This window comes from Kocuria sp. 2SI, from assembly GCF_005502825.1.
Taxonomy (GTDB): Bacteria; Actinomycetota; Actinomycetes; order Actinomycetales; family Micrococcaceae; genus Kocuria; species Kocuria palustris.
Window position 1 is genome coordinate 109,591 of record NZ_SCNB01000004.1, and the last position, 57,671, is coordinate 167,261.

The 57,671-nt window shown below is 72.5% G+C and carries 43 protein-coding genes and 1 tRNA gene (1 of these 44 running past the window's edge); 26 read left to right on the forward strand and 18 right to left on the reverse strand.

All coding sequences use genetic code 11. The features are described from left to right. Positions 1-10 precede the first annotated feature (10 nt). Genes FFS25_RS03795 through FFS25_RS03805 form a run of 3 tightly spaced genes read right to left on the reverse strand, consistent with a single transcriptional unit; the run spans position 11 to position 3,183 of the window. Positions 11-1,195 carry a P-loop NTPase gene (locus FFS25_RS03795; RefSeq protein WP_024290904.1) on the reverse strand — a complete coding sequence of 395 codons (1,185 nt, stop codon included), beginning with the start codon at positions 1,193-1,195 and terminating at the stop codon, positions 11-13. Beyond that, a complete protein-coding gene (locus tag FFS25_RS03800) occupies positions 1,188-1,898 on the reverse strand; it encodes a DUF1003 domain-containing protein (protein WP_137801969.1) in 711 nt (236 codons plus the stop codon). Before FFS25_RS03800 ends, FFS25_RS03795 begins: the two co-directional genes overlap by 8 nt. Then, positions 1,891-3,183: a magnesium transporter MgtE N-terminal domain-containing protein gene (locus FFS25_RS03805; protein WP_137801970.1), complete on the reverse strand. Its 1,293-nt coding sequence runs from the start codon at positions 3,181-3,183 to the stop codon at positions 1,891-1,893. Before FFS25_RS03805 ends, FFS25_RS03800 begins: the two co-directional genes overlap by 8 nt. A gap of 93 nt (positions 3,184-3,276) precedes the next feature. Between FFS25_RS03805 and FFS25_RS03810 the strand changes: the two genes are divergently transcribed. Then, the gene (locus FFS25_RS03810) at positions 3,277-4,044 is read left to right on the forward strand and encodes a YflT domain-containing protein (protein ID WP_137801971.1); all 768 of its coding nucleotides are present in this window, start codon (positions 3,277-3,279) and stop codon (positions 4,042-4,044) included. 117 nt (positions 4,045-4,161) lie between these two features. Here the strand turns inward: FFS25_RS03810 and FFS25_RS03815 are convergent, their stop codons facing one another. Continuing rightward, positions 4,162-5,781 carry an aminopeptidase P family protein gene (locus FFS25_RS03815; protein ID WP_137801972.1) on the reverse strand — a complete coding sequence of 540 codons (1,620 nt, stop codon included), beginning with the start codon at positions 5,779-5,781 and terminating at the stop codon, positions 4,162-4,164. A gap of 177 nt (positions 5,782-5,958) precedes the next feature. Between FFS25_RS03815 and FFS25_RS03820 the strand changes: the two genes are divergently transcribed. Next, positions 5,959-6,810: a PHP domain-containing protein gene (locus FFS25_RS03820; protein ID WP_137801973.1), complete on the forward strand. Its 852-nt coding sequence runs from the start codon at positions 5,959-5,961 to the stop codon at positions 6,808-6,810. A 58-nt stretch (positions 6,811-6,868) separates the two neighbouring features. Here FFS25_RS03820 and FFS25_RS03825 read toward each other — a convergent pair whose 3' ends face one another. From FFS25_RS03825 to FFS25_RS03840, 4 genes are all read right to left on the reverse strand, one after another. Further along, a complete protein-coding gene (locus FFS25_RS03825) occupies positions 6,869-8,626 on the reverse strand; it encodes a DEAD/DEAH box helicase (RefSeq protein ID WP_249933760.1) in 1,758 nt (585 codons plus the stop codon). A gap of 323 nt (positions 8,627-8,949) precedes the next feature. After that, positions 8,950-9,186: a DUF3107 domain-containing protein gene (locus tag FFS25_RS03830; protein WP_024290898.1), complete on the reverse strand. Its 237-nt coding sequence runs from the start codon at positions 9,184-9,186 to the stop codon at positions 8,950-8,952. A gap of 74 nt (positions 9,187-9,260) precedes the next feature. Next, positions 9,261-9,893, reverse strand: a complete 633-nt coding sequence (locus FFS25_RS03835) for a TetR/AcrR family transcriptional regulator (RefSeq protein WP_137801975.1) — start codon at positions 9,891-9,893, stop codon at positions 9,261-9,263. A gap of 13 nt (positions 9,894-9,906) precedes the next feature. Further along, positions 9,907-11,355 carry a glutamyl-tRNA reductase gene (locus tag FFS25_RS03840; RefSeq protein WP_137801976.1) on the reverse strand — a complete coding sequence of 483 codons (1,449 nt, stop codon included), beginning with the start codon at positions 11,353-11,355 and terminating at the stop codon, positions 9,907-9,909. Between the two features lie 116 nt (positions 11,356-11,471). Between FFS25_RS03840 and hemE the strand changes: the two genes are divergently transcribed. The 8 genes from hemE (at position 11,472) to hemL (ending at position 21,208) form a co-directional block, all read left to right on the forward strand. Next, positions 11,472-12,656, forward strand: a complete 1,185-nt coding sequence (hemE, locus tag FFS25_RS03845) for a uroporphyrinogen decarboxylase (RefSeq protein WP_137801977.1) — start codon at positions 11,472-11,474, stop codon at positions 12,654-12,656. 179 nt (positions 12,657-12,835) lie between these two features. Then, positions 12,836-14,353 (forward strand): protoporphyrinogen oxidase, encoded by a 1,518-nt coding sequence (hemG, locus tag FFS25_RS03850; protein ID WP_137801978.1) that lies wholly within the window; start codon positions 12,836-12,838, stop codon positions 14,351-14,353. 71 nt (positions 14,354-14,424) lie between these two features. Continuing rightward, positions 14,425-15,141, forward strand: coding sequence for a hydrogen peroxide-dependent heme synthase (gene hemQ, locus FFS25_RS03855; protein WP_137801979.1), 717 nt, complete (start codon positions 14,425-14,427; stop codon positions 15,139-15,141). Beyond that, positions 15,138-16,457, forward strand: coding sequence for a ferrochelatase (locus FFS25_RS03860; protein WP_137801980.1), 1,320 nt, complete (start codon positions 15,138-15,140; stop codon positions 16,455-16,457). The genes hemQ and FFS25_RS03860 overlap by 4 nt, the downstream gene beginning before the upstream one ends. A 38-nt stretch (positions 16,458-16,495) precedes the next feature. Further along, positions 16,496-17,566 carry a hydroxymethylbilane synthase gene (hemC, locus tag FFS25_RS03865; RefSeq protein ID WP_024290893.1) on the forward strand — a complete coding sequence of 357 codons (1,071 nt, stop codon included), beginning with the start codon at positions 16,496-16,498 and terminating at the stop codon, positions 17,564-17,566. A 188-nt stretch (positions 17,567-17,754) separates the two neighbouring features. Next, positions 17,755-18,741, forward strand: a complete 987-nt coding sequence (locus tag FFS25_RS03870) for a uroporphyrinogen-III synthase (protein WP_171004086.1) — start codon at positions 17,755-17,757, stop codon at positions 18,739-18,741. A 1-nt stretch (position 18,742) separates the two neighbouring features. Beyond that, the gene (gene hemB / locus FFS25_RS03875) at positions 18,743-19,792 is read left to right on the forward strand and encodes a porphobilinogen synthase (protein WP_082676928.1); all 1,050 of its coding nucleotides are present in this window, start codon (positions 18,743-18,745) and stop codon (positions 19,790-19,792) included. Between the two features lie 96 nt (positions 19,793-19,888). Beyond that, complete coding sequence (gene hemL, locus FFS25_RS03880; RefSeq protein ID WP_137801982.1) at positions 19,889-21,208, forward strand: glutamate-1-semialdehyde 2,1-aminomutase; 1,320 nt, start codon at positions 19,889-19,891, stop codon at positions 21,206-21,208. A gap of 90 nt (positions 21,209-21,298) precedes the next feature. On the opposite strand, the gene FFS25_RS03885 is transcribed toward hemL, so the two are convergent. Both FFS25_RS03885 and FFS25_RS03890 read right to left on the reverse strand, forming a co-directional pair. Continuing rightward, positions 21,299-21,490, reverse strand: a complete 192-nt coding sequence (locus FFS25_RS03885) for a CsbD family protein (RefSeq protein WP_006215798.1) — start codon at positions 21,488-21,490, stop codon at positions 21,299-21,301. A gap of 91 nt (positions 21,491-21,581) precedes the next feature. Next, positions 21,582-22,523 (reverse strand): 3'-5' exonuclease, encoded by a 942-nt coding sequence (locus tag FFS25_RS03890; RefSeq protein ID WP_349654410.1) that lies wholly within the window; start codon positions 22,521-22,523, stop codon positions 21,582-21,584. Positions 22,524-22,691: 168 nt separating this feature from the next. Between FFS25_RS03890 and FFS25_RS03895 the strand changes: the two genes are divergently transcribed. Beyond that, a complete protein-coding gene (locus tag FFS25_RS03895; RefSeq protein ID WP_249933761.1) occupies positions 22,692-26,204 on the forward strand; it encodes a UrvD/REP family ATP-dependent DNA helicase in 3,513 nt (1,170 codons plus the stop codon). After that, positions 26,201-30,016, forward strand: a complete 3,816-nt coding sequence (locus FFS25_RS03900; RefSeq protein WP_137801984.1) for an ATP-dependent helicase — start codon at positions 26,201-26,203, stop codon at positions 30,014-30,016. Before FFS25_RS03895 ends, FFS25_RS03900 begins: the two co-directional genes overlap by 4 nt. A gap of 96 nt (positions 30,017-30,112) precedes the next feature. On the opposite strand, the gene FFS25_RS03905 is transcribed toward FFS25_RS03900, so the two are convergent. After that, positions 30,113-31,381, reverse strand: coding sequence for a macrolide 2'-phosphotransferase (locus FFS25_RS03905; RefSeq protein WP_137801985.1), 1,269 nt, complete (start codon positions 31,379-31,381; stop codon positions 30,113-30,115). Between the two features lie 180 nt (positions 31,382-31,561). Between FFS25_RS03905 and nudC the strand changes: the two genes are divergently transcribed. Continuing rightward, positions 31,562-32,680 carry an NAD(+) diphosphatase gene (nudC, locus tag FFS25_RS03910; protein WP_249933762.1) on the forward strand — a complete coding sequence of 373 codons (1,119 nt, stop codon included), beginning with the start codon at positions 31,562-31,564 and terminating at the stop codon, positions 32,678-32,680. Continuing rightward, complete coding sequence (locus tag FFS25_RS03915) at positions 32,674-34,560, forward strand: ATP-dependent helicase (protein ID WP_137801986.1); 1,887 nt, start codon at positions 32,674-32,676, stop codon at positions 34,558-34,560. Before nudC ends, FFS25_RS03915 begins: the two co-directional genes overlap by 7 nt. A 33-nt stretch (positions 34,561-34,593) precedes the next feature. Here FFS25_RS03915 and FFS25_RS03920 read toward each other — a convergent pair whose 3' ends face one another. Next, entirely contained in the window at positions 34,594-35,418 is an 825-nt protein-coding gene (locus tag FFS25_RS03920; RefSeq protein ID WP_137801987.1) for a hypothetical protein, read from the reverse strand. Between the two features lie 136 nt (positions 35,419-35,554). Between FFS25_RS03920 and FFS25_RS03925 the strand changes: the two genes are divergently transcribed. Further along, positions 35,555-36,226, forward strand: coding sequence for a M48 metallopeptidase family protein (locus tag FFS25_RS03925; RefSeq protein WP_137801988.1), 672 nt, complete (start codon positions 35,555-35,557; stop codon positions 36,224-36,226). Here the strand turns inward: FFS25_RS03925 and FFS25_RS03930 are convergent. Then, a complete protein-coding gene (locus tag FFS25_RS03930; protein WP_249933763.1) occupies positions 36,163-37,599 on the reverse strand; it encodes a zinc-dependent metalloprotease in 1,437 nt (478 codons plus the stop codon). The two genes, FFS25_RS03925 and FFS25_RS03930, sit on opposite strands and share 64 nt — an antisense overlap. Positions 37,600-37,798: 199 nt before the next feature. Between FFS25_RS03930 and FFS25_RS03935 the strand changes: the two genes are divergently transcribed. From FFS25_RS03935 to FFS25_RS03945, 3 genes are all read left to right on the forward strand, one after another. Then, complete coding sequence (locus FFS25_RS03935) at positions 37,799-38,929, forward strand: YlbL family protein (RefSeq protein ID WP_137801990.1); 1,131 nt, start codon at positions 37,799-37,801, stop codon at positions 38,927-38,929. 195 nt (positions 38,930-39,124) lie between these two features. Beyond that, positions 39,125-42,166 carry a UPF0182 family membrane protein gene (locus tag FFS25_RS03940; RefSeq protein ID WP_137801991.1) on the forward strand — a complete coding sequence of 1,014 codons (3,042 nt, stop codon included), beginning with the start codon at positions 39,125-39,127 and terminating at the stop codon, positions 42,164-42,166. Between the two features lie 190 nt (positions 42,167-42,356). Next, positions 42,357-42,433 (forward strand) — tRNA-Met (locus tag FFS25_RS03945). A gap of 262 nt (positions 42,434-42,695) precedes the next feature. Here the strand turns inward: FFS25_RS03945 and FFS25_RS03950 are convergent. Both FFS25_RS03950 and FFS25_RS03955 read right to left on the reverse strand, forming a co-directional pair. Next, a complete protein-coding gene (locus FFS25_RS03950; protein ID WP_137801992.1) occupies positions 42,696-43,466 on the reverse strand; it encodes a PspA/IM30 family protein in 771 nt (256 codons plus the stop codon). A gap of 112 nt (positions 43,467-43,578) precedes the next feature. Then, complete coding sequence (locus tag FFS25_RS03955) at positions 43,579-45,717, reverse strand: TPM domain-containing protein (protein WP_171004087.1); 2,139 nt, start codon at positions 45,715-45,717, stop codon at positions 43,579-43,581. 318 nt (positions 45,718-46,035) lie between these two features. On the opposite strand from FFS25_RS03955, the gene FFS25_RS03960 reads away from it, so the two are divergent. Further along, positions 46,036-47,637, forward strand: coding sequence for a S1C family serine protease (locus tag FFS25_RS03960; RefSeq protein WP_137801994.1), 1,602 nt, complete (start codon positions 46,036-46,038; stop codon positions 47,635-47,637). Between the two features lie 88 nt (positions 47,638-47,725). Here FFS25_RS03960 and FFS25_RS03965 read toward each other — a convergent pair whose 3' ends face one another. The 3 genes from FFS25_RS03965 to folP are packed head-to-tail and all read right to left on the reverse strand — an operon-like array spanning position 47,726 to position 49,943. Beyond that, complete coding sequence (locus FFS25_RS03965; RefSeq protein ID WP_137801995.1) at positions 47,726-48,190, reverse strand: tRNA (cytidine(34)-2'-O)-methyltransferase; 465 nt, start codon at positions 48,188-48,190, stop codon at positions 47,726-47,728. A gap of 11 nt (positions 48,191-48,201) precedes the next feature. Then, a complete protein-coding gene (locus FFS25_RS03970) occupies positions 48,202-48,993 on the reverse strand; it encodes a dihydrofolate reductase family protein (RefSeq protein ID WP_137801996.1) in 792 nt (263 codons plus the stop codon). Further along, positions 48,990-49,943: a dihydropteroate synthase gene (gene folP / locus FFS25_RS03975; RefSeq protein WP_137801997.1), complete on the reverse strand. Its 954-nt coding sequence runs from the start codon at positions 49,941-49,943 to the stop codon at positions 48,990-48,992. Before folP ends, FFS25_RS03970 begins: the two co-directional genes overlap by 4 nt. A gap of 35 nt (positions 49,944-49,978) precedes the next feature. On the opposite strand from folP, the gene FFS25_RS03980 reads away from it, so the two are divergent. The 7 genes from FFS25_RS03980 to FFS25_RS04010 form a co-directional block, all read left to right on the forward strand. Continuing rightward, complete coding sequence (locus FFS25_RS03980; RefSeq protein WP_137801998.1) at positions 49,979-51,199, forward strand: cysteine desulfurase family protein; 1,221 nt, start codon at positions 49,979-49,981, stop codon at positions 51,197-51,199. 136 nt (positions 51,200-51,335) lie between these two features. After that, complete coding sequence (gene mnmA, locus FFS25_RS03985; protein WP_137801999.1) at positions 51,336-52,514, forward strand: tRNA 2-thiouridine(34) synthase MnmA; 1,179 nt, start codon at positions 51,336-51,338, stop codon at positions 52,512-52,514. A 15-nt stretch (positions 52,515-52,529) separates the two neighbouring features. Further along, on the forward strand, positions 52,530-52,892 hold the full coding sequence (locus FFS25_RS03990; protein WP_137802000.1) for a chorismate mutase: 363 nt from the start codon (positions 52,530-52,532) through the stop codon (positions 52,890-52,892). After that, positions 52,889-53,953, forward strand: coding sequence for a uroporphyrinogen decarboxylase/cobalamine-independent methonine synthase family protein (locus FFS25_RS03995; RefSeq protein ID WP_137802001.1), 1,065 nt, complete (start codon positions 52,889-52,891; stop codon positions 53,951-53,953). Before FFS25_RS03990 ends, FFS25_RS03995 begins: the two co-directional genes overlap by 4 nt. Positions 53,954-54,126: 173 nt before the next feature. Then, the gene (gene mtrA, locus FFS25_RS04000; RefSeq protein ID WP_137802002.1) at positions 54,127-54,813 is read left to right on the forward strand and encodes an MtrAB system response regulator MtrA; all 687 of its coding nucleotides are present in this window, start codon (positions 54,127-54,129) and stop codon (positions 54,811-54,813) included. A gap of 23 nt (positions 54,814-54,836) precedes the next feature. Then, on the forward strand, positions 54,837-57,272 hold the full coding sequence (gene mtrB / locus FFS25_RS04005) for an MtrAB system histidine kinase MtrB (RefSeq protein ID WP_249933764.1): 2,436 nt from the start codon (positions 54,837-54,839) through the stop codon (positions 57,270-57,272). Continuing rightward, positions 57,269-57,671, forward strand: the 5' end (the start) of a protein-coding gene (locus FFS25_RS04010) for an LpqB family beta-propeller domain-containing protein (protein ID WP_137802003.1). Its footprint extends 1,337 nt past the window's final position; 403 of the gene's 1,740 nt are visible here — the first part of the coding sequence; the start codon lies at positions 57,269-57,271; the stop codon falls past the right edge of the window. Before mtrB ends, FFS25_RS04010 begins: the two co-directional genes overlap by 4 nt.

Here is a 57,671-nt window from a genome sequence, read left to right on the forward strand (position 1 = left end):
ACCTGAGCGCTCAGCGCGGGGTGATCCCCAGGGAGCGTCCCTCCAGGCCGCGAGGACCGTCCAGGCGCGCGGCCACACCGCGCAGGACCTGGGAGGCCGGTGCCTCCGGGTCGGACCACACGAGCGGCATTCCGGCGTCGCCGGCCTGCCGCAGGGCGATGTCCAGGGGGATCGAGCCCAGCAGGGGGACGTCGTAGCCCATGCGGCGGGTGAGGGAGTCTGCGATCTGCTCGCCGCCGCCGCTGCCGAAGAGATCGAAGGACGAGCCGTCGGGCATGACCATGGCGGACATGTTCTCGATGACCCCGGAGACCGTCTGATCGGTCATGGCCGCCAGGGCCCCGGAGCGCTCGGCGATACCCGCTGCGGCCTGCTGCGGCGTGGAGACCACCAGGACCCCCGAGCCGGGCAGCTTCTGGGCCACCGCGATCGCGACGTCGCCGGTGCCGGGCGGCAGATCCAGCAGAAGGTGGTCCAGATCGCCGAAGTGGACGTCGGCCAGGAACTGCTCGACCGCTCGGTCCAGCAGCGGTCCGCGCCACACCACCGGGTTTGCCGGATCCGTGAACATGCCGATCGAGATGGCCCGGACGCTGCCGCGCCGGTGCCCGTCGGCGGCGCGCGAGGCTCCGTCCTCCGACGCGGCGGAGTCAGGGACCTCGACGACGGGCGGCAGGATCATCTCGTCGACCTTCGTGGGCCCGGCGGTGATGCCGAACAGGCCCGGGATCGAGAAGCCGTGGATATCGGCGTCGACGACGCCCACCGAGCGTCCGCGCGCGGCCAGGGCCGCGGCCAGATTGGCGGTCACCGTGGACTTGCCGACACCGCCCTTGCCGGAGGTCACCGAGTGCACTCGGGTCAGCGACGTCGGATCCGCGAACGGGATGGTGCGCGTGTGCCCGAGCCTGTCCTTGAGCTCCTCGCGCTGCTGCGGGGTCATGACGTCCAGCTCCACCACGGTGCGATGCACGCCGTCGACCCCGCGCACGGCCTCTGCGACGTCCGTCTCGATCGTGGAGCGCAGCGGGCAGCCGGAGATCGTGAGCAGGACCTCGACGACCGCGGTGCCGTCCGGGTCGAGCCGGGCTGCGCGCAGCATGCCCAGGTCGATCAGCGGGCGGCGCAGCTCGGGGTCCTCCACGGAGGACAGGGCCGCGGCCAGGCGGGGATCGATGGGGTCCTGCTCAGTCATGGTCACCTGTGCTCCGAGGGCTCTCGGGATCCTCCGCCGCCGTCGCCACGGCCGCCGTCTGCTGGGCGCCGTGCTGGTCGGCGCTCGGCCGCTCGAGACCGGCCGAGCGGGCGGCCACGGTCTCGCCGGAGCGCTGCTTTTTGCGGCCTTTGCGCTTGCGGCTGGAGGGCTCGGGGTCTGCGTCGTCGGCGCCCTCAGGGTCGTTCAGCTCCTCGAGCAGCTCCTCGAACAGGTCGCGCAGCTCGGAGCGGACGTAGTCGCGGGTGGCGACCTCTCGCATGGACATGCGCAAAGCGGCGATCTCGCGGGTCAGGTACTCGGTGTCGGCCAGGTTCTCCTGCGTGCGCTGGCGGTCGCGCTCGGCCACGACCTTGTCGCGGTCGTCCTGGCGGTTCTGGGCCAGCAGCAGCAGCGGGGCCGCATAGGAGGCCTGCAGGGACAGCATGAGCGTGAGCAGGGTGTAGTTCAGCGCGCGCGGGTCGAACTGCATGTCCTCGGGCATGAACGTGTTCCAGCCCAGCCAGATGAACACGAAGACGGACATCCACAGCAGGAACTGCGGGGTGCCCATGAACCGGGCGAAGCCCTCCGTGAGCTGGCCGAAGGCGTCCGGGTTGGGACGCAGCCGGTTCCACATCCCGTGGCGCAGGCCGGTGGGGGTGTCCAGGCCGGCAGTGCGGCGCTCGGTGCGGCTCTCAGTCATAGCGTCGTCCCACCTTCCTCACTGGGGTTCCGTCGTCCCAGGTCCGCCAGTCGTCCGGCAGCAGGTCATCGAGCACGTCGTCGATCGTGACCGCACCCACCAGGCGGCGGTGCTCGTTGATCACAGGAATGATCGTCAGGTCGTAGGTGGCCAGCTCGCGGGCCACGTCCGAGATGGGGGAGAGGTCCTTCACGGGATCGATCGCCGAGTCGATCAGGCTGCCGATCGGCTCGGGCGGCGGCACGCGCAGCAGCTCCTGCATGTGCACCATGCCCAGGTACCGCCCGGTGGGCGTCTCCAGCGGCGGACGGCACACGAACACGGCCGCGGCCATGGCCGGGGAGACCTCCTCCTGGCGGATCGCGGCCAGCGCCTCGGCCACCGTGGTCTCCGGGGCCAGGATGATCGGCACCGGGGTCATCATCGAGCCGGCGGTGCCCTCCTCGTACTCGAGCAGGCGGCGGACGTCGTCGGCGTCCTCGGGCTGCATCAGCTCCAGCAGCGACTCGGCATCCGGGTCCGGCAGCTCGTTGAGCAGGTCCGCGGCGTCGTCCGGCTCCATCTCCTCCAGGACGTCGGCGGCGCGCTCGACCTCCAGGTGGGTGAGGACGAAGACCTGATCCTCCTTGGTCATCTCCTGCAGGACATCGGCCAGGCGGTCGTCGCGCAGCTCGGCGGCGATCTCCAGGATGCGCTTGTGGGGCAGCTCGCGCAGCTCGTCGGCCAGGTCCGCGGGCTTGTCGTCCTCGTGCGAGCTCACCCACTGCGTTGCCGGCTGATGGCCGACGGCCTCCTGGTCGGTGGCCTCGTTCCAGTCGATGACGAGCGTCTCGCCGTTGCGACGGCGCATGAGGCCGCCGCCCACGGGGGCGCGGCGCACGAACAGCTGCGTGACCTGCCAGTCGCCAGAGCGGGCCAGCTCCATGCCGACGTCGATGATGGTGGCGGTGCCGCTGCCGTCGCGCATGGTGACGGTGCGGTCGAACATCTCGCCGACCACCAGGATCTCGGACCCGCGCTGCTCGAAGCGGCGCAGGTTCACCAGGCCGGTGCACAGGACCTGCTCGGAGTCCATGGACGTCACCCGGGTCATGGGCAGGAACACGCGGCGCTTGCCCAGGACCTCCACCACCAGGCCCACGACCACCGGCTGCTTGGCCGAACCGGCGCTGTCGCGCCTGATCATGACGAGGTCGCGCACTCGCCCCACGCGGTCGCCCAGGGGGTCGAACACGTCCAGGCCGATGAGGCGCGCGATGAAGATCTTCTCGAGTGAACTGCTCACCGCACCAGGGTAGTCGCTGCACGGATTCAGCCGGGCGCGATCGAGACCTGCGTCTCAAGGCTCCGGTCAGCTGCATGGGGGAGTCTTGGGCCCATGAGCAGCTCAGCGCAGAAGGCACGTCAGATCTCCGGGGCAGGACTGCCGGAGGGCAGGGTGATCGCCTCTTTCACCAAGTACGCGGACGCGCAGCGGGCCGTGGACCACCTCTCGGACGAGGAGCTCGAGGTCTCGGCGCTGTCGATCGTCGGGCACGACCTCGCGACCCTGGAGAAGGTCACCGGCCGGCTGACGTATCCCCGCGTGGCCCTCATGGCCGCGGGTCAGGGCGCGTTCTTCGGCCTGTTCTTCGGGCTGATCCTCAGCCTGTTCGGGGGCGGCGGGCCCCTGGCCATCCTGTTGACCGTGGCCCTGGGCGCGGCGTTCTGGATGCTGCTCGGCGTGGTCTCCTACGCCGCCCAGCGCGGACGCCGCGACTTCACCTCCATGTCCACGATCGTGGCCACGCGCTACGACGTCCTGGCCCGACCGGATGTGGCCGATCAGGCCGAGCGCATGCTCCAGGGGGCCGGTCTGCAAGGCAGGGCCCCGCGCGCGGCGGCGCCCGCTTCGCCGGCTCCCGGAGCCGCCGGGCCGGTCGGCGACCCGGGCGCCGCCCCCGACGGGCAGCCGCAGGAGCAGTCGGCTCCGGTCTCGCGCCCCGATGAGACCCCGGACGGCCGCCCGCTCTACGGCGTGCGCGTCTCCCCGCAGGAGCAGGAGGCGCACCGGGGGCACCCCGAGGGCCAGGAGCAGGGCCAGGGCCCAGACCAGGCTGCCCCCGGTGGGGACGGCCCGTGGAGCGGCGGCGCGCCGCGCAGCTGAGCTTCTGCAGGCAGATGACCTGCTGTCGGACGGTCTTCCGCCTGCGGAGGCGGCCGCCCGTCGCGGGGCCGGAGCTGCGACCGGCCCCGCGACCGTCGCCTGATCCGTGCCTGCTGATCAGTGCGCGGTCGAGGACGCCTCGGAGGACTCGAACAGGCCCTGCATCCAGGACTCGACATCGTCCGGATGACGCGGCAGAGCGGCCGAGAGGTTCTCATTGCCGTCGGCGGTGATCAGGACGTCATCCTCGATCCGCACGCCGATGCCCCGGTACTGCTCCGGGACGGCCAGGTCCTCGGCCTTGAAGTACAGGCCCGGCTCGATCGTGAAGACCATGCCCGGCTCGATCACCGCGTCCTGGTAGAGCTCGCGGCGCGCCTGGGCGCAGTCGTGGACGTCCAGGCCCAGGTGGTGGCTGGTCCCGTGCGGCATCCACCGGCGATGGTGCTGGCCGCGCTCCGAGAGCGAGACCTCGGCGGAGACCGGGAGCAGGCCCCATTCCTCCAGCCGGGCGGCCAGCACCGACATGGCGGCGTCGTGGACGTCGCGGAACCGGTTGCCGGGCACCGCGACCGTGAACGCGTGATCGGCGGCATCGAGCACGGCCTGGTAGATCTGGCGCTGGATCTCGGAGAACTCGCCGGTGACCGGCAGGGTGCGGGTGATGTCCGCCGTGTAGAGCGACTCGGCCTCCACACCGGCATCCAGCAGGATCATGTCCTGCGGGCGGATCTCTCCCGTGTTGCGGATCCAGTGCAGCACGGTCGCGTTGTTTCCGGAGGCCGCGATGGTGTCGTAGCCGAGGTCGTTGCCCTCAGCCCGGGCGCGGGCGAAGAACGCCCCCTCCACGAGCCGCTCGCCGCGCGGCTTGGCGATGGCGTGGGGCAGGGCCCGCACGACGTCCTCGAAGCCCCGGACGGTCATATCCACCGACTCCCGCAGCTGCGCGATCTCGTGCTCGTCCTTGATCAGCCGCAGCTCGGAGAGCCGCTCCACGAGCTGGTCGTCCTGCAGGTGAGCCTGCTCCAGCTCCACGCCGCCTGCCTGCCGGGCCGAGTCGACGATGCCGTCCACTGCCGCGTCCTGCGCGCGGACCAGACGGAGCTGGACGCCGTCCGCCCCGACGTCCTTGCTCAGCGCGGCCTCCAGCTCCGACAGATCCCGCGTCCGCAGGCCGTAGGCGGCGGAGATCTCGCGCAGCGTGGGCCGGTCGCCCACCCAGAACTGACCGTTGCGGGCATCGGCGTAGAACTCGCGGGTGTCCCGCCCGGCCATGGGATGGAAGTACAGCACCGCGGTGTGATCACCGGCGTCGTCCCCGCTGCCCGGCTCGACCGGCTCCAGCACGAGCACCGCGTTCGGCTCGTGGTCCACGCCCAGCCCGGTGAGGTGGGCGAAGGCCGAGTGGGGGCGGAAGCGGTAGTCGGTGTCGTTGGAGCGGACCTTGGGCGCCCCCGCAGGGATCACCAGGCGCTGACCGGTGTGCTCCTTCGAGATCCGCAGCCGCCGCTGGGCGGCATGATCGGCGACCTCCTCCCGCGGCAGGTCCTTCTGCGCTGCCGGGGCCCACTGCGAGGCCATGAACTCGGCGAAGGCCGAGGACTCGGGGGAGCGGGTCCTGTTGTCCACTCGCTCGGACAGCGGCTGCGAGCCGGGCTCTGCGCCGGTGTCTGCCGGTGCGCCGGCGCTCGCCTCGCGGGCGGCTGCGGGGGTGGTCTCCGAGGGCTGATCCGTCATGCTCGCTCCGTCCTGCCGGTCGGGGACCGGCTGCTCGGGGCGCAGCCGTCACCTGAAGCTGCGCGGTCTTCGTCCTGCCATGGTGCCACCGGGCTCCGACGGGGGTGGGGTCGAGGCGACCTGAGCCCGCCCGCCGAGCGGGATGGCGGCGTCTGCGGGCCGTGCCACGATGGGGCCATGAAGATCGATCTGCACACCCACTCCTCGGCCTCCGACGGCACCCAGCTGCCGGGAGAGGTCATCCGCAGCGCGGCGGAGGCGGGTCTGGACGTCGTGGCCCTCACGGATCACGACACGACCGCCGGGTGGGAGGAGGCCGCGGAGGCGGCGCGCGAGCACGCAGTGGCCTTCGTGCCCGGGACCGAGGTCTCGTGCCAGACCGACGACGGCATCTCGGTGCACCTGCTGTCCTACCTGCAGGACCCGCAGGATCGGGCGCTGGACGAGGTCATGCAGAGGGCCCGGCGCTCGCGGCGCACGCGCGCCGAGCGGATGGTGGAGATGATCGCCGAGGACTATCCCATCAGCTGGGAGCAGGTCCTGGACCAGGTCGTCGGGGATGCCACCGTGGGTCGGCCGCACCTCGCCGACGCCCTCGTGGCCGCCGGGATCGCGCAGACCCGCTCCGAGGCCTTCAGCACGGTCCTGCACCCGCGCTCGGGCTACTACGTGGGCCACTACGCCCCGGATCCGGTCACCGCGGTGCGGCTGGTGCGCCAGGCCGGAGGTGTGCCGGTCATGGCCCATCCGCTGGCCGGCGTGCGGGGGCGGACGGTCGGGCAGGAGGTCTTCGACGCCATGATCGAGGCGGGCCTGGCGGGCCTGGAGATCGCTCACCGGGACAATCCGCCCGAAGCTCGGGCGGTGCTGTCGCAGATGGCGGCCGAGCACGATCTGATCGTCACCGGCTCCTCCGACTACCACGGCTCCGGCAAGCCGAATGAGCTGGGCGAGAACCTCACCTCGGAGCAGTCCCTGCGCCGGATCATGGCGGAGGCGGGCTCCGGGACGCAGGTCGTGCGTCCCTGAAGAGCCCGCCTCAGGGGTGCTCGCGCCGAGGCGGCGCGAGCGGATCAGCTCCGGAGGATCAGTCCTGGCCGTCGACCAGGCGAGCCGGGGAGCCCGTCAGCTGCTCGCCGCTGGAGCGGCGGCGGCGCCGACGGCGCGCGTTCGCCGTGGCGCGGTCCTCACCGGTGTTCGGAGCTGCCGTCTCGGAGCCGCGGGTGCGCTCTGCGCTGCGGCCCTCTCGAGGGCTGCGCGAGGACTTGCCCGTCTCTGAGCCACGACGGCGCCCGCCGCGGGAGCGGCTGCGCGAGCGGCCGGAGCCGCCTCGACCCGAGCCGGACTCGCGCTCGCCCGAGCCGGATCCGCCGGAGCGAGCGCCGCGGGAGCCCTCGCGGCCGCTCGAGCCGCCGCGCGAGGAGCGCGAATCGCCCTTGTCGCCGCGGGAATCCGGGCCGCCCAGGTCCTCGAGCTTCTCCGCGCCCAGACCGGCGTGGGTCTGCTTGGAGCGCGGCAGCTTCCCCTTGGTGCCCTTGGGGATGCCGAGGTCCTCGAACAGGTGGGCCGAGGAGGAGTAGGTCTCGACCGGCTCGGGGATCCCGAGCTCGAGCGCCTTGTCGATCAGGCGCCAGCGGGGGATGTCATCCCAGTCCACGAACGTGATCGCGGTGCCCTTGCGCCCGGCACGACCCGTGCGGCCCGTGCGGTGCAGGTAGGTCTTCTCGTCCTCGGGGCACTGGTAGTTGATCACGTGGGTGACGTCGTCGACGTCGATGCCGCGGGCGGCGACATCGGTGGCCACCAGGATGTCCACCTTGGACGAGCGGAACGCGCGCAGCGCCTGCTCGCGGGCGCCCTGCCCCAGATCGCCGTGCAGCGGGGCGGCGGCGAAGCCGCGCTCGATCAGCTCGTCGGCGACCTTGGCGGCGGTGCGCTTGGTGCGAGTGAAGATGATGCACCGGCCGCGGCCGTCGGCCTGCAGGATGCGGCCCAGCATCTCGGGCTTGTCCAGGTTGTGCGCGCGGTAGACGACCTGGCGGATGTCCGCCTTGGTCGAGCCCTCGTCCGGGGCGGCGGCGCGGATGTGCATGGGCTTGGACATGTACCGGCGTGCCATGGCCACGACGGGGCCGGGCATGGTCGCGGAGAACAGCATGGTGTGGCGCACGCGCGGCACCGCCGAGAGCAGCTTCTCGACGTCCGGGAGGAAGCCGAGATCGAGCATCTCGTCGGCCTCGTCCAGCACGACCGTCTTGACCTGGGACAGGTCCAGGTGATGCTGGCGGTTCAGGTCGATCAGGCGCCCGGGGGTGCCCACCACGACCTCGACGCCCTTCTCCAGGGCCTCGATCTGCGGCTCGTAGGCGCGGCCGCCGTAGATCGTCAGCACGCGCGCGTTGCGGGTCTTGGCCGCGATGGACAGGTCCGAGCCCACCTGCACCGCGAGCTCGCGGGTGGGGACCACGATCAGAGCCTGCGGTGCGCCCGGGCGCTCCAGGCGGTCCCAGCCGTCGTCGTCGCGGCCCACGACGTTCTGAACCGCCGGGATGCCGAAGCCAAGGGTCTTGCCCGTGCCGGTCTTGGCCTGCCCGATGATGTCCTGCCCGCTCAGCGCGATCGGCAGCGTCATGGACTGGATGGGGAACGGGTGGACGATCCCGGCCCCCGCCAGGGCCTCGGCGATGTCCTCCCGGACGCCGAAGTCGGCGAAGGTGCGGGTCTCGACGGGGGCCTGGGGCTCCACCTCCACGGAGTCCTCGGCGATGGCCTCCAGCTGGGCCTCGCCCTGGTCCGGGGCGGTCTCGGGAGACTGCTCGGTCTCGGGGGATTCGGTCTGGCTCATGTTCGGGTCCTTCCCGTGGTCATCCGTGCGCTCTCGCGCGGCAGCGGTCCGCGGCGCGAAGGTGCGACGGGGCACGCCGCTGCGACCGCTTCCGGGGCTCGCGGCCGCTTGCGGGGCCGGGGCGGAAGGGGAGGACGTGCCAGGGGTGGGAGCCGATCGTGCAGTTCTTCGGGTGATCTCGTCATCGACGATCGGGCATCCGGTTGCGGGACCACTGTACTCGGCCGTGTGCCCGGGCATGGAAGGGGCCGCGGCGCGCTGCCTCGGTCGAGGCGAGCGCGACGCGGCCCGGGTGCGCTCGCGCGCTGGCTGCGAGCTGCGGCTCAGCTGGCGCTGACGCCGGGCATGAAGCCCACGCGGCGCTTGGTCTCCGCGCCGATCTCGACGTAGGCGATCCCCGAGGCCGGCACCAGCGTCAGGTTGTCCTTGGAATCCTTCAGGGACAGGACGGTGCCCTCGTTCAGGGCGGCGCTGACCAGGTCAGTGGCCTCCTGCGCGCCCAGCGGGGAGTCGACGACGATCTCCCGTCCGACGTGCTGCATCCCGATCTTGATCTCCACGGTTCCTCCTGAATGATCTGCGGGCCGCGAGGGCTGCGGCCGGACTCCTGGTGGTTGACGAGTCTAGGAGCGGGTCACTTCCAGTCCTCGTCGAGCACTCCGATTCCGCCCCAGGCTAAACGGAAGACCAGCAGCTGGGCCTCCTCGCGGGAGATGAGGTCGCGGTGGCGCGACCAGTAGCCGGCACCCGTCTGGACCATGTCGGTCAGCGAGCGCGAGAGCATGACGGCCGCGTCCTGGCTCATTCCGGTGTTCGGGCCCAGGACGCTGCCCACGCCCTCGGCGACGCGCATGTGGAAGTCCTCGAAGCGCTCGCCGATCTGCGGATCCGCCATGAGGTCCGATTCGAAGATCAGCTTGTAGGACTGCGGGTCGTAGTCCACGAAGTCGAAGTACACGCGCAGCATCTCCTCGACGCGCGCGCGGTTGACCGTGATCCCCTCGCGGGCCTGTGCGCCTTGCAGGGCCTGGAGCAGGTCGCCGCCGAGGCGCTCCAGGCTGTGCTCCACGAGCGCCAGGTAGAGATCGTGCTTGCCGGGGAAGTGCTGGTACAGCACGGGCTTGGAGACGCCGGCGGCATCGGCGATCTCCTCCATGGAGGCGCCGTGGTAGCCGCGCTCCGAGAAGACGATGAGGGCGACCTGCAGCAGCTGGCGGCGCCGCTGCTCCTTGGGCAGACGGGTGGTGCGAGGACGGGGTGTGGGCATGGGGCTCCTGGGCTCAGCCAGCGGCGCGGGGCAGCTGCCTGTGGCCGTCGGCCGCGTCGTGGTGCGTGCGGGGCCCGGGGGTCGGCTCGGCTCGCTGATCGGTGCGGCCGCGGCCGCAGTGGGTGGGGTCCGTGGTCCCTGCCGCGTCGCTGGGGGAGGAGCCGGGACCGGTGGGGGCAGGGGTCTCGAGGGGCTCGGCGCGCACGGGCGTCGCCTGCTCGGGAAGATCGACGGACAGGCCGAACAGGGCTTCGAGCCCGGTCAGGTAGTCCTCTGCGCGGCCCTCCTTGGCCATGCGGCGGGCGCGGACCGTGGGCTCGTGGAGCAGGGACTTCACCATGCGGCGCATGGCGAACTCGACCTCCTCGGCGGCGGCGGTGCAGCCGTGCTGGCGGCGGACCTTCTCCAGCTCGGTGTCCAGCACGGACATGGTGTGCTTGCGCAGCGCCACGATCGCAGCGTCCATGTCCCGCTCGGACCGGCGGTCGCGGAAGCGCTTGGCGGCCTCGGCGACGATGCGGCGGGCGGAGGCAACGGACTCCTCGGTGGCCTCGGGGGCCGCGAGCTTGACCGACTCGAGCGTGATCAGCTCGACGCCGTCCAGGTCCACGACCGAGGGATCGAAGTCCCGCGACAGGGCCAGGTCGACCACCGTGAGCGGGCCCTCGGGAAGCTGATCGGCCGACAGCGGCTCGGATCCTCCGGAGCAGCCGATCACGACGTCCGCGCGCTCGAGGGCCTCGCGCAGGCCGTCCACGGGAACCGGGGCTCCGCCGCGGTTGGCGGTGAAGGCCTCTGCTCGTCCCGAGGCGGAATGGACCTCGATGTCGGCGCAGCCGCGGTCGCGCAGCGCGGCCATGGTGGCCCCGGCGTAGGCGCCGGTGCCGAAGACCAGCGCGCGGCGCTCGGGCCAGCGGCCGTCGGTGACGTCGTCAGCCAGGTCCAGTGCCACCGAGACGATCGAGCGGCCGCGCTCGCCCAGGCTCGTGCTGGTGCCGACCTCTCGGGCGGTCTTGGCGGCCTCCTCGAACAGGCGCACGAGCCCGCCGGAGGCGGTGCCGCCTCGCTGGGCATCGATCAGCGCGCGGCGCACCTGCCCGGTGATCTCGCGCTCGCCCACGACGGCCGACTCGAGCCCCGAGACGACGGTGAAGAGGTGATGGGCGGCGTCCTCGTCGACGTGCAGGTCCATGGACTCCAGGACGTCCTCGAGGGCCACTCCGGAGCGCTCGGCCAGCAGCCGGGCGAGGGCCTCGCGGGCGGGGCCGATGCCGGCGGCGCCGGTGCTGTCGTCGAGCTCGCCGTAGATCTCCAGGCGATTGCAGGTGGACAGCGAGACGGAGCCGCTCAGCCCGGCCGTGGGGCCGAGCTCCAGGGGAGCGCTGGCAGCACCGTCGGCCAGACGCGCGACGGTGCTCAGATCAACGGTGCGGTGGGATGCCACCAAGGAGAACAGGACCACAATCCCCTCATCCTACCGCGCGGTCGCAAGCTCGCACCGGTGGCGCGGACCACCTCCTGGCTGCGGGGGCCGTGCAGACGTCTCGTCGCCAAACCAGCATGCTGACGGAGGGCACAATGGGAGCCATGACCCACGCAGCACAGACCTCCGGAGCCGAGACTGCAGCGACCCGGCCGCTCACGGACGAGACGGCCCCCGACGGCTTCCGCGGAGGGTTCGAGCGCCTTGCACCGGAGCACCCGCTGCGCAGCGCCGGCACCCATGACTCGGCGCTGCTGCGGGAGCTGACCGGGCGCCGCGCTGCCTCGCACCCCGTCTGGTTCATGCGACAGGCCGGACGCTCGCTGCCCGAGTACAAGCAGGTCCGCGAGGGCACCGCCATGCTCGACGCCTGCCTGCGGCCCGATCTCGCCGCGGAGATCACGCTGCAGCCCGTGCGCCGCCATCGCGTGGACGCCGGCATCTTCTTCTCGGACATCGTGGTCCCGCTGCGCCTGGCTGGTGTGGGCGTGGACATCGTCCCCGGCAAGGGCCCGGTGCTCGAGCACCCGGTGCGCACCGCTGCGGAGATCGATGCCCTGCCCGAGATGGACGACGAGGCCCTCGAGCCCATCCGCGAGGCGGTGCGGCTGACGACCGCCGAGCTCGGAGCGACCCCGCTGATCGGCTTCGCGGGGGCGCCCTTCACCGTGGCGGCTTACATGGTCGAGGGCGGGCCGTCGCGGGATCATCTGCGCCCGCGCACCATGATGCATGCCGATCCCGGGGCCTGGCAGGCGCTGGCGGCGTGGGCGGCGCGCGCCTCGGGCGCCTTCCTGCGCGCCCAGGTCGAGGCCGGCGCCTCGGCCGTCCAGCTCTTCGACTCGTGGGCCGGATCGCTGTCGCTGCGGGACTATCAGGAGCACGTGGCCCCGCATTCGGCGGCGGCCCTGGAGTCCGTGGCGGACCTGCCGGTCCCGCGGATCCACTTCGGCACGGGCACCGGGGATCTGCTGGCCGCCATGCGCGATGCAGGGGCCGAGGCCGTCGGCGTGGACCACCGCCTGAGCCTGAGCGAGGCCGTGCGCCGGGTCGGGCACGGCACGGTCCTGCAGGGCAACATCGACCCGGCCCTGCTTCCGGCCCCCGCGGAGGTGCTGCACCGCCACGTGGACGAGGTGCTGACGGCCGGGGCGGAGGCCGCAGGCCACGTGGTCAACCTGGGCCACGGCGTCCCGCCGAGCACCGATCCCCAGGTGCTCACGGACCTGGTCTCCTACATCCACGACCAGCAGCCGGCGCCCAGGCCCGCCGACGGCTGAGCAGGGGGCTGGTTGCAGGCGGTGGCCGCGCGGCGGCTGCGTTGTCGGTGCGCAGTGGCATCCTGGAAGCAGATGAGGGCCGGCGGTCGTCGATCCGCGGACCGGCCGGTCCCCGCAGCGGAACTCGGATCAGCAGGCGCCTGGGCGCAGGCGCACCAGTGCAGGAAGGACGTGCAGCGGTGGAGCAGACCGTGTCGGGGCTCTCGGGCCAGCAGCGCGCGCGAGGACCGCTGCGCTCCGCGCTCGTGGTCGGCGGAGGCATCGCGGGCCTGTGCGCCGCGCGGGATCTCGCCGCGGCCGGGCTGCGCGTCACCCTGGTGGAGGCCCGCCCCCAGTTCGGCGGCTCCGTCGGCTCCCACCTGGTCGAGAACCTCGTGCTGGACTCCGGCGCGGATTCCTTCGCGACCCGCTCGGAGGCCGTCGCCGAGCTGGCCCGGGAGCTCGGGCTGGGGGATCGGATCATCTCCCCTGAGCCCCTGGGCTCCTGGACGGCCCTGCCGGACGGCCCCCGGCCCTCGCAGCGCACGGGCATCCTGGGCATCCCCGGCGACCTCTCGGAGCCCGGCCTGGCCGAGACCCTGGGGCGCTTCGGGCTGTGGCGGGCGCGCGCGGACCTCAAGCGCCCGGCGAGGGTCGGGGCGCAGGCGCGCACCCTAGGGGAGCTCGTGCGCCAGCGCATGGGCACCGCCGTGCTGGAGAGGATGGTCGCCCCCTTCACCATGGGGGTGCACTCCGCCCACCCGGACGCCCTGGACCTGGACACCGTCTCGCCGGGGATGCGCCAGGCCCTGCGCGAGCACGGCAGCCTCAGCGGCGCGGCGGCCTCCCTGCGCCGGGCAGCACCTCCGGGAGGCAACGTCGCGGGTCTGCGCGGAGGCATGAACACTCTGGCTGAGGCCCTCGTGGAGGACCTCAAGCAGCGCGAGGTCAAGCTCGTGCTCGGCTACGACGTCCTGGCAGTGGACCGGGATCCGCGCCGTCCCGGCTGGATGGTCCTGCAGCGCCAGCCGGAATTCGGGGACAAGTCCGCTATCGCCCGCGGCGAGCTGCTGGTCCTGGCCTCCGACGGCCCCACGGCCGTGCGCCTGCTCGGGGCACAGTCCCGGGAGATCTCCGAGTTCCAGCCCAAGCTGGGCCCCCAGATCGCCCTGGCCACGCTGGTCGTGGACAAGCCCGAGCTGGATGCCGCGCCCCGCGGCACAGGCATCCTGGTCTCCGAGGACGTCCCGCACGTCCGCGCCAAGGCACTCACGCATGTGAGCGCCAAATGGGGCTGGGTCCGCGAGTCCCTCCCGGACGGACGCCATGTCCTGCGCCTGTCCTACGGGCGGGTCGACAGCTCGGGGCGCACGGCCTCGCCGGAGCTGCAGCTCAAGGACGACCAGCTGCTGACCCTGGCCATGCGCGATGCCTCGCACCTGCTGGGCGTCGAGCTGCCGCACTCCTGCCTGGTCGACGGCGACGTCGTGCGCTGGGAGCAGGCCATGGCCCGCCCGTCGGCCGGGCACGCCGAGAAGGTCGCAGCCTTCCGCCAGGCCGTGGCGCAGATGCAGGACGTCGCAGCGGTCGGCTCGTGGCTCTCCGGCACCGGGCTGGTCGCCGTCGTGGCGGACACCCGCCGGGAGATCTCCCGCGTGCTGCAGGAGCACGGGGTCACCGAGCCGCCGCCCGCAGAGGCAGCAGCGCACGGGGTCTGAGCCCCGCGCACCACAGCACAGCACGCCGATCGGGCGATTCCGATCGGAGCCCGACGAGAGGAGCAACGCACATGTCCGCTCAGAGCACCGAGCAGTCCCAGGACGTCGAGCAGCAGGGGACCCAGCACTGGGCCGTCTGGTCCGTCTACGCCCGCGACAACGACCGCACCGTGCCGACCCACGAGCAGGAGACGGCCGCCGTCCAGGAGTTCGACGCCCTCGTCGAGCAGCTGGCGGCCGAGGGCATCGTGGTCCGCGGCACCTACGACGTCTCCGGTCAGCGCGAGGACGCCGACATCATGCTGTGGCTGCACGGCCAGGACCCCGCGGCCCTGCAGCTGGCCCTGCGCCGCGCTCGCCGCACCGCGCTGCTGGCCGGCACCCACCAGGTCTGGGCCGCCATGGGCGTCCACCGCGAGGCCGAGTTCACGGCCAACCACTCGCCGTCCTACGCCCGGGGCGTCGCCCCGGAGGCCTGGGTCTGCGTCTACCCGTTCGTGCGCTCGTACGAGTGGTACTGGATGGATCCCGAGGACCGCTCGCGCATGCTGCGCAACCACGGCATGAAGGCCCGCGACTACCCGCAGGTGCTGGCCAACACGATCGCCTGCTTCGGGCTCAACGATTACGAGTGGATGCTTGCCCTGGAGGCCCCCGAGCTGGTGGACCTGGTGGATGTCATGCGCCACTTCCGCAACACCGAGGCCCGGCTGCACGTGCGCGAGGAGACCCCGTTCTACACCGGTCGGCGAGTGAGCACCGCGGACCTGGCCGAGGTGCTGCGATGACCGCGCGAGGAGGCGCCCCGGTGCCGCAGGAGCCCGAGCTCGCGCCGTCGGCGGTGACGATCCCCGGCGGTCGCGCCGTGGACTCCTGGCCGCACCCGGCCCAGGCGCCGCAGCTCTCCCGGGCCCGAGCGCAGGAGCCCGCGGACTGGGATGCGATCGTGCTCTCGTCGTTCGGCGGCCCGGAGGGCCAGGACGACGTCATCCCCTTCCTGCGCAACGTCACCCGGGGCCGCGGCATCCCCGATGACCGGCTCGAGGCCGTGGCAGGGCACTACCGCGCCAACGGCGGGGTCTCGCCGATCAACGCGCAGAACCGCGCGCTGCTGGGCGCGCTCGAGCAGGAGCTGCGCGAGCGCGGGATCGACACCCCCATCACGTGGGCCAATCGCAACTGGGAGCCCTACGTCGCCGATGTCCTGCAGTCCCTGCACGACCAGGGCAGCCGTCGGGTCCTGGTGCTGGCCACCTCCGCGTTCTCCGGCTACTCGTCCTGCCGGCAGTACCGCGAGGACTGGGGAGTGGCCCTCGAGCAGACCGGGCTCGGCGAGCAGATGGTCGTGGGCAAGATCCGCCAGTACTTCGACATGGCCGGGTTCCTGGAGCCGTTCGTCGACGGGCTGCGCGAGGCCCTGCTCCAGCGTGCCGAGCGCGGTCCCCTCAGGATCCTGTTCGCCGCCCACTCCGTGCCGGACACCGACGCCCTGGCCGCCGGCCCCGAGACCATGCGGGAGGGCTTCGCGACCGGCTCGGCCTACGCGGATCAGCTGCTCGCGGCCTCGCGGAAGGTCATGGAGCGCACTCGGGCGCGGCTGCAGGACGAGGGGCTGTCTCTGCCCGAGTCGCTGAGCTGGGATCTGGTGTTCCAGTCGCGTTCGGGTCCGCCGTCCATGCCGTGGCTCGAGCCGGATATCAACGATGCCGTCGAGCAGGCGGCGGATGACGGCGCAGGCTCCGTGATCGTGGTCCCGATCGGCTTCGTGTCCGATCACATGGAGGTGCTCTGGGACCTCGACACCGAGGCCCGCGAGACCGCGCAGGAGCGCGGCCTGGGCTTTGCGCGCACACCGACTCCGGGGACCCATCCGGCGTTCGTGTCCGGACTCGCGGACCTGATCGAGCAGCGCATGGCCGGGCGCTCAGGCGAGCCCAGGTCCTCCGCGTGCAGCGACGGCACCTGGTTCGACGACTGCCCCGCCGACTGCTGCGTCAAGATCCTGCGCGGCAGCACCGAGCCGCGACCCACGATCGCGCAGAGGCCCGAGGGAGAGCCGATCCCGGTCGGTCTCGACGAGACGGGCCAGGTGGTGCGCGCATGAGCGGGCAGCCCCACGAGACCGATCAGGTAGGCCAGGACATGAGCGAGGCAGAGCGCACCGAGGACCAGCGGCAGCCGGCCGCCGTGCTGAGGGTGGGCACGCGCGGCTCCGCGCTGGCCCGCACCCAGACCACCTGGGCGGCGGACCGGGTGGCCGAGGCCGCCGGGGTCTCCCACGAGCTGGAGATCATCCGCACCGAGGGCGATGTCCTCACAGGATCGCTGGCGACCCTGGGCGGGACCGGCGTGTTCGCGGCGGCTCTGCGCGTGGCGCTGCTCGAGGATCGCGTGGACATGGCCGTGCACTCCCTCAAGGACCTTCCCACGGCACCCACCCCTGGCCTGTCCATCGGCGCGGTGCCTGAGCGCGAGGACCCCCGCGACGCCCTGTGCGCCCGCGACGGCCTGCGCCTCGAGCAGCTGCCCGACGGCGCGAAAGTCGGCACCGGCTCGCCCCGACGGGCCGCTCAGCTGCTGCTGGCCCGCCCGGACCTGCAGATCGTGGACATCCGGGGCAACGTCCCCACCCGCCTGGCGCGCGTTGCCGGGCTGGATCCCGAGGGCCCCGGCGATCTCGACGCCGTGGTCCTGGCCGCCTCCGGCCTGCGCCGACTGGGGCTGCAGGCGCACATCACGGAGGCGCTGGACCCGTCGGTCGTGCTGCCCGCTCCCGGACAGGGGGCGCTGGCCCTCGAGATCCGCACCGAGGTGCTCGAGAGGGATCCAGAGCTCGCCGAGCAGGCCTCCGGCTCCTCACAGGACGCCGTCGCCGCGCAGCGTGCCCGCCCCGGGCAGGACGCGCTCGACAGCGACCTGCTGCAGGGCCTGGCGCGGATCAACCACCTGGAGACCCGCTGGGCCGTGACCGCCGAGCGCGCGCTGCTGGCACGGCTCGAGGCCGGGTGCGCCGCACCGGTGGGCACGCTGGCCACGGTCGAGAACGGCATGCTCACGCTGCGGGTCGCCGTGGCCTCCCCGGACGGGGCCGAGGTCATGCGCCGCACCGAGGCCTCGCACGAGCTGTCCACGGCCGCCGCCCGGGAGCTCGGGCGCCGCGTGGGCGACGGCCTGCTCGCCGACGGCGCGGCCCGACTGGCGGGGCTGGCCTGAGCACGGTGCCCACGGCCTCCCCGTCCCGGGACTCGGCGCGGTTCAGCGCGCCGAGCGGGGGAGCCTGCGCGCAGCCCCCTGCGTCCGGGGCGGCAGGCTCGGGACCGCGCCCGGGCCGGCCAGGGCCGGCGGGGCAGGGGCAGGAGCACCCGTCCCGCTGCGGAGACAGCCCGCTGCGGGGCCGGTCCGTGCTGGTGACTCGCACCCCGGATCGGGCGGCGGAGCTGCTCGAGCTGCTGCGCGAGCGCGGAGCCGAGCCCGTGCTCGTGCCCGTCCAGGAGGCGCAGCCGGTCACCGGCCGGCAGCGCCAGGACCTGTACGAGCTGCTCGAGGCGGCGGTGCAGGGGCCGAGGCCCGCAGTGCCCCCCGGCAGCTGGACGGAGGGCCGCTCGCCGGCACCGGCCGCAGGTTGCCATGGATCCCCGGATCGGGCCGAGCCGCTGTGGCTCGTGGTGACCTCGGCCAACACCGTGCGCGCCCTGCATCGTCTGGGGCTCGAGACGCACGGGCGCGGCCTCGGGGAGCTGCTGGAGCCCGGCATCGAGCGCGGGCTGCGCGTGGCAGCCGTCGGACCGGCCACCGCGGCCGAGCTCGAGAGCCATGCCGTGCCCGTTCATCTGCAGCCCCATCGCACGGCCTCGGCCGCCGGGCTGCTCGAGACCTGGGGGCGGCCGGAGGGCCCGGACACGGCCCTCGCCCCGGTGCGCCCCGGCACCGTGCTGCTGCCCCAATCGGCGGCGGCCTCGCCCGAGCTGACGCGCGGGCTGCAGGAGCTCGGCTGGCAGGTGCGGCGCCGCGACGCCTACCGGATGGCCCCGTGGCCGGCCGAGGATCCCCTGGTCGCAGCACCCGTGGGGCAGCACGATCCGGTGCGCACCGTCGAGCAGGCCCGCTCGGAGCTGGCAGCCGGCGCGATCGACGGCGTGATCCTCACCGCCCCGTCGACCGTCCGTGCGCTGGCAGACGGACTCGTGCGGGCTCCGTCGCCCGCGCTGGCGGCCATCGGGGAGCCCACGCACACCGCCGTCGTCGCACTGGGCCTCGAGGCGGTCGTGGCCGAGTCCACGGCGCCGTCCGGGCTCATCGAAGCACTCGAGCGGGCCGTGGCCGCTCCGCCGGGGCGCCGGCGGCCCGCCCCACCCCAGGACATCGCCCCATCAGCACAGGAGGAATGACATGAACGATCGCATCGATCCCAGCGCAGCAGCCGAGACTCCGCGCAGCCGCCGCTTCAGCGTCGATCTGCCGCACCGCCCGCGGCGCCTGCGCCAGTCCGAGACCATGCGCCGCCACGTGCGCGAGACCCGCCTGCACCCGTCGCAGCTGATCCTGCCGGTCTTCGTGAAGGAGGGGCTGCAGGAGCCGGTCGAGATCGCCTCCATGCCCGGGGTGGTGCAGCACAGCATGGACTCGCTGCGCCGTGCGGCCGCCGAGGCGGTCGAGCTCGGGCTCGGCGGCATCATGATCTTCGGCGTCCCGGCCATCCTGGACGCCCGGGGCTCGGGCCTCATCGATCCCGAGGGGATCCTCAACCGTGCACTGGGCGAGGTCCGCGACGAGGTCGGCGACGACCTCCTGGTGATGGCCGACCTGTGCCTTGACGAGTTCACCGACCACGGGCACTGCGGCGTGCTGGACGACCAGGGCCGCGTCGACAACGATGCGACTCTCGAGATCTACGCGCAGGCCGCCGTGGCCCAAGCCCGGGCCGGGGCCCACGTGCTGGCCCCGTCCGGGATGATGGACGGGCAGGTGGGCGTCATCCGCGACGCCCTGGATGCCGCCGGTCATCAGGACACCGTGGTGCTGGCCTACGCCGTGAAGTACTCCTCGGCGTTCTACGGCCCGTTCCGCGAGGCCGTCGACTCGGCGCTGACCGGCGATCGCAAGACCTACCAGATGGATTCCGCCAACCGGCGCGAGGCCTTCCGGGAGCTCGAGCTGGACCTGGCCGAGGGTGCGGACATGGTCATGGTCAAGCCGGCCATGTCCTACCTCGATATCCTGAGGGAGGTCGCCGACCAGTCGCCGGTGCCGGTGTCCGCCTACCAGATCTCCGGGGAGTACGCGATGATCCAGGCGGCCTCGGCCAACGGCTGGATCGACCGCCGCGGTGCGGCCCAGGAGTCGGTGCTCTCGATCATCCGCGCCGGCGCCGATACCGTGCTGACCTACTTCGCAACTGACCTGGCCCGCTGGTGGCGCGAGGACAACGGCCTGAGCTGACAGGCCCCAGACGACACGACGACCACAGCGGAAGCCATCGGCCGCGCCCAGCCGCGCCGCCGCCGGCTTTCGAGACATCGCTTCCGAAAGGACCCCATGACCGTCTCCGAAGAGCTCTTCGAGCGCTCCCGCCGCGTGATCCCCGGAGGGGTGAACTCGCCCGTGCGCGCGTTCGCCTCCGTCGGGGGGACCCCGCCGTACATCTCCGCGGCTCGCGGGCCGTACCTGGCCGATGCCGATGGCCGCGAGTTCGTCGATCTCGTGGGGTCGTGGGGACCGGCGCTGGTCGGCCACGCGCACCCGGTCGTGCTGGAGGCCGTGCACGCTGCCGTCGAGAAGGGCCTGTCCTTCGGCGCCTCCACGCGCGGTGAGACCGAGCTGGCCGAGCACCTGGTGCAGCGCGTCCCGGCGCTGGATGAGATCCGCATGGTCTCCACCGGCACCGAGGCCACCATGACCGCACTGCGCCTGGCCCGCGGCGTGACCGGACGCGACCTCGTGATCAAGTTCGCCGGCTGCTACCACGGCCATGTGGACTCGCTGCTCTCGGAGGCCGGCTCCGGTGTGGCCACCCTGTCGCTGCCCGGTTCGGCCGGCGTCACCGAGGCCACGGCGGCCGAGACCCTCGTACTCCCGTACAACGACCTCGACGCCGTGCGCGAGGCTTTCGCCGCCCACGAGGGGCGCATCGCCGCCGTGATCACCGAGGCCTCCCCTGCCAACATGGGCGTGGTCCCGCCGGATCCGGGATTCAACGCGGGCCTGCGGGAGATCACCCGGGCCAACGGGGCCCTGATGATCTTCGACGAGGTCCTCACCGGATTCCGCGTGGACCCCGCCGGCTACTGGGGCCTGACCTCGCCGCAGGAAGGCGGCTGGGAGCCGGACATCTTCACGTTCGGCAAGGTCATAGGGGGCGGTCTGCCGGTGGCGGCACTGGGCGGGCGCCGCGAGATCATGGAGCACCTGGCCCCCACCGGCCCCGTCTACCAGGCCGGCACGCTGTCCGGGAACCCGGTGGCCATGGCCGCCGGGCTGGCCACGCTGCAGCTGGCCGACGACGACTGCTACCGGACGATCGACCGTCTCTCCGAGCAGCTGCGCGGCGAAGTCTCCTCGGCGCTGTCCGCCGCAGGAGTCGACCACTCGATCCAGAACGCCGGTTCGCTGTTCTCGGTGACCTTCGGGACCTCGGAGCGCCCGGTGCGCACCTACGCGGATGCCAAGTCCCAGGAGGTCTACCGCTGGGCGCCGTTCTTCCGCGCCATGCTGGAGCAGGGCGTGTACCTGCCGCCGTCGGTGTTCGAGGCCTGGTTCCTCTCCGCAGCGCACGACGAGACCGCCATGCAGCGGATCATCGACGCGCTGCCCAAGGCCGCCGAGGCTGCCGCCCAGGCGCAGCCCGTCCAGGGCTGATCGGCTCCGGGCCCAGCTTCACGGACATGACAGCGCCCCGGTCCCTTCCGCATCGCGGAGCGGACCGGGGCGCTGTGCGTCGGCGACGCGTCAGTTCTTGTCGCCCAGGACGTTGTCCTTGGCGTCCTTCAGGTTCTCGCCGGCCTGCTTCAGGTTCGAGGAGTTCTCCTGCTGCTCGCCGGCTCCCTGCAGGCGCTCGTCGCCGGTGGCCTCGCCGAGCTTCTGCTTGGCCTGGCCCGAGGCTTCCTCGGCCTTGTTGCTGATCTTGTCACCGAGTCCCATGGGAACCTCCTGTGCTCTGCTGTCGACCGGAAGGCCGACGGGGAATCCGAAGTCTACTGCGGGAACCCGACCTGCGGCAGTCCTGCTGGGATCATCCCTGCAGGTCGCGCACCGGCCAGGTGCCGTCGATGACGATGCTGGGGTCCTGACGACGGCTGCGCAGGAACTCCTGGAAGTCGGCGGCCTGCTCGGCGGACCATTCGATCTGCTGCCGGTGGATCTGCGGGGCGCCCACGCGCAGCTCGGCGAACTCCTCGGCCAGACGACGCCCGACCTGCTCGGCGGCCAGGGCGTCCGCCCCGGAGGTGTGCGCCTCCTCCAGGTCCACCTCATAGGCCTCGGACAGAGCCACCAGCGTGCGCTTGCCGCGCCATCTCACCCGCACGTGCTTGTGCATCACGTAGGGGTCCAGCACCGGGAAGGCCTCCGGGGCCTGCAGCCCGTGGCGTCGGGCCTCGGCGGCCAGGACCGTGAAGTCGTAGGACGCGTTGAAGGCCAGCACGGGGATCCCGCGCTCCAGCAGATCGGCGACGGCGGCCACGATCTCCGGGACCACCTCCGCCGCCGGACGGCCGTGCTCGCGAGCGTGCTCGGTCGAGATGCCGTGCACGGCCGCAGCGCCCTCCGGAATCTCCACGCCGGGATCTGCGAGCCAGTCCCAGCGCTGGAGGATCTCGCCCCGGGCATCGATCAGCAGCAGCGAGGCGGTCACGATGCGGCACTCGTGGGCGTCCTTGCCCGTGGTCTCCAGGTCGAAAGCCGCTCGCGGCAGCTCGGTCCAGGGGGTGCCAGGGTCCTGCGGGGCCCGTGCCTTGTGGTCGGATCGCGGCGCCACAGCATCGGCGGGCGCCGCGCTCGCGGCGGGTGCGCTCGGTCGATCCCCGGCACCGGTCGATGCCGCGGGGGTGTCGAACAGCGACAGCTGGGCCTCCTGGGCCTCGGGCTGGGAGGGGCTCGCCGGGCTGCTGCCCGACGGGGTCGGAAGATCGAAGAGCGGATCGGTCTGCTTGGACGGATCGGGTCTGCTGGCCATGCCGACACCGTACGGAGCCGCTCCGACAGCACTGGGCCGGCGGCTTGTTCCGGCGCGATGCGGCCGATGGCGATGCCGATGCCGCTGAGGTCGGGGCCTCGGGGGCCGCGGCGCACCTGCCGCCCGAGATGGCCTTGTGCTGTCAGAGCGCTGTGGTGCGATGTGGTCATGTCCCAGCAGCGGCCGTCGCATCCCCCCGAGTCCGTCGTCGATCTCTCCGCGTCGCGCTCGGCCTGGCGCCTGGTCCCGGCCGAGCGCAGCTCGCTCGTGCTCCCGGAGCTCTCAGCCCTGGATCGCGATCAGCGGGAGATCGCCGAGCTGGCCGGCGGCTGCGGCCCGCAGCTCGTGCTGGGGGCGCCGGGCACGGGCCGGACCACGGCCCTGCTCTCGCTGGCCGCCCGCAGGCTGCGCGAGGGCCTGCCCGCGGACCGGCTGCTCGTGCTCACCCCGTCGCGCGCCGCGGCCGCCCGCGCCAGGGACACGCTGACCGCCACCGCGGCCACCACCATGACCTCTCCGCCGGTGCGGGCGTGGCAGGCCTACGCCTTCGACCTCCTGCGCCGGGCTCAGGCGGAAGGACTGCTGCCGGGGGTCGAGCAGCCGCCCCAGCTGCTGTCGGGACCGGAGCAGGACGTCCTGCTCAAGGAGCTGATGGCCGGTCACCGCAGCGGCCACGGCGCCGCCGTCGTGTGGCCGCCGGATCTCTCGGAGGCCGTCGGCACGCGCGGCTTCCGCCAGGAGGTCCGCGATCTCTTCGACCGCGTGTGCGAGCACGGGCTGTCCCCGGAGGACCTCGAGCAGCTGGGGCACCAGATGCAGCGACCGGACTGGATCGCCGCCTCCGTGCTGCGCCGGGAGTACCTGCGCGTGCGCCGCCTGCGCATGCCGGAGGCCTTCGACCCCGCGGCCCTGGTGAGCGAGGCCTGCCGGGTCCTCGTGGAGCACCCCGACTTCCTCCACCGGGAGCAGCAGCGGCTCGAGCTCGTGGTGATCGACGACCTCCAGGAGGCCACGCCGTCGATCCACCGTCTGCTGGAGGTGCTGTGCCGGGGCCGGGACGTCGTGATCGCGGCGTCGCCGGACACCGTCGTGCAGGGGTTCCGCGGTGCTCGCCCGGACCTGCTGCGCGGACTCGACGACCGCCTGGGCACCCCGCAGCGGCCCCTCACGCGTCGCGTCCTGGGCACCGGGCACCGCATGCCCCCGGCCATCCAGCTGGCTTGGCAGCGCGCGGCTCAGCGGATCCCCGCTCTCGAGACCGCCCTGGGGGCCCGCCGTCCTCGTCCCGTGCCGCCGGGGGGCGATCCGGAGGCGGAAGAGCTGCCGCAGGCGGTCCTGCTCGGCTCGGCCGCGCAGGAGGCGCGCTGGATCGGCCACGCCATCCTCGAGCGCCATCTGCTGCAGGGCGTGGCGCTGCAGGACATCGCCGTGATCGTGCGCTCGAGCGATCGCCTGCAGTCCCTGCAGCGCCACCTCACGGCTCTCGGAGTGCCGGTGACCACTTCGGCAGCCGAGACTCCCGTCCGGGATGAGTCCGCGGTGCGTCCCCTGCTGTCCGCGCTGCGGCTGATCGTGGCGGAGCGCTCGGCGGCCCAGCACGATCAGGAGCTGGAGCGCGAGCAGCCGGGCCCCGAATCGCTGCGATCCGATGCCCCGGACGCGCCGCGGGCCTCGGAGACGGGAGAGGGGACCGCGCAGAGCAGCGCCGTGCTGGAGGCGCACGAGGCCGTCGAGCTGCTCAGCTCCCGGATCGGAGGCGCTTCGGCCATGGACCTGCGCCGCCTGCGCCAGCGCCTGCGAGCCCACGAGCTGCGCAGCGGCGGAGGACGCAGCTCGGACCAGCTGCTCGTGGAGGCGCTGCTGGACCCCACCGTCATGGAGGATGCAGGCGTCAGGGCCGCCCCGGCGCGTCGTGTCGCCCGGATGCTCCAAGCCGGGCGCACCGCGCTGCGTGCCGACGGGGCCACCGCCGAGACGGTCCTCTGGGCGCTGTGGGAGGCCTCCGGAGTGGCAGGACGCTGGCAGCGCACCGCCCTGGCCGGCGGTCCGGAGGGCCAGCGGGCCGATCGCGATCTCGATGCCGTGGTCGCGCTGTTCGGCACGGCCGAGCGCTTCGCCGATCACCGCCCGGGAGCCGGGTCGCAGGAGTTCCTGGACTTCTTGGAGCATCAGGACCTGCCCATGGACACCCTCGCCGCCCGCGCCCCCACGGGGGCCTCCGTGGAGATCATGACTCCGGCCACCGCAGCCGGTCGCGGCTGGCCGGTCGTGTTCATCGCGGGCCTCCAGGAGGGCAGGTGGCCCAACACGACGCTTCGTGGGCAGCTGCTGGGAGCCCAGCGCCTCTCGGACGCCGTCGAGCTCGGCGTGGAGGTCGCCGCTCAGGCCAGCCCCGCCGCCCGGCTCACGGAGGTCCGCCACGACGAGCTGAGGCAGTTCGCCACAGCCGTCTCCCGTGCCTCGCGCGAGCTGATCGCCACGGCCGTGTCTTCCGAGGAGGAGAACCCCTCGGAGTTCCTGGACATCGTGGATCCGTGGGATCCCTCGCTGCACCCGGAGGCCGCCCACCGGGCACGTCCCGTGCACACCGCGCCGCGTCCTCCCACGCTGCGGGCCCTGACCGCCGAGCTGCGCCGGGTGCTCCAGCAGGGGACGGCCTCGCAGGAGCAGAGGGAGGCGGCGGCACAGCTGCTGCACCGCTTCGCCTCCTCGCCCGAGCCCGTGGACGGGGCGGCCCCGCACCAGTGGTGGGGCCTGCTGCCGCTGTCGTCCACGCAGGAGGTCCTGGACCCGCAGCAGCCGGTTCCGCTGTCTCCTTCGCGCCTCGAGACCATCCAGCGCTCGCCGCTGGACTGGTATGTGGCCACGGCTCGTGCCGAGGAGGCCTCGGATGCGGCGCGCTCGGTCGGCACCCTGGTCCACTCGATCGCAGAGCAGTCCCCAGAAGGCACCGGCGATCAGCTCGCGGCGCAGATCCACCGCAGGTGGAGGGAGCTCGGGCTGCCGGAGACCTGGGAATCAGACCTGCTCAAGGAGCGGGCCGAGACCATGCTGCGCAGATTCGCCCAGTACGTGATCCAGGCTCGCAAGGACGAGCACCGCCGCCTGGCCCTCGTGGAGGGGGGCTTCCAGGTCCTCATCCACGGCCGCGCCCGCGATGCCCTGCTGCGCGGTCGGGTGGATCGCCTGGAGATCGATGACCAGGGCCGTTTCGTGGTGGTCGACCTCAAGACGGGGCGCAGCGCACCTGCCACCAAGGATCTGCCCGAGCATCCTCAGCTGCTGGCCTATCAGGCGGCGCTGGCGGCCGGTGCCGGTCAGGCCATGGTCGAGGAGCAGCAGCGCGGCATCCGGCAGAGCACGGATGCGGAAGGGCTGAAGCCGGAGCCGAGCGAGCCCCTGGTGCTGCGGGAAGGGCCCCTTCAGCATCTGCCCGGCGGTGCGCTGCTGGTCCAGCTGGGCGTGGACAGGGTCAACGTCAGCACGCAGCTGCAGGACGGGCTCACCGAGGAAGGCGGCGTGCAGGTCCGCGAGCTGGTCTCGGCCGCTGCGGATCTGGTGGCAGGGGACCGCTTCCTGGCCAGTCACACCGCAGGGTCGAACACGGGCCACGGCGGGATCGGCTGCAGCCTCCCGGAGATCTGCCCGCTGTGCGCCGAGGGACGGCAGGTCACCGAATGAGCGTCTCCGCCGCCTCCAGCGGCCGCTCGCCGCACGAGCCGAACCACGACCAGACCCAGAAGGAGCCCGGCATGGCCTTCGAGCACGACTCCCGCCCCCAGACGTCGTCATCCGAGGATGCGTCGTGGTCAGGCGAACCGGAGTCCGCAGCGTCGTCCTCGCCCGCCGGGGCGTCGGAGCCCGGGGTCTGCGCTGCAGGACCCGGGGCGATGAAGGGCGATGGATCCCCGCACCCGTACCTGGGCGTCGAGCCGCGCTGGAGCCCCCAGGAGCTGGCGGAGGCGCTGGGCGGCAACAGGCCCACCGAGCAGCAGGCGGAGGTGATCGCCGCGCCGCTGACCCCGCGGCTCGTGGTCGCCGGTGCCGGCTCGGGCAAGACCGCCACCATGGTCGACCGGGTCGTGTGGCTCGTGGCCAACGGCATCGTGCGCGCGGATCAGGTGCTGGGCGTGACCTTCACCCGCAAGGCCGCCGGTGAGCTGCGCGACCGCGTGCGGGGCCGACTGGGTGTGCTGCGCTCCAAGGGCCTCGTCGTGCCCGGACCGGAGGACCCCTCCGAGCTCTCAGCGGCCGACGCGGACCGCGGCGCCTCCGCCGGCCAGGGGGACACCGCGCCCGTGCTCGAGCCCACGGTGCTGACCTACCACTCGTATGCCAGCACGCTCGTGCGCACCTACGGGCTGCGGATCGGCCTGGAGCCGGAGACCGCGCTGCTCGGCCCGGCCCAGGCCTGGCAGATCGCCTCGCGGGTCGTGGAGTCCTGGGACGGTGAGGTCCCGTCCGATCTGAAGATGTCCACGGCGGTCGAGCAGGTCCACGCGCTGTCCTCGGGCGCCGCGGAGCACCTGCTGGACCTCGACGAGATCCGGCGGCGCACGGCTCGGCTCGGGCAGGCCATGCTCGAGACCCCGCCGCGACCGGGGGGCAAGAAGAAGAAGGTCACCAAGGACACCCAGGAAGCCGCGGGCCGCCTGCTGCGCACCGGCGTGCTGTGCCGCATGGCGCAGCGCTATCAGCAGGCCAAGCAGGAGGCCGAGGTCATGGACTTCGGCGATCTGCTCAGCCATGCGGCGCGTCTTGCCCAGGAGGATCGGACCTGCGGCGCCTCGGAGCGGGAGCGCTACCGCGTGGTGCTGCTCGACGAGTTCCAGGACACCTCGCACGCGCAGATGAAGATCTTCGCCGAGCTCTTCGGCCAGGGCCATTCCGTGATGGCGGTCGGGGACCCCCAGCAGTCGATCTACGGCTTCCGCGGAGCCTCTGCCGGACAGCTCTTCGGCTTCAGCGACCATTTCCCGGCCCCCGGCGATCCCCAGGACGCCGTCTCCTTCCTGACCACCGCCTGGCGGAACGACACCGCGATCCTCGACGTCGCCAACAGCGCTGCCGAGCCCCTGCGCACTCCGCCCCCGTGGAGCACCGGCAGCGCCGGACAGGGGCTGAAGAAGGTCCCCGGCCTGGACCCGCGCCCAGAGGCAGATCGCGGGCAGGTCCTGCTGTCCCGGCACCGCTCGGATCAGGACGAGGCCGTCGCCATCGCGGACGACATCCTGGCCGCGCGCGGCCGGGTCCGCGAGGACCAGGAGCTTCCCACCACGGCGGTGCTGTGCCGCCGCCGCTCCCAGTTCGAGCCCGTGCGCCGCGAGCTGATCGCACGGGGGATCCCGGTGGAGGTCGTCGGGATCGGCGGTCTGCTGCAGGTCCCGGAGGTCGTCGACATCGTGGCCACGCTGCGGGTGCTCACCGATCCCGGTCGCTCGGACTCCCTGGCCCGACTGCTGACCGGAGCCCGCTGGCGGCTGGGCGCCCACGACCTCGCCGCTCTCGGCGACTGGGCCGGGCACCTCGAGCGGCGCCGCAGCGCTGCGGCGGACATGGGCCTGATCGAGGACATCGACTCGCCAGGCGACCCTGAGGACGCGGTGCAGGGATCGCCCCAGGAGGACGTCCTGGTCGAACCGGACCGGGTAGACGCCGCCTCCCTCGTGGAGGCCGTGGAGACCCTGCCGCGCACGGACTGGATCTCCGGAGCCGGACGCAGCCTCAGCGAGACCGGCCGTCAGCGACTCATCGCCTTCGCCGAGGAGCTGGCCGAGCTGCGGACCTGGCTCTCCGAGGACCTGGCCACCATCATCTCGGTGATCGAGCGGACCCTCGGTCTGGACATCGAGGTCGCCGCCCGCCCGGACGCTCGAGCCGCGCAGGGCCGCCGCGACCTGGACGCCTTCCTGGACCTGGCGGCGTCGTTCAGCTCGGCCAGCGCCACGCAGGACGTCGGGGCGTTCCTGGCGTGGCTGGACATCGCCTCCCGCGAGGAGAAGCTCGACACCGCCCCGCCGGAGCCTGCTCGGGGTGCGGTGCAGCTGCTGACCGTCCACGCCTCCAAGGGGCTGGAATGGGATCACGTGCACGTGCCGGGCATGAACCAGTCGCACTTCCCCATGACCCGGGACACCCGCTGGACCAAGAACCCCTCGGACGTCCCCTGGCCGCTGCGCGGGGACCGGGCATTCCTTCCGCAGTGGAGCGAGGACACCTCGGATCTCGACGCCCTCAGCGACTCCCTGGCGCAGTTCCAGGAGGATGCCGCCCAGCATGCCGAGGCCGAGGAGCGCCGCCTGGCCTACGTGGCCTTCACCCGTGCCAGGAGCCGCCTGCACCTGTCCTCGAACGCATTCTCTGGTTCGGCCGCCACGCGGCGGACGCCGTCGCGCTTCCTCCTGGAGCTTTTGCCGCTGAGCGGTCAGCAGGGCCTGGAGATCGCGCGGGAGGCCGCCCAGGAGAAGGCCTTCGACTCCGCGCCGGTCGAGCTGCCCCAGGACGACCAGCACCGGAGCATCGACGGGATCGAGCTCGTCGGCTGGGAGGATGTCGCCGCGGACGAGAGGAACCCCGAGCAGTCGCGACGCCTGTGGGCGGCCTGGCCGTACGACCCCCTCGAGGGCCCTGAGGTCCTGGAGACGCGCGGCGAGCAGGCCCAGGCTCCCATCGACCCGGATCAGCCCGGCGTGCAGAGGCAACCGGCCCCGCAGGCCGGGCGACGCGCCCGGGTGGAGGCCGCCGCTCACCGGGTGAGCGAGCAGTCCGAGACCGACCACGCGGAGATCGAGCGCCTGGAGGCCGAGCAGAGCCGCCGGGATCCGCAGATCCAGCGCTGGTTCGAGGAGGCGCGCATCCTGCTGGCCGCCCACGAGACCCGCAGCGAGGTCCAGGAGCTGGCCCTGCCCTCGCACCTGTCGGCCTCCACGGTGGTCGAGCTGGGCCGTGACCCGCAGGCGGTCGCCGCGCAGTTCCGCCGACCCATGCCGCGTCGCCCAGGCATGGCCGCGCGCGCCGGAACGGCCTTCCACTCGTGGGTCGAGGACCACTTCCAGTCCTCGGCGATCTTCGACCTGGACGAGGTCCCCGCGGAGGACGACTTCGTGGACGAGTCCTACGACCTCCCGCGCCTGGCCGAGACCTTCCGGGCAGGTGAGTGGGGAAACCGGCAGCCGTGGTCGGTCGAGCACCCCATCGAGACGCCGATCTCCGGGGTCACCATCCGCGGCCGGATCGACGCCGTCTTCCGCACTGAGGACGGCCGCTGGGAGCTCGTGGACTGGAAGACCGGAGCCGTGCCGGCCCAGAGAGAGCTGGCGCGTCGAGCCGTGCAGCTGGCCGTCTACCGCCTCGGCTGGTCACGACTGCAGGGCGTGCCGATCGAGGACGTCTCGGCGGCGTTCTACTTCGTCTCCGAGGACCGGACGATCCGCCCGCACGACCTGGCGGATGAGCAGCAGCTCGAGCGGATGGTGAGCCGGGCCTTCGGCTGAGGACCTCGCCCCGGGTCGCAGCCCCTCGGGCCGCGCGGAGCCCGCAGTCATGGTCCTCCGCAGTGGGCGACGCCGCCGCGGTCTCGGCCCTGGCTCTCAGTCCTGCGAGGTCCCGGGGTCGGGTCGGCGCAGCGGGGTGACGGTGGCCCCGGTGTGCGGGTCGGCGGCGGGACTCTCGTCCTTCGCGCCGGAAGGCTCAGGGGAGTCGTCGTCCGCCAGAGGCTCGGCCGTGCCGACTCCTGCGTCGTCGGCGGGATCCGAGAACAGCGAGTCCCGGTTCAGGCCGTGGAGGCCGGTGGCCGTGAAGGAGTCCTCCTCGGCGCGCTGCCGGGAGGCGCGGGCATGCTCGGTGCGGGCCTCGATCGACTGCTCGGCCTCGGCTCCGCATGTGGCCGAGAGCTCCCGGTCGTAGGCCTCCACGTCCTTCTCCAGGATGCGCAGCATGGACTCGGCGTCGGCGACCAGCTCCGGCAGATCCCGTGAGACGCCCCGCACGAGCCAGCGGGCCAGGGCGAACTCGGCCTCCAGATGCGCGCGGCGCAGCAGGTGCGGGTCCGGCGCGGCGGGGGTGTGCCGGGAGTACTCCGCGACCACGGCGGCGGCGAACGACGGGTCGCTGGCCCCGATCAGCCAGGCGAAGTCGTCGGCGGGATCGCCCACGTGCACGTCCGACCAGCCGGTGACGGCCGTGATCCGGTTGCCCTCCACGGTCAGATTGTCCTCGTGGAGGTCGCCGTGGATCACATGGGTGGAGAAGCGCCACAGCGTGCGGTCCTCCAGCGCATCCTCCCAGCGCCGCAGCAGAGCCGCGGGGATGCGTCCGGTGGTCGCTGCCTGGTCGAGCTCGCTGAGCCGGCGCCGGCGGCACTGCTCCGAGCTGTAGGCGGGCAGATCGGCGTCCATGACCATGGCGCGCGGCAGCGAGTGGATCGCGGCGATCAGCTGGCCCAGCTGCGCGGCGGCCTGCGGCACGGGCTCGGCGCTCGGGGGCTGCGGTCGCGCCGGCGGAGCGTCGGCCAGGTCCATGAGGTCGTCGATCGGCACCGGGCCACCGGGAAGGTGCGAGTACACGAACAGGCGCCGTCCGCGGTCCTCGACCGAGCCCACGACGGTGGGCATGTGGAACGGCAGCTTGGCGCGCAGCGCCGGGCTGAACGAACTGAGAACGGCGTGTTCGGAGGCCAGGCGCATGGAGGCCTCGTCGGTCAGCGAGCTGCGCACGCGCCACCGGCGCTGCGAGGCATCGACGACCACGGCGGAGCGGAAGTCGGCGTCGTCGTCGGGGGAGGGGGCCACACCCGCAGGGCGCAGCCCGGGGACGGCCGCGGCCGCCGCGGCCGCAAGGTGCTCCAGGGACGATGTCATGCAGGCAACCCTACAAGCGCATCCTGGTCGCTTCCCGCGCACGACGACCGCGTCCCGCCTCGCTCCACAGCGCCCTCCTGCTCAGCGGGGCCCGAGCGATCTCCACCGCTTCCCGGTGGGGGCATCAGGGCACGCGACGGGCCGCGATGCGTCGTCAGCTGCGGGCTCTACAGTGGTCGCGTGCCCACAGACCAGACCCGCCATACACCTTCGGCCCACGATCACCAGGCGCCCGGCACCTCCTCGGGGCCGGACTTCGATCGTCTGGACCCCTCGTTCATGCTCTCCACGGAGGCGCTGGACCGGCGCGCGGTCGAGCGCGAGCGCACGGATCTGCGCCGCGGCGCCCGGCTCGTGCTCGTGATGCTCGGCGGGCGGCTTCCCCTGCGCGGGGACCGCCTGGTGCTGCTGGAGCGCTCGCAGCTGCCGGAGCTTCCGGCTGATCCCGCCCGGCCGGAGGTCTTCCTGGGGGAGGTCGCCGCCGCCGCCGTGCTGCCGGACGAGGAGCATGATCCGCAGCAGCGCGTGGGAGTCACCGTGCGCGCCCTGGACGATTCCCAGTCCGCTCTGCAGGACACCACCCACGGCGTGGTCGACGAGCTCGGCCAGCAGATCGCGGCCGTCCAGGCCCAGCTCGACACCGCTGCCCCGGGGCATCAGTGGCAGGGGCTGCGTCAGGCGGCCCTGTCCATGATCGGCCGGTCCCCGGAGGACGAGGCGCTGGCGGTGGCCGCTCAGGCCGCCATGGCCTGGCATCTGGACCACCCCCGCTGCCCGCGCTGCGGCGAGGTCACGGAGGTCGCGCGCTCGGGCTGGATACGCGTCTGCCCGCAGGACTCCTCCCTGCACTTCCCCCGCACCGATCCCGCGATCATCGTGGCCGTCACCGACGGCGAGCCCGGAAGCGACCAGGAGCGCCTGCTGCTGGGCCGCGCGGCGGCCTGGCCGGAGGGCCGCTTCTCCACGCTGGCTGGGTTCGTGGAGCCGGGGGAGTCGATCGATCAGGCGGTGCGCCGCGAGATCCAGGAGGAGTCCGGGGCGGACGTGGGCGATGTCCGCATCCTGGGCTCCCAGCCGTGGCCGTTCCCGCGATCGCTGATGATCGGCTGCACCGCGCGCCTGCAGGGCGGGCAGGTCGCCCCGGACGGCGAGGAGATCGCCGAGCTGCGCTGGGTGACCCGCGAGCAGCTGCGCCGCACCTCGGAGGTCGGTGAGCTGCTTCTGCCCGGGCGGATCTCCATCGCCCGCTCCCTGATCGAGCACTGGAACGGCAGCCCTCTGACGGGGGCCGAATGGTGAGCCTGGAGCACCTCGAGCGCGAGATCGTCCCGGACGCCGCCTCCGCGGCACTGTTCGCGCTGCCGGAGACCGAGCAGCTTCCTCTCGAGGAGCGCATCCTCGAAGGCCTGGATCCCGAGCAGCGCGAGGCCGCCACGGCCCTGCGCGGACCGGTGTGCCTGCTGGCCGGCGCGGGCACCGGCAAGACCCGGGCCATCACCCACCGGATCGCCTACGGGATCGCCGTGGGGGTCTACATCCCCCAGAAGGTCCTGGCCCTGACCTTCACGGCCCGGGCCGCCCACGAGATGCGCGATCGCCTGCGTCTGCTGGGCGCGGAGGGCGTGCAGGCCCGGACGTTCCACTCGGCGGCCCTGCGCCAGCTGCAGTACTTCTGGCCCCAGGCCGTCGGCGGCTCCATCCCGGACCTGGTCACGCACAAGGCGCGGCTGATCGCGGAGGCGGCCGGCTCCATGCGCCTGAGCAGCGACCTCGCGGCGATCCGCGACCTGTCGGGGGAGATCGAGCGCGCCCGGGCGCTGCTGCTCGTGCCGGACATGTACCCGGATGCCATCGCCCGAGAGGCCGCGGCCGGCTCCGTCCGGGACCTGCCCGGCGGGCACAGCGCCACTACGATCCAGCGGCTGTGGCAGACCTACGAGGATCTCAAGACCGACCGGAACCTGATCGACTTCGAGGACGTGCTGGCCATCATGACCGGCATCCTCGAGGAGGACCAGCGGATCGCGGCGGCTGTGCGGGCGCAGTACCAGCACTTCGTGGTCGACGAGTACCAGGACGTCTCGCCGCTGCAGCAGCGCCTCCTGGACGCCTGGCTCGGCCCGCGCGACGACCTGTGCGTGGTGGGCGATGCCTCCCAGACCATCTACTCGTTCACGGGCGCCACGTCTCGGCACCTGCTCGAGTTCCCGGCGCGCTACGAATCCGCCCGGGTGATCCGCCTGGTGCGCGACTACCGCTCCACCCCGCAGATCGTGGACACGGCCAATCGCCTGCTCAGTGCGCGTCGTGCCGGCCCGGATTCGACCGAGGGGCTGTGGGCCGAGCCCCTGCGCCTGGTGGGGCAGCGCGCCGCCGGTCCCGTCCCGGACTGGCACGAGTACCAGGACGATCAGGCCGAGGCCCAGGGCACCGCCGTGCGCATCCAGGACCTGCTCCAGGACGGCGTCCCGGCCACCGAGATCGCCGTGCTCTACCGCACCAATGGGCAGGCCCAGGCCTTCGAGACCGCACTGGCCGATGCCGGCATCGGCTTCCGGCTGCGCGGCACCGAGCAGTTCTTCCGCCGTCCGGAGGTGCGCCAGGCCATGGTGCAGATCCGCTCCGCGGCAGGGGCCGAGGCGGAGTCCGGAACCGGCGCCGTGGCCCAGCAGGTCCGGGACATGCTGCGCTCGCTGGGCTGGTCGCAGCACGCCCCGCGCACCGTGGGCAGCACGCGGGAGAAGTGGGAGTCCATGGCGGCGCTGGTGGACATGACGGACCGCCTGGCCGCCGCGCACACCGAATCGCTCCAGGCCGCTCAGCGCGCCGGGACGGAGGGCCCCGGCCCGTTCACCCTGCGGCACGTGGCCGAGGAGCTGGGTCGTCGGGCCGTGGCCCAGGACGCGCCCCCGGTCGAGGGGGTCACCCTGGCCTCCCTGCACTCGGCCAAGGGCCTGGAGTGGGACGCGGTCTTCCTGACGGGGCTGTCGGAGGGGCTCATGCCGATCACGTTCGCCGAGACCTCGGACGAGATCGACGAGGAGCGCCGACTGCTCTACGTCGGCATCACCCGTGCCCGCGAGCAGCTGGTGCTCTCGTGCTCAGCCTCGCGGACCCCGGGCGGACGCGCCAACCGGCGCCCGTCGCGCTTCCTGAAGGACCTCCTGCCCACCCGCTGAGCCGCGTCCGGCAGCCGATCCGCCGGGCGCAGTTCACACGCGGCACAGGTCGCAGGCGGATCCGGGCGGCTCGGACACGGCGGTGCGGGTGCTGAAGGGGTGCCCGGGACCGAGCAGCCACCGCCGCGGCGACTTCTGCTGCGGCTCCTCGGGCTCCAGGGCGGCGGCCAGCACCGCCTGGACGACCATTCCCGCTGCCCACGCCGTATGAGCGGGCGCCGCTGCGCGCATGGCCATCAGCGGCCCAGGCCGGTCCACCTGCTGCGCGCCGTCCTGGTGGGCGTGCTCGGCGATCCGCTGCAGGCACTGCTGGCAGGGGCGCCGGTGCCAGGCGCCGGTCTGCTCAAGGACCGCGGCGCTGAGCCCCGCGAGCTCGGGCAGCTGCAGCACCTCCACCAGTGGCACCCCGTCCGGCAGTCTCAGATGGTCGCCGGGCACCTCGAGCCGGAGCCCCTCCTGCGCGGCAGCGCGCAGCCGGGAGGCCCGCAGCACCACACGGCCGGGTCGGGCGTCGGTGAGGACATCATCGGTCCAGGTCACCGGGGCTGCGAGCGCGTTGGCCGCCCGGATGCGCCGGCGCGTGCACAGGTCCCGGGGCAGTCCCACCTCGGTCGAGTCGAAGGAGCCTGCGCGGGCATCCGCCCAGGTGACCCAGCCGTCGTCGGCCACGGTGAAGCCGCGCACCCCGCACCCGGCCAGCATCACGGCCGCGGCCGCCGTGAGGGGGCTCAGGCCCAGCAGCAGCACGCGCATGTCGCACACGGCCGCGCCCAGACGCAGGTGCGTGGTGCTGGAGCGGGGCATGAGCAGCGGGTCGAGCCGTGCCGGTGCGGCGGGCACGGGGGCTGTGGGCAGCATGGGAGTCCTCTCAGCAGGCGGCCGCGCGCTCGATGGCGCAGCGAGCGGATCCGGGAAGCGCCCCGGGCCTGCAGTCTGCGCGGCCTCGAGCAGACTCGAGCGCTGTCCACAGGCGAGGATGGGTAGCCTTCGGTCCATGCCTGCCGCCCGTCGCCCCCGCCAGCACTCCGCCGATCGTCCGGACAGCGCTGCCGATGCAGGCGCCTCCGGCGAGGCCGAGACCGGCGAGGAGCCCGAGGTCGAGGTCCGGCGCTCGCAGCGCCGCCGCCGCACGGTCTCCGCGCACTGGTCGGGGGAGCGGATCATCCTGCAGGTCCCCGCGATGATGTCGTCCCGCGAGGTCGCGCGATGGGCCGAGCAGATGACCACCCGCCTGGTCGACCAGCGCGAGCGCACCCGAGCCGCCTCGAACGCGCGCGGGCGCGACGAGTACCTGATGGGCCGTGCTCGGGAGCTCTCCGAGCGCCTTCTCGGGGGCCGGGCGCAGCCGACGGACGTGGTGTGGACGTCCCGGCAGACCGGGCGCTGGGCCTCAGCCACGCCGGCCACCGGTCGGATCCGCGTCTCGGATCGCCTGCGCAGCGCCCCCGAATGGGTGCTCGACACCGTGCTGCACCACGAGCTGTGCCACCTGCTGGAGGCCGGCCACGGTCCGCAGTTCCGTCGTCTGGAGGCGCTGCACCCGGACATGGACAGGGCCCAGGCCTTCCTCGAGGGAGCGGCCTGGGCCCTGGGGGAACCGGATCAGCGTCCGCTGTCTCCCGAGTCAGGATCGGAGTCCGAGCCGGGGCCCGACTCGGGTTCCTGATCCGCGGAGGAGCCGGAGTCCCGTGCGTCGTCCTCGGACATCGACTCGCTGTCCAGGAGGCTGCGCAGGGCGGCGTCGAGCTCGTCCTCGGAGGCCGTGAGCAGCCCGCGACGGGACTCGTAGCCCTCCGGATCGTCGAGATCCTCGTCGGTGGGCAGCAGCTCGGCGGACTCCCAGAGGCCGTCGCGGTCCTCGAGGCCGCGGCGCTGCTCGACGCGCTCCCAGAAGGCCGCGGCGTCGCGCATGCGGCGCGGGCGCAGCTCGAGCCCGATCAGGGACGCGAAGGCGTGCTCGGCCGGCCCGCCCGAGGCGCGACGACGGCGGATGGTCTCCGACAGCGCAGCCGACGAAGGCAGGTTGGCGGTCGCGCGCACCGTCACGACGTCGACCCAGCCCTCGATCAGCGCCAGCAGCGTCTCGAGGCGGCCCAGCACGGCCTTCTGCTCGGCGGACTGCTCGGGCAGGAAGACCCCGGAGCCCAGGGCCTCCTGCACGGCGGAGGGATCCGAGGGATCGATGTCCGCGGCCAGGCCCTCGATGCGCTCCATGTCGATGTGGATCTCGCGGGAGAACCGGGTGATCAGATCGATGAGGTGGGGGCGCAGCCAGGGCGAGGCGTGGAAGAGGCGCGTGTGCACGACCTCGCGGACGGCGAGGTAGATCACGACCTCCTGAGCGGGGATGTCCAGGCCCTCGCCGAACTCCTCGACGTTGCGCGGGAGCATGGCTGGACGGTCCCCGCCCAGCGGCAGGCCGATGTCCGAGGACGAGACGACCTCGGCGGCCAGGCCGCCGATGGCCTGGCCCAGCTGCATGGCGAACATCATCCCGCCGGCACCGGCCAGCATGTTCGAGGCCCCGCCCATCATCTGGGAGACCTCCTCCGGCAGCTGCTGGGTGAGGGTGTCCGTCAGCGCCTTGGTGATCGACTCGGCCACGGGGCCGGTGATCTCCCGCCAGGTCTCGAACGTGCCTTCGACCCACTCGGAGCGCGACCACGCAGCCGGCTGCAGCGGAGCCTGCCCGAAGCTCGTGTGGTCCTCGACCCACAGCTGCGCGAGCTGGACGGCGTGGTCGACGACCTTGCGCTGGGCATCGGTCACGGACGGATCCCCGCCGGCCGAGACGACCCGGCGGGCATGGTCCTTGGCGGCCTGCCAGTTGACGGGGCCGTCTTGGCCAGCGCCCGAGAACATGGACTGCACCTGCGCGAACATGGCCTGCATGGCGGCGGGATCGGTCGGCATGCCCATCTTCTGCAGGTCCTCCGGGGACATCCCGGACTGCCCCAGGAACTGCCGGAACATCTGCTGGAAGGGGTCCTGGCCCTGACCCTCGCGGTCGTCGTCGCCGTTCGGTGACTGGGAGCTCATGGTCCTGGTCCTGTTCTGAAGATCGATGGCTGCGTGTGCGGCGCCGGCGCCGCCCCGGTCGGGCTGCGTCCGGCGGTCTGCTGCGGACCCTCGTGCGCTGGGCACGCGGGAGTCGTCGTCCCAGGGTAGCGACGCCGACTCGACCGCGGCCCGCCGTTCGCTGGAAGCATGTCGGGGCGCGTCGGACTAGGATCGGTCGGTGCCGCTCATCGAGTGCGAGCAGCCCCGTCCCGCCGGTGCCCGAGAAGATCCCGAGGTCCTGATCCCCGTGTCCCGCCCCCGACTCCGCCCCGGCCTGGAAGGCGGATCGCTGATCGCGGCTGGTGCGCTGCTGATCGTGTGCGCCTGGGCCCCCACCCCGTACGTGGTCGAGCGGCCGGGGCCCACGTTCGACATCGCCGGCGAGGTCGGCGAGCAGCCGATCATGACGATCGACGGGGCCGAGACCTTTCCCACCGACTCGCAGCTCGACTTCTCGACCGTCTACGTGGTCGGCGGGCCGGGCTCGAGCCCCCGGGTGCTCGAGACCATGATCTCGTGGGCGGATCCGGGGATGGCGGTCGTTCCGCTGGAGGTCATGTACCCGCCGGCGACCACGCAGGAGGAGGTCGCCGACTCGGGCACCGCAGCCATGGAGTCCTCGCAGGACATGGCGATCGCCGCGGGGCTCAACGACCTCGACCACGACTACGAGACCTCCCTGAGCGTCTCCGCGATCGAGCCCGGAGTGCCCGCGGAGTCGTCCCTGCGGGTCGGCGACCAGCTGCTCGAGCTCGACGGCGAGCCCATCGCCTCGTTCGAGTCCCTGCGCGACGACCTCCTGGCCATGCCGGATGACTCGGCCCAGCTCTCGGTGCTGCGCGACGGCACCCGCACCGACGTCTCCGTCGAGACGATCGACGAGGGCCACGGCCGTCAGCTCGGCGTCTACCTGGACCGCGAGTTCGACTTCCCCTTCGAGGTCGACTTCGGCCTGGAGGACGTGGGCGGTCCGAGCGCCGGGATGATGCTCTCGCTGAGCCTGATCGACCAGCTCACCGAGGGCTCGCTGGCAGGAGACCACCACGTGGTCGGCACCGGGACTATCGACGCCGAGGGCGACGTCGGCCCGATCGGCGGCATCCGGCAGAAGATGATCGGAGCCTCGCAGGCCGGGGCGGATCTCTTCCTGGCGCCGGTCGAGAACTGCGACGAGGTGCGCGGCCACACCCCGGACGGCCTGCCCGTCGTCGCCGTGGACACCCTCGATGAGGCCGAGGAGGCCCTGGCCGTCCTGGCCGATGACGGCGATCTGTCCGCCCTGCCCAGCTGCGGGGACGCGCAGGACTGAGCACGGGCAGCTCTTCCGGTTCCCAGAGGATTCACCGACTTTGCCCATGTGCGCGTCAGGCCCGACAATGGAGGTGGTGCCCCGTCTGTCGTCGGAGCGCCTGACATCTTCGACCATCCCGCTCGAGCTGCGCTGACCAGCGCATCATCCGGGACCGGCTCGAACGCTCCTACCCCAGGGAAGGCCCAGGATCTCGTGACCGCTGGACCGGCAGAACCGCCCCGCCCGCCGAAGGGCCCCGCAGGCAGCACTCCCGCTGGAGACGGGCCCGCGGCTCGTCAGTCCCGGCGCAACGGAGCCCTGCTGCCGACCGTCATCATCGTGGTGGCGCTGATCGCCGCGTTCGTCGCGTTCACGCAGGTGTACACGGAGATCCTGTGGTTCGACCAGCTCGGGTACCTGAACGTGTTCGCCACGCAGAACATCGCCCGCGCGGGGCTGTTCCTGGTGGCCGCGGCGCTGGTGGCTGCTCTGCTGTGGATCTCCATGCGCGTGGCCTACCGCAGCCGGCCGATCACCGCGGCCGACGCCACGGATGACAACCTGCGGCGCTACCAGCAGGCCTTCGAGCCCGTGCGCCGGATCGCCATGATCGCGGTGCCCGTGCTGTTCGGGCTGTTCACGGCCTCCACGATCGCCTCCCAGTGGGAGACCGTGCTGCTGTTCTTCCACCAGGTCCCCTTCGGGCAGGACGACCCCGAGTTCGGCATGGACCTGGCCTTCTGGGTCTTCACCCTGCCGTTCCTGCAGCTGCTGATCGGCTTCCTGACCTCCACGCTGCTGCTGTGCGGCATCGCGGCGCTGCTGGTCCACTACCTCTACGGCGCCATCCGCCTCTCCGAGCGCGGACTGAGCTTCAGCCGCGCGGCCCGCGTGCAGCTGGCCGTCACGGCCGCCGCCTTCCTGGTGCTGCAGGGCGTGAACTTCTGGCTGGACCGCTACGCCACTCTGCAGAACACCGGCGGCAGCTGGACCGGTGCCATGTACACGGACGTCAACGCCGTGATCCCGGTGCGCGGGATCCTGGCCGCTGCTGCGCTTGTCGTCGCCGCGCTGTTCGTCGCCTCGGCCGTCGTGGGCCGCTGGCGCCTGCCCATGATCGGCACGGCCATGCTCGTGATCGTCGCCGTGGTCGCAGGCGGGATCTACCCGTCGCTCGTGCAGCGCTTCCAGGTCCTGCCCTCCGAGCAGCAGATGGAGGACGAGTACATCCAGCGCAACATCGACGGCACTCGCGCCGCCTTCGGCCTGGATCAGACCGAGACCCAGGCCTACGACGCGACCACGCAGACGCAGGAGGGCGCGCTGGCCGACTACGAGGAGACCACGTCCAACATCCGTCTGCTCGACCCGAACGTCGTCTCCCCGGCCTTCGCGCAGCTGCAGCAGTTCCGCCCGTACTACTCCTTCCCCTCCACCCTGAACGTGGACCGCTACGAGATCGACGGCCAGGTCCAGGACACCGTTCTGGCCGCCCGCGAGCTCAACCAGGGCGAGACCGACGGCTGGTACAACCAGCACGTCGTCTACACGCACGGCTACGGCCTGATCGCAGCCTTCGGCGACCGCGTGGAGGCCGACGGCTCCCCGTCGTTCATCCAGGGCGGCATCATGGCCGGCGGCGAGATCTCGGAGGACTACGAGCCGCGGATCTACTTCGGCGAGCAGTCTCCCGAGTACTCGATCGTCGGCGGTGCGGAGGAGGACCCGGACCTCGAGCTGGATCGCCCGTCGACCTCGGACGACGAGGAGGACGACGTCCGCACCACGTTCTCCGGCGAGGGCGGCCCCAACGTGGGCAACCCGCTGAACCGGCTGTCCTACGCCATCAAGTTCCAGTCCACGGACCTGATGTTCTCGGATGCCGTGCGGCCCGATTCGCAGGTGCTCTTCGACCGCACGCCGCGCGAGCGCGTCGAGAAGGTCGCCCCGTACCTCACGGTCGACGGCAACCCGTACCCGGCCATCGTGGACGGGCGCGTCAAGTGGATCGTGGACGCCTACACGACCTCGGACGCCTACCCGTACTCCACGCCCATGGAGCTCGACGACGCGACCGAGGACACCGCGACCGCCGAGGGCGCCTCCGCGGCGCTGCCCAGCGAGCAGGCGAACTACATGCGCAACTCGGTCAAGGCGACCGTCGATGCGTACGACGGCTCCGTGGACCTGTACGCCTGGGACGAGGAGGATCCCGTGCTGAAGGCCTGGCAGGGCATCTTCCCGACCTCGTACAAGCCGTACTCGGAGATGTCGGCCGAGCTGATGGAGCACGTGCGCTACCCGGAGGACATCTTCAAGGTCCAGCGCGAGCTGCTCAACCGGTACCACGTCACCGATGCGGGCTCGTTCTACGCCGGCGACGACGTCTGGTCGATCCCGAACGACCCCACGACCGACGCCGCCACGGCCATCCCGCCGTACTACCTCTCCATGCAGATGCCGGAGGAGCCGGAGGCCAGCTTCCAGCTGACCACCCCGTTCATCCCGCAGCAGAACGAGGGGGAGAACTCCCGCAACGTGCTCTACGGCTACCTGGCCGCCAACGGCGATGCCGGCACCGGCGAGGACGGCGTGAAGTCGGACGAGTACGGAGACCTGAAGCTGCTCGAGCTGCCCCGCAGCTCCGTGGTCCCGGGACCGGGCCAGGCGCAGAACAACTTCAACTCGAACACCGAGGTCTCCTCCGCCCTGAACCTGCTGCGCCAGGGCGGCTCCGAGGTGATCAACGGCAACATGCTGGCCCTGCCGGTCAACGATGGCATGATGTACATCCAGCCCGTCTACGTCCGCTCCTCGGGCGAGTCCGGCTATCCCACTCTGCGGCGCGTGCTGGTCAGCTTCGGCGAGGAGGTCGGATTCGCTCCCACGCTCGACGAGGCCCTGGACCAGGTCTTCGGCGGCGACTCGGGCGCTCAGACGACAGACGGCGCGGGCGTCACCGAGGCCGAGGCCGCCAAGGCGGCGGAGGACCAGGACGGCGAGCAGCCGGCCGAGGAGGAGCAGCCCGCCGATGGCGAGACCACCGCTCCGAGCGGCGGCACCGACCTGGACTCGGCGCTGTCGGATGCGGCCGATGCCATGGAGGACTCGCAGACGGCCATGGAGGAGGGCGACTGGGCCGCCTACGGCGAGGCTCAGGACCGTCTCGACGACGCCCTCGGGCGGGCCATGACGGCCGAGGGCCTCGACACCAGCGCCTCGCCGGGTCCCACGGATCCGAACGCGGATCAGTGATCGGGCAGCCGGTCGGCTGCTGAGGCGCAGGAGGGCCCCGTCGGGAAGGCGTGCACCGCACGACCCCGACGGGGCCCTCCTGCGTCTGCGGGTGAGGCAGTCGGCGACGGTCCGGTGGACGGGCCGTGAACGCCGGGCGACCCTCGGTTTGCGAAGGCTCGGGGAAGTGCGTATAGTCGTTCTCTGTCGCCGCGGGGTGGAGCAGTTCGGTAGCTCGCTGGGCTCATAACCCAGAGGTCGCAAGTTCAAATCTTGCCCCCGCAACCACGTAGTGAAGAAGACCCCCGGAACCGTCGGTTCCGGGGGTCTTCTGCTGTGCCCGGACCCTGTGCCCACCTTGAACCCCGCATGAGCCCACCTTGAGCCTCGCATCGGCAGGAGAGAGCGGGGCCTGCCCGTCAGGGGGCTCGGCTCGGCGAAAGGGCCCCTCGTCAGTGGCCCTCGCGCGCCGATCGGCCGCGGACAGACCGACGGCCGGTCCGCTGCCCCGTGTCTCGGGGGAGCGGGCCGGCCGTCGGGTCCAGCGGGCTCAGTGCTCGACCTCGCCGATCTGCTGGGGCGCGGGCAGGCTGGAGAGGTGATCGGTGGTGCGCCCGGCCTTGAGGGCGGCGAACCGGGCCTCGACCTCGGACTCCTGGCTGAGATCCTCCAGTGACTCGAACTGGGCGTCCAGGCTGGAGGCGGCGAGCTCCTGCTGGCCCATCACGCGGGCCTCCTCACGGCGGATCTTGTCCTCGAAGCGCGAGACCTCGGACGTGGGATCCATGACGTCGAAGGCCTTGAGCGCATCCTGGACCTGCGACTGCGCCTGCACGGTCTTCTGCCGGGCATTGAGCTCATCGCGCTTGTTCGACAGCTCCTGGAGCTTGCCGTGCATCTTGTTCAGACCGTCCTTGAGGCGGTTGACGACCTCGGTCTGCGCCTGGATCTGCGGCTCGGCCGCGCGCGCCTCGGACTCGTGCTGCATCTGGCGCTGGATGGCGACCTTGGTCAGGTTGTCGAACTTCTCGGCCTCGCCGCTCTGGCCGCTGCTGCGGAACTGATCCGCCCGGCTCGAGGCCGCCAGGGCCTTGGAGCCCCACTCCTGGGCCTCGCGCACGTCCTCGCCGTGATCCTGCTCCAGCATCCGCAGCTGTCCGATGGTCTGGGCGACGGCGGCCTCCGCCTCGCGGATGTTCTCCGTGTAGTCGCGCACCATCTGATCGAGCATCTTCTGCGGATCCTCGGCCTGGTCGATCAGCGCATTGATGTTGGCGCGGGTGAGCTGGGCGATGCGCCCGAAGATGGACTGCTTGGACATGTCGGTTCCTCCTGTGGATGGGGAGCTGATGGTGCTGGGAATCTGATGGTCGGTGCGGCCTGCTGGTCAAGAGTGCTGAGAGGAGGTCTGTCTGAGAGTTCGGGTGGAGCCCTCAGAACCTCCCGCCGGAGCTGCGGCGTCCGCCGCCTCCGAAGGAGCGGCGCCCGCCGCCTCCGAAGGAGCCCCCGCTCGAACGGCGTCGTCCCCCTCCGCCTCCGAAGGACCCACCGCCGAACCCTCCTCCGCCGAAGCCTCCGCTGAACCCGCCGTTGAAGCCTCCGCCGCTGAATCCGCCGGAGCCGCGGCGCGAACCGTCCATGACCTCGTCGAGGATCGAGCCCAGGAGGATGCCGCCGAGCGCGGCCCCTCCGTAGCTGCCGGATCCGGGGGAGCGGCGGTGGGAGAAGTCGAGAGAGTCGGTGTGGGCGCCGTCCAGGGCCTGCTGGGCGTGGTGCTCGGCCTGCTGCGCCGCATCGAGAGCGGCCTGTGCATCGGACTGGGCGAGCTCTTGCGCGCGCTCCAGATAGCTCTGGGCGTTGGCGAGCCGGGTGCGGGCCTCGTGGCCGATGCCGCCGCGGTTGCCCCAGATGTAGCGCTCGGCGGCCTGCACTCTGGTTCGGGCCGAGTCGATGGCCTGGTCGAGCCGCCCGCGCAGCGCTCGGTCCTGCTCGGCGGCGGTGCGCAGCCCTCCCAGCGTGCGATCGAGCTGATCCCGGGAGAGATCCAGGCGGTGCTGCAGCTCGACGGGGTCGATGCGCTGGTCCTTCAGCTGCTGGTCAATGGTCCCGAGTACGGAGCGCACCCCGGCCGCGGCGGCCGCCAGATCCGGCCGGGAGCCATCGCCCGCATAGGACTCGGCCTCGGCGATGTCGCGCTGGGCAAGGGCCATGGCATCGCGCAGACCGGTCTCCGCCGCGCTCAGCCCGTCCGCGGCCTCCCGGATCGAGCGCAGCAGTCCGGCGGCCTGGCCGGCGCCCTCCTCACCGGCGCGCAGCCGCACGACGGCGCTCGAGCGGTCGTCGCCGCGGGCGGCCTCCTCGGCCTCTGCCGCCATGTCGTCCGCGAAGCGCAGGCGCTCGCGGGCCTGGCCGAGGTCCTCGCGCAGCGGCTGCAGCGCCGAGTCCGCGTAGCGGGTGCTGAGCTGGTCGACGTGGGCGGCGGCGGCGTCGAGCTCCGGACGGACGCGCTGCGATTCCTCCTTCAGCTGGGCGAGGGCCTCGGGAAGACGGGTCTCCAGCTGCCGCAGCCCGGCGAAGGCCTCCTTCTGCTCCTCGAGAGGCCGCTGCGCATCCCGCGTGCGGCCGATGATCTCCGTGAGCCAGGAGCGCTGGTCGTCCTCTGTGTCCGGGATGTGGTCGTCGAGCTGCTGCTGCAGCGCGAAGCAGGCCCGCATGTGCTCCTTGGCCTGCCGGATCGCCTCCTCGAAGGGAGTGACCTGCGCCTGGCTGTACTGCAGACGGGCGAACTCGAGCTCCTGCTCCGAGTGCTGGATCGCGTTGTCGGCGGCGACGATCTGCTCCCCGGCGCGCACGCGCAGCTCCTTGATCGGGACGTCGGCGAACTCGCCGTAGCGCGACTGGCGGGCCTCGCCCTGCTGCTGACGCTGGCCGGCGCGCTGCCTGTTCACTCGCCGGGCCACGCGAAGGACGAACGGGACGAAGATCGCGGCCAGGCCGATCAGCAGGACCAGCAGCATGGGGCTGAAGGACAGGCCCCCGTCGCCGCTGTCGGAGGAGCCGCTGGTGCCCCCTGCGGCCTGGTCGAGGCCCTCGACGGCACCGGCCACCGCCCCGTCCCAGTCGTCGTCGGACAGCTCGGGGACGATCTCGTCCTGATAGATGCTGTCCTGCTCGTCGAGGCTGATGCCGCCGCCGTCGCCGGCCAGGAAGCGCGCCTCCCGATCTTCGGAGGCCACCGCCAGCAGGGCATCCGAGCTGCCCATCCCGCTGGCGAGCCAGGTCTGCTCGACCCATTCGTCGGCGGAGGCTGCATCTGTGAACTCGTCGACGATCACGACGCTGAGCGTGATGCCCTCATCCTGGGTGAGCTCATTGATCTGCTCCTCGAGCCCGCCGGGATCCTGGAGGACGCCCGAGTCGTCGACGATGCGCTCGTCGCTGGGCAGGTCGACCGGCGGCTCCGCCCAGGCCGGGGAGGCCGCGCTGAGCACAGCGAAGGCCCCGAGGGCGCAGACGATGCTGCGCTGTGCGGCACCGGTTCGGCGGCTGGCCCTGCTGCTGTGCTGAGGCATGGTCTCCGTGGGGTCGGTCGCGTGCGGCGCGCACCGGAGCATCCGATGGACGAGGGGATCCGCGACGTGGTGTCGGTCACTCACCGGCGAGTATAGGTGCCCGGTGCGATGCCCCGAGGGCAGGACAGTCGACGCACAGAGCTCGGACAGGCGGCTCCCAGGGTCTCGTCCCGACACTCAGCGGTGTTCCAGGCATACGCTGGATACTGTGGGCCGCGATGCGCGTGCGCGGGCCCGGCCTGCGCGGCCCGATCCGGGACAGTCCCCGGACAGTCCGGGTGCATCCATCGACGAGAACTTCGCATGAGGAGCACTGGCTTGAGCAACGGCGCCGACACCCCCCGTCCGAACGACCGCCGAGACGGCGGCACCGGATGGCAGCCGGGGTATCAGCCCCACGAGCCGGTCCCCGGCTCCGACGGCGACGGTCCGCGCACGGCCCCGCAGCCGATCGTCGGGCAGGATCCCCGCGCCGGACAGCAGCACCCTGAGCAGCAGGGGAGCGATCAGCGGCAGACGGCAGGGCCATACTCGTCCGGCTCGCAGGATTCCGGCTCATCGACGCGACCCCAGGCGGAGGCGTCCTCGGCAGGCCCGTACGGACAGCCGGAGCCGCACAGCCCGTACTCGCAGCAGCCCCAGGCAGCGGGCTCTCAGGCCGGCTCCGGATTCGGCCCGGGGCACCAGGCCGGCGGCACCGCTGCGCAGACCCGCCGCCGCGGCGGTGCCGGTCTGATCGCCGGCGGTCTGATCCTCTCCGCCCTGGTGGGGGCGGGGACCTACGCGGCCGTGGACACGGTCGCCGGCTCGGACGCCGCCTCCACAGCGGCGGCCTCGCGCGAGCTGATCGTCAACGACACCGACTCCGTCACGGAGATCACCGGGGCCGCGGCCAAGGCCTCGCCCTCGGTCGTGACGATCTCCTCGTCGGACGGCCAGAGCGCAGGCTCCGGTTCGGGGATCATCCTGGACGAGGAGGGCCACATCCTCACCAACACCCACGTGGTGACCATGGACGGGCAGTCCAGCGACCCGTCGATCGAGGTCCAGCTCTCGGACGGCACGGTGACCACCGCCGAGGTCGTCGGGACGGATCCGCTGTCCGATCTGGCCGTCATCAAGATCGACCACGACGGGCTGGTGCCCGCCGAGCTCGGCAGCTCGTCCGATCTGAACGTGGGGGATACCGCGATCGCGATCGGCGCTCCGCTGGGGCTGTCCGGCACGGTCACCGACGGCATCATCTCCACCACCGATCGCACGATCGCCGTGGCCTCCTCCGCCGTGCCCGAGACCCCGGACGAGGGCGAGAGCCCGGAGGGGGACCAGGGCGGGGGCGGCTGGCAGGACTTCTTCTTCGACTACGGCCAGGGCGACTCCTCGCAGGGCCAGACGGAATCTGTGTTCCTCAACGTGATCCAGACCGACGCCTCCATCAACCCGGGCAACTCCGGCGGCGCGCTGGTCGACGTGGACGGGAAGGTCGTCGGCATCAACGTGGCGATCGCCTCGGCCTCGGGCGAGGAATCCGCCGGTGCAGGCAGCATCGGCGTCGGCTTCGCCATCCCGATCGATCAGGCCGAGCGCATCGCCCAGGAGATCATCGACACCGGCGAGGCCACCCACGGCTACCTGGGCGCCGGGGTCTCGGCGGCCGCGGCCGACGACGGCGACAGCCGGACCTTCTCGGAGGGCGCGCTCGTGCGCTCCGTCGAGGACGGCTCGCCGGCCGATGACGCAGGCCTGCAGGAGGGCGACATCATCCGCAGCTTCAACGGCCACACCACCCTCGATGCCGATGAGCTCACCGCCGCTGTGCGGGAGGTCCCGGCAGGCGGGAAGGGCGAGCTGGTCTACGAGCGCGACGGCCAGGAGAAGACCGTCGAGGTCACGGTCGGCAACGCGGCGGACGCTGACTGATCTGCGGCACCGGCCCCGGGCGGGTCAGCGCTCGTCCGGGTCGGTGCACCGGAGCCGCCGATCGGGTGCTGAGCGGCGGCTCGCCGTCTCACACGGCGCCGTCGAAGCCGTTCTGGCGCCAGGCCTCGTAGACGGCGATCGAGACGCTGTTGGCCAGGTTGAGCGAGCGGCGAGCCGGAAGCATGGGGATGCGGATCTCCTGCGTCACGTGTGGGTCCGCCTTGTGCTGCTCGGACAGCCCCACCGACTCGCGTCCGAACATCATGACGTCGTCGTTGCGCCACTGCACGGCGGTGTGGGAGGACGTGCCGGTGGTGGTGAAGGCGAAGACGCGCTGCGGTCGCAGCGCCTCCCATGCGGCTTCGAGATCGGTGTGGACGTGCATGCCCGCGAGGTCGTGGTAGTCCAGTCCGGCGCGGCGCAGCTTGGCGTCGTCGAAGTCGAAGCCCAGCGGCTCGACCAGGTGCAGCTCGGCACCCGTCACCGCCGAGAGGCGGATGACGTTGCCCGTGTTGCCGGGGATCTCGGGTTCCACCAGAAGCATGCGCACCATGGGCCCACAGTCTACGGGCGCTGCGCGGCCTCCCGGACCCGGTAGCGCGTGAGCAGCATCGAGCCGTCGCGCAGCACCTGGGCCAGCTCGAGACGCTGCGGGTCGATCGCCTCGCCCAGCAGGCCAGCCCGGGTCTGGCCGGCGAGCACGGGGGACAGGCTCAGGTGCAGCTCGGCGATCCGCCCCGCCGCCATCCACGCCGCCAGCACCGTCGGACCGCCCTCGCTGTGGATCCGCTGCCATCCGCGCCGGGCGAAGAGCTCATGGGCGGCCTGCGGATCCACGCCGCCGGTGCCGTCGTCGACCACCTCGACGTCGGCCACCTGCTCGAGGGCCTTCCTGCGCTGCGCGGAGGACGCGGCACCGGTCAGGATCAGCGGCCGCACGGGGGCCTCGGCCAGGAAGTCCGAGGCCGGGTCGAGGTCCAGGCTGCGGGAGACCACCACGAGCACGGGGTGCTCGCTCATGCCGCGGGCTCGGCGCCAGGCGGCGGAATCGTCGTGGACCTGCAGGCCCCCGTAGCCCTCCTCGCGGAGGGTCCCTGCGCCGATCACCACGGCGTCGACGACGCTGCGCTGCACATCCATGAGCTTCTGATCGGCGGGCGAGGACAGTCCGCCGGAGACCGCGCCGAGCACCGCCGAGCCGTCGAGCGAGCTGATCATCATGGCCCCGGAGCCCTCGGAGGCATCGGGCCAGGTGCGCGCATAGTCCTCGCGCAGCTCGTCGAGGCTCAGGAAGCCGGGCTCGGGCCAGATCCGCTCGAGTCCGCGGATATCCCCCGGCGCATCGGGATGCGTCATCGTGGTCCTTCCATGTTGTGCCGGGCCTCGACGGGTTCGCGCAGGCCCATGATCGTGGCCGCCATGTCCAGCGCCCGGCGTGCCTGGGCGGGCTCGTGCATGCGGAAGATCCGGGCGCCGTTCAGGGCGCAGACCACCGCTGCCGCCAGCGAGCCCTCGAGGCGCTGCTCGCGCGGCAGGCCCAGGGACTCGCCCACGAAGTCCTTGTTGGACACCGCCGCCAGCGTGGGATGGCCCAGGCTCGTGATCTCGCCCAGGCGCCGGGTCAGCTCGAGCGAGTGGACGGTGGTCTTGTGCAGGTCGTGGCCGGGATCGATGATCAGCCGGTCGGCTGCGATGCCGCGCTCCAGCGCGTGGTCGACCCGCCGGGCCAGGAACTCGCGCACCTCGGCGACCACGTCGTCGTAGCGCGGATTCGGCACCGGTGTCCGGGGGCCGCCGGGACCGGTCAGGGAGTGGGTGACGATCACGTGCGCGTCGCGCTCGCGGACCGCCTCGGCCATCTCGGGATCGGAGAGCCCGGTGGTGTCGTTGATCACGTGCGCGCCGGCGGCCAGGCAGGCGTCGGCCACCGAGGCGTGGAAGGTGTCGACCGAGAGGATCAGACCGGGGCGCAGCTGCGCCAGCTGCTCGATCACCGGGACCACGCGATCGGCCTCGACCCTCGGATCCAGGGCCTCGCCCGGGGCGAAGGGCACGCCGCCGACGTCGACCCAGTCCGCGCCGTCCTGCGCGTGGCGCTCCCCGGCGGCCACGGCGGCCTCGAGCCCGAAGGTCCGACCCCGGTCGTAGAACGAGTCGGGGGTGCGGTTGACGATGCCCATGACCAGCAGGTCGCGGCGGAAGTCGATCCGCCGCCCGGCCAGGCTGCGCACCGGATGCCGCAGGGCGGGCACCCCATCGGCGGGGTTCGGGGGCACGGAGCTCGGTGCGGCGGTCACATCGGTCACGGTAGCCCGTCGGGGCGGCTCCCTACACTGGCCGCGTGTCCGATCCGCAGCCCCCCGCCCAGCCCGCCGGGCCCGTCTACCTCGATCACGCCGCCACGCACCCGGTCCTGCCCGCGGCAGCCCGAGCCGTGCACGAGCAGCTGCTGCGCGGCGGCAACCCGTCCTCGCTGCACGCCTCCGGGCGCGCCGCCCGCCGCGTGCTGGAGGAGTCCCGGGACGCGATCGCGGCAGCCCTGGAGGCCGATCCGGTCGAGATCATCCTGACCTCGGGCGGCACCGAGGCCGACAACCTGGCCGTGAAGGGGCTGTGGGAGGCCCGGACCGCGCAGGACCCGAGCCGACGCCGGGTGATCGTCTCGAGCATCGAGCATCCTGCGGTCCAGGAGCCGGCCGAGCACCTGTCCCAGCACTGCGGCGCGCAGCTCGAGGTGCTGGAGGTCGATGAGCTCGGCCGCACGGACCCCGCCCAGCTGAAGGCGATGCTCGCCCGCGATCCGGGATCGGTGGCCCTGGTGGCCGTGATGTGGGCGAACAACGAGGTCGGCACCGTCCAGCCGATCGCTGAGCTGGCGGAGGTCTGCGCCGAGTTCCAGGTCCCGCTGCACGTGGATGCCGTCCAGGCGCTGGGGGCCCTGCCGATCAGCTCGCGGCTGCCCGGGCTGACCACGATCGCGGTCTCCGGGCACAAGGTCGGCGCCCCGGTCGGAAGCGGCGCGCTCGTGGTGGGGCGCGCGGCGCAGATCCGCCCGCTGCTGCACGGCGGCGGACAGCAGCGCGGGCTGCGCCCCGGGACCCTGGATGCAGCCGGTGCGGCCGGGTTCGCGGCGGCGGTGCGGGAGGCCACGGCTGATCTGCCGGAGCAGGCGCGACGTCTGGCGCAGCTGCGCGACCGCCTCATCGACGGCATCCGGGCGGCCGTGCCCCAGGCCGTGCTGCGGGGACCGCTGGATCGGCCTCACTCCGGGCTGCGCCTTCCCGGCAATGTCCATTTCACCTTCCCCGGCTGCGAGGGCGACTCCCTGCTCTTCCTGCTGGATGCGGCCGGATTCGCCACCTCGACCGGGTCTGCCTGCACCGCCGGGGTGCCGCGTCCGTCGCGGGTGTTGCTGGCCATGGGACTGGATGAGTGCACGGCCCGAGGCGCCCAGCGCTTCACCCTGGGGCGGGGCAGCACCGAGGCCGACGTCGACGCCCTGGTCGCGGCCCTGCCGCAGATCCATGAGCGCGCCCTGGCCGCAGGGCTCTCCGGCGCCTGAGCCGGCACCCGAGCATCGTCGGGCAGCCCGGTGCGGCTCCGGGCGGACACGACTGCCGTCGCACCGCTACCCTGGAGGGCCGATACGGCGGTCCCGCCGATCATCGAGAACCCCGAAGCACTGTGAGGAGATCCCCATGCGCGTCCTGGCAGCCATGTCCGGGGGAGTGGACTCCGCCGTCGCGGCGGCGCGCGCCGTCGAGGCCGGGCACGACGTCACCGGCGTGCACCTGGCCCTGAACCGCATGCCCGGCACGCTGCGCACCGGCTCGCGCGGGTGCTGCACCGTGGAGGACTCGAACGACGCCTGGCGGGCGGCCGAGAAGCTGGGCATCCCGTTCTACGTGTGGGACTTCTCCGAGCGCTTCCAGGCCGATGTGGTGGACGACTTCATCAGCGAGTACGCCGCCGGGCGCACCCCGAACCCGTGCCTGCGCTGCAACGAGAAGATCAAGTTCGAGGCCCTGCTCGACAAGGCCATGGCACTGGGCTTCGACGCCGTGTGCACCGGCCACTACGCGTCCGTGATCGAGGTCGACGGCCGCCCCGAGCTGCACCGGGCCGCCGAGGACGCGAAGGACCAGTCCTACGTGCTGGGCGTGCTCGACGAGCAGCAGCTGCGCCACTGCCTCTTCCCGCTGGCGCCCACTCCCTCCAAGGCGCTCGTGCGCGAGGAGGCGCAGCGCCGCGGACTGTCGGTGGCCGCCAAGCCGGATTCGCACGACATCTGCTTCATCCCCGACGGCGACACCCGCGGCTGGCTGGCTGACCGGGTCGAGATGCGCCCCGGGGCGATCGTCGACGACGACGGCCGGCAGCTCGGCAGCCACGACGGCGCGCTGGCCTACACCGTCGGCCAGCGCAGGGGCCTGCACCTGGGCACTCCGGCCCCCGACGGCAAGCCCCGCTTCGTCCTGGAGATCCGGCCCAAGACCGACGAGGTCGTGGTGGGCCCGCGGGAGCTCCTGGCGGTCGACGAGATCCGGGGCATCCGCCTGTCCTGGGCCGGTCGCCCCGTGCCCGAGTTCGAGCGCTTCCAGCAGGATGCCCGGACCAGCGCGGGCCGGGTCTCCGAGGAGGTCGAGGTCCAGGTCCAGGTGCGGGCCCACGGCGAGGCCCTGCCCGGCCGGGCTCGGCTCGAGGACGTCGAGGACGACGGGCAGCTGCGCACCGAGCTGGTGCTAGAGCTCGACGAGCCCCTGAGCGCGGTGGCCCCGGGGCAGTCGGCCGTCGTCTACCAGGGCACCCGCGTGCTCGGGCAGGCCACGATCGCCTCCGCCCAGGCCGCTTCCCGGGCCTCCTCGCCCGCCCGCTGACCTAGGATCGAGACCATGAGCTCCGACGATCAGACCGCCAGCGCCCCGCGCCCGGCCGAGTCCCTCGGCACAGAAGAGGTCCTCGCCCAGCTGCGGGCCATGCGCGGCACCATCGACAACCTCGACGCCGTGCTCGTCAACGTCCTGGCCGAGCGCTTCAAGGCCACCCAGCGCGTGGGAGAGCTCAAGGCGGCCCACGACCTTCCGGCAGGGGACCCCGAGCGCGAGTCCCAGCAGATCGAGCGGCTGCGCCGTCTGGCCCAGGACGCTGAGCTGGATCCGGAGTTCGCGCAGAAGATCCTCGGCTTCATCATCAGCGAGGTCATCCGCCATCACGAGCGCATCGCGGAGGAGCACCGCGCGGGAACCGAGCGGTGAGCGCACGATCCTCCGAGACGGCCGTCCTGCCTCAGGAGCCGGCGCGCACGCGCGCCACGGTCGTGGGCGGACTGCCCGGCACCAGCGCGGTGGAGGCCTTCACGGTCATGCGCGGCGAGCTCGGGGCGCCGCATCGCAGCGGGCTGCTGCCGCTGCCCCAGCGCTCGGACGTGGCCGATGACCTGCCGCGCACGGTCGCCGTGCTCACCGAGCTGTGGTGCGACCTGCAGCCGCACGGCTGGCGCCTGCAGCGCCACGACTCCAAGGAATCCCGGGCCGCCCGATCCCTGCTGGCCAGCGACCTCAATGTGCTGGCCGATGTCATCGGCGCCGAGTCCGGCGGCGACCTGGAGCCGGTCACCACGCAGCTGCTGGGCCCGACCGCGCTGGCCGCCCGTCTGCACCTGCACGGCGGCGAGCGAGTGCTGCGCGATCACGGCGCTCGCCGGGACCTGGTCGACTCGCTGGCAGACGGCCTCGGCGAGCACCTCTCAGCGCTGCGCCAGTCGATCGGCCCGCGGGGGATCGTCGTGCGCCTGGCCGAGCCCGAGCTGCTGCGCGTGCTCGAGGGTCGGATCCCCACCGCCAGCGGCTATCAGACCCTGCGGGCCGTGCCCTGGTCGGAGGTCCGCGAGGGGCTCGAGCGCGTGGTCGAAGCCGCGCGGGCCGCCGGGGCGCTCAGCGTCGAGCTGCAGCTTCCGGAGGGCCTGGAGCCGGCGCGGGCCCTGGGGGTCGGCGCGGCCCGGATCGTGGTGTCCGCCCCCGGTCCCAGCGCTCGCGACTGGGAGCCGCTGGCCGAGATCCAGGACTCGGGCACGGACCTGTGCCTGCTGCTGCCGCACCTGGTCGAGGGCCTGTCCCGGCCGTCGTCGACCTCGCGCGAGGTCGAGGCGATCGTCCGGCCGATCAGCGAGGTCGGCATGCCCCTGAAGGAGCTGTCGCGGCTGATGGTCGCGGTCGGTCCAGGGCTCGAGGAGCTGGCCCCCGACCGGTTGCAGTCCGTGCTCGGCCGGGTCGCGGACATCGCCCGAGGGCTCGAGGACACCGCCCGGGAGGCGTGAGCTCGAGCGGGCGCGTCGTCGGGCGGATCCGCGTCGGCCGCGCTTCCGCGGCTGGGGTGCCCGCCTGAGGGCGGCAGAGCTGACATGATGGACGAGAGCCCACCCTCGCACGGCCAGCACGCCGCGCTGCCGCAGGGATCCGGGCAGATGTCGCGAAGCAGAGAGGCGGTCCGGTGGCCAAGGCAAAGATCCTCGTGGTGGATGATGACGCAGCACTGGCGGAGATGATCGGCATCATCCTCAACGCCGAGAACTACGAGACGATCTTCTGCGCGGACGGAGCCGAGGCCGTGGAGGCCTTCCGCCAGGCCGAGCCGGATCTGGTGCTGCTCGACCTGATGCTGCCCGGCAAGGACGGCATCCAGATCTGCGGCGAGATCCGGGAGTTCTCGGACACCTCGATCGTGATGCTGACCGCCAAGTCGGACACCGACGACGTCGTGCGCGGCCTGGAGGCCGGAGCCGACGACTACATCCCCAAGCCCTTCAAACCCGCCGAGCTGCTGGCCCGCGTGAAGGCGCGGCTGCGCCCGGGCTCGCGCGCCACCTCGACCGAGCTCGTGGTCGGCGACGTCACCGTGGACATCACCGGCCACCGCGTGCTGCGCGGACAGGAGGAGATAGCCCTGACCCCGCTCGAGTTCGAGCTGCTGGCCACCCTGGCGCGCTCGCCCGAGCAGGTCTTCACCCGCGACATGCTGCTGCGCCAGGTGTGGGGCTACCACAACGCCGCCGACACCCGCCTGGTCAACGTCCACGTCCAGCGGTTGCGCTCCAAGGTCGAGCGCGACCCCGAGAACCCGCAGATCATCGTCACCGTGCGCGGCGTCGGCTACCGCGCCGGCCACGAGCACCGCTGAGAACCTCCCGGAACCCCCTCGTCATGTCCGACCCCTCCTCCACCGGCGCCCACGGCTCGTCCGCGGTCGCCGGCGCGCGCCCGGACGACGAGTCCGTGGAGGGCTCGGCGGGACCCACGCTTCCTGTGGGAGTCGTCGATGTCCCCGGACAGGAGACGGTCGTCCATACCGACCACCGCGCCGCACGCAGGCGGCGGCGCCGGTACCGCGGACCCATCGGCGGGGCGCGCCTGCGCCTTCGGCTGGTGCTGCGGCGCTGGCGGCACTCCCTGCAGTTCCGTGCCGTGTCGATCGCGCTGGTCGGGGTGCTGATCGTCTTCCTGGTCACGGGCAGCTTCCTCTCCCACCAGATCTCCGAGCGGCTGTTCAACGACACCCTGGGCCAGGCGCTGAGCCAGTCCGAGGCCGACTACCGCAGCGTGCAGGCCAGCTTCGATGCCTCCGAGGGCGGCGACCAGGCGCAGCTGCAGACCCTCGTGTCCTCCACCCTGAGCGGGCTGGACTCCGGCAGCGACCGGGCGCGCAGCCGCTGGGTGCTGCTGCCGCTGCACGACGAGGGCGACAGCGGGGACGACTCGCTCCCGCCCCAGTCGGAGAAGCCGTGGCTGGGCGAGCAGACCATCCCGGCGGAGCTGCAGGAGGAGGTCGCCGACAGCGTGGGCGTGGACGAGGGCATGTACTGGCAGTCCGGCTCGGCGCAGATCGACGAGAACGGACTGTCCGTGCCCGTCGTGATCGTCGGCCAGGTCGTGGAGCCGAGGCAGGGCTCGCCGTACGGGCTCTACTTCGTCCACGACTTCTCCCAGCCCCAGCGCACCCTGGATGCCATGCACGCGGTGTTGGTTCTGGCCACGCTGGTCCAGGCGCTGCTGGTCTCGGGCGTGGTCTGGTACGTGACCCGCGAGATCGTGCGCCCGGTGACCTACACGGCCCGGTCCTCCGAGTCGCTGGCCGACGGCAACCTCGATGCCCGCATGGAGGTCCACGGCTCGCACGAGGTCGCCCGGCTGGGCCGATCGTTCAACCGCATGGCCGACAACCTCGCGGATCAGATCACCCGCCTCGAGCAGCTCTCGTCCATGCAGCAGACCTTCGTCTCGGACGTCTCCCACGAGCTGCGCACGCCGCTGACCACGGTCCGCATGGCCGCCGAGGTCCTGCACAATGCGCGCGATGACTTCGACCCCGTCAACCGGCGCTCCGCGGAGCTGCTGTACCACCAGGTCGACCGCTTCGACGTCCTGCTCGCCGACCTGCTCGAGATCTCCCGCTTCGACGCCGGTGCGGCGCGCCTGGAGATCACCGGGGTCAACATCATCCAGCAGATCACCGGGGTGCTCGAGACCGCCGCCCCCCTGGCCGCCAATGCCGACACGGTGATCCGCGTGCACGCCGACCGCCAGCGGATCCTGGTGCAGATGGATCAGCGCCGCATCGAGCGGATCCTGCGCAACCTGGTGGTCAACGCGATCGAGCACGGCGAGGGCCGCCCGATCGACATCGTCGTGCGCGCCTCGGACACGGCGGTGTCCGTGGCGGTGCGCGATCACGGCATCGGGCTCACCGAGGAGCAGACGGCCAAGGTCTTCGACCGCTTCTGGCGTGCGGACCCGGCGCGCGCCCGCACCACGGGCGGCACGGGACTGGGGCTGTCGATCGCCGCCGAGGACACTCGTCTGCACGGCGGCTGGCTCGACGCCTGGGGCTCGCCCGGACAGGGCGCCTGCTTCCGGCTGTCCCTGCCGCTGCTGCAGTCGCGCCCGCTGTCCGAGGACGACGAGCCGCCCGTCGAGCTGCCGCCGGATCCGGAGTCCATGCCGGTCGTCGGCGTGGTGACGGACACCGGGACCATGGTCGCCATCCCGCTGGACCAGGACTCGGTGGTCTCGCGCTCCACCGGGCAGCTGCAGCTCGCGCAGATCCGTCGCGCGGCCGATGAGGCCGAGGACGAGGAGGAGCAGACCGCTCCCGAGGCGTCCCGGACTCCGAAGCAGGACGGGGCGCAGGCTTCCGGACCGGCGCCTTCGGGGGCGGCGCACGAGTCGATCGGCGGGACGTTCGTGGGGGCCTCGGCGGCCGGTCGCTCGGAGGGCGGCCCGCGCTTCACGCCCGTGGGGTCCGAGGCCTCCGGCGCGCCGAGCGATCCGACAGGCGCGCACGGCGACGGCTCAGGCATGCGCAGCGGCGCGCTCGACGGCGGACGCAGCGCCCCTCTGCCTGATGAGCCGATCGGCGGCACGGCCTTCCGCGATGCTCCGGCTCCCGATCAGCCGCCCGCCTACTTCGAGGAGGACGACCTGGACGAGTCCTACGAGGACCTGTTCCCGGATGACACCGGCGAGCTCCCGGCCTTCCGCGAGCTGCCGGAGCAGCTGCCCGATCCCGAGCGCCGCGGCTCCGAGCCGGCCGATCCGGAGGGCCCTCATGACGACGACGCCGATGGAAGGAGCTCGTCATGAGCCAGGACATCCCCGATCCGCGGGCAGCAGGTGCGCGCGGCTCGCGCGCTCGCCTGGCCCTGTCCATGGGCGTCGTCGGCTCCCTGGTGCTGGGCGGCTGCGCCTCGATCCCCACGTCCGGTCCCGTGCACGTGGCCGAACCGCCCACGTCCTCGACCACCGAGTCCGCCGAGCCGGAGTTCGCTGCTCCTGCCCCCGGGGCGAGTCCCGAGCAGATCGTGACCGACTTCCTGGCAGCCGGACAGGGCGCCGCGGAGGACTACGCCGCGGCTCGCCGGTACCTGGCTCCCGAGCTGGCCGACAGCTGGCGACCCGGGCAGCAGACCTATGTGTTCTCCGGAGAGGCGGGGATCCAGCAGGGGCTCGAGGACGACCAGGTCCGCGTGAGCGTGGACACCC

Excerpts from the sequence above, each read along its gene's own strand:
- FFS25_RS03970 (WP_137801996.1), bottom strand. The coding sequence starts at position 48,993 with ATGACGCATCCCGATGCGCCGGGGGATATCCGCGGACTCGAGCGGATC.
- hemE (WP_137801977.1), top strand. The coding sequence starts at position 11,472 with ATGGGAGCCATGACCCACGCAGCACAGACCTCCGGAGCCGAGACTGCA.
- FFS25_RS03905 (WP_137801985.1), bottom strand. The coding sequence starts at position 31,381 with ATGACATCGTCCCTGGAGCACCTTGCGGCCGCGGCGGCCGCGGCCGTC.
- FFS25_RS03860 (WP_137801980.1), top strand. The coding sequence starts at position 15,138 with ATGACCGCGCGAGGAGGCGCCCCGGTGCCGCAGGAGCCCGAGCTCGCG.
- FFS25_RS03825 (WP_249933760.1), bottom strand. The coding sequence starts at position 8,626 with ATGAGCCAGACCGAATCCCCCGAGACCGAGCAGTCTCCCGAGACCGCC.
- hemQ (WP_137801979.1), top strand. The coding sequence starts at position 14,425 with ATGTCCGCTCAGAGCACCGAGCAGTCCCAGGACGTCGAGCAGCAGGGG.
- FFS25_RS03895 (WP_249933761.1), top strand. The coding sequence starts at position 22,692 with ATGTCCCAGCAGCGGCCGTCGCATCCCCCCGAGTCCGTCGTCGATCTC.
- hemL (WP_137801982.1), top strand. The coding sequence starts at position 19,889 with ATGACCGTCTCCGAAGAGCTCTTCGAGCGCTCCCGCCGCGTGATCCCC.
- FFS25_RS03955 (WP_171004087.1), bottom strand. The coding sequence starts at position 45,717 with ATGCCTCAGCACAGCAGCAGGGCCAGCCGCCGAACCGGTGCCGCACAG.
- FFS25_RS03890 (WP_349654410.1), bottom strand. The coding sequence starts at position 22,523 with ATGGCCAGCAGACCCGATCCGTCCAAGCAGACCGATCCGCTCTTCGAT.
- mnmA (WP_137801999.1), top strand. The coding sequence starts at position 51,336 with ATGCGCGTCCTGGCAGCCATGTCCGGGGGAGTGGACTCCGCCGTCGCG.
- FFS25_RS03990 (WP_137802000.1), top strand. The coding sequence starts at position 52,530 with ATGAGCTCCGACGATCAGACCGCCAGCGCCCCGCGCCCGGCCGAGTCC.
- FFS25_RS03820 (WP_137801973.1), top strand. The coding sequence starts at position 5,959 with ATGAAGATCGATCTGCACACCCACTCCTCGGCCTCCGACGGCACCCAG.
- FFS25_RS03900 (WP_137801984.1), top strand. The coding sequence starts at position 26,201 with ATGAGCGTCTCCGCCGCCTCCAGCGGCCGCTCGCCGCACGAGCCGAAC.
- FFS25_RS03800 (WP_137801969.1), bottom strand. The coding sequence starts at position 1,898 with ATGACTGAGAGCCGCACCGAGCGCCGCACTGCCGGCCTGGACACCCCC.
- FFS25_RS03885 (WP_006215798.1), bottom strand. The coding sequence starts at position 21,490 with ATGGGACTCGGTGACAAGATCAGCAACAAGGCCGAGGAAGCCTCGGGC.
- FFS25_RS03965 (WP_137801995.1), bottom strand. The coding sequence starts at position 48,190 with ATGGTGCGCATGCTTCTGGTGGAACCCGAGATCCCCGGCAACACGGGC.
- FFS25_RS03815 (WP_137801972.1), bottom strand. The coding sequence starts at position 5,781 with ATGACGGATCAGCCCTCGGAGACCACCCCCGCAGCCGCCCGCGAGGCG.
- hemB (WP_082676928.1), top strand. The coding sequence starts at position 18,743 with ATGAACGATCGCATCGATCCCAGCGCAGCAGCCGAGACTCCGCGCAGC.
- FFS25_RS03920 (WP_137801987.1), bottom strand. The coding sequence starts at position 35,418 with ATGCTGCCCACAGCCCCCGTGCCCGCCGCACCGGCACGGCTCGACCCG.
- mtrB (WP_249933764.1), top strand. The coding sequence starts at position 54,837 with ATGTCCGACCCCTCCTCCACCGGCGCCCACGGCTCGTCCGCGGTCGCC.
- FFS25_RS03915 (WP_137801986.1), top strand. The coding sequence starts at position 32,674 with ATGGTGAGCCTGGAGCACCTCGAGCGCGAGATCGTCCCGGACGCCGCC.
- FFS25_RS03810 (WP_137801971.1), top strand. The coding sequence starts at position 3,277 with ATGAGCAGCTCAGCGCAGAAGGCACGTCAGATCTCCGGGGCAGGACTG.
- FFS25_RS03795 (WP_024290904.1), bottom strand. The coding sequence starts at position 1,195 with ATGACTGAGCAGGACCCCATCGATCCCCGCCTGGCCGCGGCCCTGTCC.
- FFS25_RS03950 (WP_137801992.1), bottom strand. The coding sequence starts at position 43,466 with ATGTCCAAGCAGTCCATCTTCGGGCGCATCGCCCAGCTCACCCGCGCC.
- FFS25_RS03930 (WP_249933763.1), bottom strand. The coding sequence starts at position 37,599 with ATGAGCTCCCAGTCACCGAACGGCGACGACGACCGCGAGGGTCAGGGC.
- FFS25_RS03925 (WP_137801988.1), top strand. The coding sequence starts at position 35,555 with ATGCCTGCCGCCCGTCGCCCCCGCCAGCACTCCGCCGATCGTCCGGAC.
- FFS25_RS03835 (WP_137801975.1), bottom strand. The coding sequence starts at position 9,893 with ATGCCCACACCCCGTCCTCGCACCACCCGTCTGCCCAAGGAGCAGCGG.
- hemC (WP_024290893.1), top strand. The coding sequence starts at position 16,496 with ATGAGCGAGGCAGAGCGCACCGAGGACCAGCGGCAGCCGGCCGCCGTG.